The organism is Mycobacterium sp. NGS11 (assembly GCF_059813315.1).
Genome location: NZ_JCALEJ010000002.1, coordinates 115343 through 173013, shown reverse-complemented (window position 1 = coordinate 173013; position 57671 = coordinate 115343). Strand labels below are relative to the sequence as shown.

Below are 57671 nucleotides of genomic sequence, written 5' to 3'. Positions count from 1 at the left end.
CATGGGGGTGGTTCTGGTGATCATGTTGATCAGCTCTTGGCCCTCACCGAACGGATTGGGGTTGGCCCGAACCTGATCGGCGAACCAGCGGCCCTCGGCGGCCTCGTGGCAATCGCTGTAGTCGGCGTTGTGCACCATCTTGTTCTGCGCCAACAGTTTGATGTACTGATCGTCTGCCGGACTCAAATTACAGGCCGCCGCAGCCCGCGGCGCTGACACCGCAGCGCCACCGAACATCGCGGCCCCCAGCGCAAAACCGGCGGCCCCCACCGTCAGCACCTGCACGCGCAATCGTGTCGTTGTCACTTCTGCGGACCCCCTTGTCGTGGAAATTTGCTACTTTTTCTCTCGCGGCAGAGAGCGGATACCACCGCCGATCAGCGCGGCAAACGACGATTCCTACGAACAACGGGTGAACAGCAATCAGCCAAAACTTACTGTGCGAGAAATTCTTCGGGCTCAATGCGGCAACGATATGAAGCCCAAAAGCAGCAGTGCCACACGGCTTGCTGACGCCGTTGATCAACGGTGCATCATGGCAGTCCTGAGTTAGCCAATGCTGACAAACGAAAGCGGCCGGAGAGCAAAGCCCTCACGGCCGCTGACGTTCTGAAACACAAAACCATTGCGCCGCAACGACGCTGGGATGCCTAAGACTCGGCCGGCCAGTTTGCTTTCGCCGCTTGATCTTTGATCTTGGGAATCAGTTCGGGCGCGTAGACGTAAATGGCCGACTCGACCTCCCACTCCGCCTGCTCCTGGGTCATCGGCGTGGTGCGGGTGATCATGTTGATCAGCTCCTGGCCCTCGCCGAATGGATTGGGGTTGGCCCGCACCTGATCGGCGAACCAACGGCCCTCGGCGGCCTCATGGCAATCGCTGTAGTCGGCGTTGTGCACCATCTTGTTCTGCGCCAACAGTTTGATGTACTGATCGTCGGCCGGACTCAAATTGCAGGTAGCCGAGGCTAACGGAGCGGACAGCACAGCCCCGCCGAGCATCGAGGCGCCCAACGCAACACCGGCAGCCCACACCGACGACACTCGAACGCGCGAACGTGTACGGGTGCTGGTCATTTCCGAACCTCCCTCTGCGCGAGAACGCAGTCGCTTCCGGCGCAACCCCAAGCTGAACAAGCCCTACGACCGCCGGCCAATGACGCACGGTCGGTGGCAATCGTGCTCGGGCCACGCTGCCATCTGGTTACCGCCACTTTTCGGTGTCGTTTCAGTGTCGGCGACCGGGCTAAAAGTAGCGAATGGCCCCCGCATACAGCGGAAACGGACACTTGCGAGTCAGTGTATGGATGGTTAACATTTGGTGCCCTCGGCCCGGGATGTCTGACCGCGGGCCTGGCCGCCAAGCCGCGCCGGAAGCGCGACAAACGGCTGCTGCTCGGCGTCAGGGGCGCCGACAGCTAAGAGCCTTAAAGCTCGGCTCCGCCCAGCCCGCATCCGCAAATGTCAGCTGAACACCGTCTGGCCGTCGGCGTCGAGCAAGTACCGTTCTGTGCCGTTCTCGACGCGCGGCGCGTCAGCGCCCAACGACACGGCTATTTTGTTGCTGGCATTGCGCATGATGTCGAAGGTGAGTTCCACGGCTTCGGCCTCGGAGAACCGGGAGCGCACCTCGGCGACATCATCGGCGGCGAGGTGCGCAGGGGTCCAAATTAACGCATCGGCATAGCGCAGCGCTGCTTTAGCGCGGTCGTCGAGCAAACTCGACGACTCGAAGCGCTCGATCTCCTCGTACAGCTTTTCCGAACCGCCGGCATCAAGCGCGCCGCCCTCGCGAAGCGAGTTGCACAAGCGGCAATTGTGCTGCGCCGCCCCGCGCAGCCGAACCAGCTCGGAGGTCACGGGGTCGAGCGCACGCATTCGCGCCACCGCGATTAAAAAGTCGTTGAACACCGGATCCGCCGGTTCGGTGGTGTGATCCCAGCTGATCGGTTCGGCAACCCAGCCCAGATACTGCGCACCGACCCCGAGCGCTTCCAGCCCGGCCCGTACCCGGGGAATGAAGTCGGCGAGGTACATCTGCACGACGACGCCAAAGGTGCGGTCCCCTAGCTGCTTCCACAACCGCGTCCGCTGCTCGGCGGTCACCGACGAGACGTCGGCGCTGAATTGTTCGGCGAACACGGTGACGGCGGCCTCGGCTTCCGATTGCGGCTCGCCCACCTCGACGCTCGCGGGCAACGGCGACAGCGACATCGTCTGTGCGCACACCCGCCGAACCAGCGCCGCGGTGCGACCATCACCGGGGCATAACGACACCAACCGGGTGAGCTGGTCTTCGCGAACAGAAACCGGAGCCGCCATTCGTCACACGCTAGAACGTGCGCTGCCGGGCGGCAAAGAATTACTGGGCCTGGCTCACCGATGACATGTGGAAATCGGGTATCCGCAGCGACGGCATGGCCGCCCGGGTGGCCCAATCGCCCCATTCGCGCGGCAGGGTCTTCTCGCTGACGCCGGCCTCGGTGGCCCGTCGCAGGAGGTCGAGCGGACTCTCGTTGAACCGGAAGTTGTTGACCGCAGCGGTCACCTTGCCGTCCTCGATGAGGTAGACGCCGTCGCGGGTCAGCCCGGTGAACAACAGCGTGGTGGGGTCGACGACGCGGATGTACCACAGCGTGGTCAGCAGCAGGCCGCGCTCGGTGGCCGCGATCATGTCGTCCTGACTGGCCGTTCCCCCGGTCATCACGAGATTGTCGGCAGCGATTGCAACGTCGGCATCGTATTTGGCGGCCGTGGCCCGCGGATAAGCCAGCGCGTTGATCACCCCGTCGCGGATCCAGTCCACCTGGTTGATCTCCGCCCCGTTGTCGAACACCGACACCGTCTCCGAGGAACTGCTGACCGCGACGAACGGCGTGCAGGCGAGGCCGGGAGCCATGGGATCGGAAAAAAGCGTCAGCGGCAGGTCGGTGAGCCGCTCCCCCACCCGGGTTCCGCCGCCGGGCGCCGAGAACGCGGTCCGGCCCTCCTGGGCGCCGCGGCCCGCCATCGACCAGGCCATGTAGATCATCATGTCGGCCACCGTCGACGGCGGCATGATCGTTTCGTAGCGGCCCGCCGGTAACTCGACACTGCGCTGCGCCCAGCCCAGTCGCATCGAGAGCTGCTCGAGCAGCGAATCCGTTGGCACATCGACGAAGTCAGGTGTTCCGACGCCAGCCCAGGCGCTGGCATCGCCGCGTTTGGCGTTGATCTCCACCGCACCGGTGGGCTGGGTGAAACGTCGGCGCAATCCGGTCGACGACGCCAGGAATGTCGTCGAAACACTATGGTGGGCAAAGCCATAAAGTCGGTCATCGCCGCGGAAGCCACGGCTCAGCGAGTCGGCGACGTCGGAGAAAACCAGGGGCCCGGTGCCCGGCACCGGCGCGTCCCAATCGACGGGCACGCCGGTATCGGCGAGCAGCGGCGCGGCATCGCCAGCCTCTGGCGCGGCGCTAGCCGCCTCCTGCGATGCCGCAACCAGCCCGGGCAGCACTCGTGGATCGGCCTCGGCGGACACGACCGTGCCGATGCGCGCAGTGGACCCGCGCCGCACCACCGAAATCACCGTCACGCTGCGGCTGACCGAAACCCCGTTGGTAGTCATCGAATTGCCCGCCCACCGCAGTGTCGCTTCGACCTTATCGGTGACCAGCACCATGGTCTCGTCGGCGCGGCCGAGCTTGGCCGCCTCATCGAGCACGATGTTGACGACATGCTGCGCAGTGATCATCGGCGCCGCTCCTCAGCATCGCTCCACTCTGCATCGTCGCCGGCGCGGATCATCGGCCGCCCTCGGTGCGGGTATTGAGCACGTTGACGCCGCGGAACAGTGCCGACGGGCAGCCGTGGCTGACCGCCGCGATCTGGCCCGGCTGAGCCTTGCCGCAGTTGAACGCGCCACCCAGGCGCCAGGTCGACGGGCCCCCCACCGCCTCCATCGAATTCCAGAACTCGGTCGTGGTGGCCTGATACGCGACGTCACGCAACTGACCGTCCAGCCGGCCGTCACGGATCGCGAAGAAACGCTGGCCGGTGAACTGGAAGTTGTAGCGCTGCATGTCGATTGACCATGACTTGTCACCGACGATGTAGATGCCGTCCTCGACCCGGCCGATCAAGTCGTCGGTGCTGATGTCGTCGGGGGCGGGCTGCAGCGACACGTTGGCCATCCGCTGGATCGGCACATGATGCGGCGAGTCGGCGTACGAGCATCCATTGGAGCGCGGCCGGCCCAGCCGCTGGGCGAACACCCGGTCAAGCTGGTAGCCGGTGAAGATCCCGTCACGCACCAGATCCCAGCTTTGCGCGGCCACGCCTTCATCGTCGTAACCGATGGTGGCCAAGCCGAATTGGACGGTGCGATCCGCCGTCACGTTCATCACCGGCGACCCGTACCGCATGGTGCCCAGCTTGTCCGGCGTGGCGAACGACGTTCCCGCGTAGGCGGCCTCGTAGCCGATCGCACGATCGTATTCGGTTGCGTGCCCGATTGATTCATGAATCGTCAGCCACAGGTTGGTCGGGTCGATCACCAGGTCTTTGCGCCCTGGAATAACGCTGGGCGCCTTGATTTTTTCGGCCAGCAATGACGGCAGCTGCGCCAGCTCGTCGCTCCAGTTCCACACCTCGTCGCCGGCCACGGCCTCCCAGCCCCGCCCCATCGGCGGCACCAGCGTCCGCATCGAATCGAAGCTGCCGGCCGCGGGGTCGACGGTCACCGCCTCCAGCGAGGGCAATACCCGCACCCGCTGCTGGGTGATCGAGGATCCGAAGGTGTCGGCGTAAAACGTCTGCTCCTTGACGGCGGTCAGCACCGCCGACACGTGGTTGACGCCGTCGGCGCTCAGCAGCCGACCGGAGTAGTCCTCCAGCACGGCGATCTTGTCGGTCGTCGAGATGTCGAACGGATCGATTCGGTAGTCCGACACCCAGGCCGCGTCCGCGTAGACCGGTTCGGGCGCCAGCTCGACGCACTCGCTGCTCAGCGTCGCCAGCGTGGTCGCGACGTGCACTGCGCGCCGAGCCGTCTCGGCGGCCACCGACGGCACCAGCTCCGCGTGCGAGGCGAATCCCCAGGTGCCGTCGACGATCAATCGCACCGCCAGGCCCACCTCGCGATTGATCACCGCGGTCTCCAGCTCGCCGTCGCGCAGCTGGATGATCTCGGTGATGATGCGATGAACCCGCAGGTCGGCGTGCGTCGCCCCGGCCGCTGTGGCCGCCGAGAGCGCGGCTTCGGCCAAATCGTGGCGCGGCAGCTCCAGGAAGTCGGCATCGATCCCCCGGTTCGGTGTCACGCTTCCACCGTAACGACCGGTCAGCCCAAACCCCGCCAGCGCCCGCTTTAATTACCCCATGGCCAGCGCGGTACGCGGGATTCACCCTCGATCTACCGCGCTGGGCTACGCGCTGCTGGCGCCCAGCCTGTTCGGCGTGCTCGCCTTTTTGCTGCTGCCCATCCTGGTCGTGCTTTGGCTGAGCCTGTGCCGCTGGGATCTCCTCGGCCCGCTGCACTTCGTCGGCCTGTCCAACTGGCGCTCGGTCCTGACCGACGCCGGATTCGGCAACTCCCTGATCGTCACGGTCATCTTCGTGGCGATCGTGGTGCCGGCGCAGACCGTCTTGGGACTGCTGGCCGCGACCATGCTGGCGCGGCAGCTTCGCGGCACCAATCTGTTTCGCACCCTGTTCGTGCTCCCGTGGATTTGCGCGCCGCTGGCCATCGCGGTGCTATGGCGCTGGATCCTGGCTCCCACGGACGGCGCCGTCAGCACTGTGCTGGGGCACAGCATCGAATGGCTGTCGGATCCCAGCTTTGCGCTGCCGCTGGTATCGGCCGTGGTGGTGTGGACCAACGTCGGCTACGTCTCGTTGTCGTTTCTGGCGGGCCTGCTGGCGATTCCCGAGGACGTCCACGCCGCCGCACGCACCGACGGCGCCACCGCATGGCAGCGGTTCTGGCGCATCACCATGCCCATGCTGCGACCGACGACCTTCTTCGTGTTAGTGACCGGGATCGTCAGCACGGCACAGGTTTTCGACATGGTGTACGCGCTCACCGGCGGCGGACCGGCCGGCAGCACCGACCTGGTGGCCCATCGCATCTACGCCGAGGCTTTCGGTTCGGCGGCCATCGGCCGCGCGTCGGCGATGGCGGTGGTGCTGTTCGTGATCCTGATCGGCGTCACCCTGGTACAGCATCTGTATTTCCGGAGACGGATCAGCTATGACCTCACCTAGCCGGATCACGTCCAATGCGGTGATTTATGCCGGACTGTCGCTGGGCGCGTTGATCACCTTGGCGCCGTTCGCGCTTGGACTGATGACGTCGTTCACCTCTGCACACCAGTTCGTCACGGGCAGCCCGTTGCAGCTGCCGCGGCCACCCACGCTGTCGAATTTCGCCAACCTGGGCGGGGCGGGGTTCGGCCGCGCGGCGGCGGTGACCGCCTTGATGACGGCGGTGATTCTGGTGGGCCAGTTGACCTTTTCGGTGCTGGCCGCATATGCCTTCGCCCGTTTGCAGTTCCCCGGCCGTGACGCGCTGTTCTGGGTGTACATCGCGACGCTGATGGTGCCGGGGACGGTCACGGTGGTGCCGATGTATCTCATGATGGCTCAGCTCGGTCTGCGCAACACGTTTTGGGCCTTGGTGCTGCCGTTCATGTTCGGCTCGCCGTACGCGATCTTCTTGCTGCGTGAGCACTTTCGGATCATCCCGAACGATCTGATCAACGCCGCTCGACTGGACGGCGCGAAAACCTTGGACGTGATTGTGCACGTGGTGATTCCGTCCAGTCGCGCTGTCCTGGCAGCACTGGCGTTGATCACCGTGGTTTCGCAGTGGAACAACTTCATGTGGCCGTTGGTGATCACCAGCGGCCACAAGTGGCGCGTGCTCACCGTCGCGACCGCCGACCTGCAGTCGCGGTTCAATTCCCAATGGACGTTGGTGATGGCGGCAACCACGGTCGCGATGGCCCCGCTGATCGTACTGTTCGTGGTCTTCCAGCGCCATATCGTCGCCTCAATCGTCGTATCGGGACTCAAGTGAGGCGCCGATGCGGCGAGATTGCCGCCGTGGCTGTTCGTTCCGCGAATTCACGACCCCCATGGCAATCTGGGTGCGCACGGTGATGCGGCCGCGCTTTTCCACACTGGTCGCGGGATCGATCGCGCTGGTGGCGGTGCTGCTGGCCGCGATGGCGGTGCTGCTGGATTACTCCGCGCAGCCGCATGGTGGCAAGACTGTCGTCACGGTCCGCGTCTGGGGCGACCAGCTCGGTGCGGCCTATCGACAATCCTTCGAGGCCTTCAACCGCGCCCATCCCGGCATCGAGGTACACCTGAACCTGGTGGCGTACTCGACCTACTTCAACACCCTGCGCACCGATGTGGCCGGTGGCAGCGCCGACGACATTTTCTGGCTGTCCAACGCCTACCTCGCGGCGTATGCCGACAGTGGCCGGCTCCTGAACATCGGCGAAGTGCTTGGGTCCAAGGCCGATTCGGAGTGGGAGCGGCCGGTAGTCGAGCAGTTCACTCGAAACGGCACGCTGTGGGGCGTGCCGCAGCTGACCGACGCTGGAATCGCGTTGTACTACAACGCAGATCTTCTCGCCGCCGCGGGCGTCGATCCGGCCCAGCTGAATACCCTGCGGTGGAGCCCCGGCGACGGTGACACTTTGCGTCCACTGCTGAGCCGGCTCACCGTCGACGCCGATGGAAACCGAGGCGACACACCATATTTCGACGCGAGGCGGGTGCGACGGTGGGCCTACAACGCGGCCAACGATCCCCAGGGCATCTACCTGAACTACATCGGTTCGGCCGGCGGCGTGTTCCAGCGGGGCGACTCTTTCGCCTTCGACAACCCCGCCGCAGTGACGGCCTTCCGGTATCTGGTCGACCTGATCAACCGCGACCACGTCGCGCCACCCGCCGCCGACACCAACGACAACGGCGACTTTTCCCGCAATCAGTTTTTGGCCGGCAGAATGGCTCTCTTTCAATCCGGCACCTACAACCTGGCGCCGGTCGCGCGCGATGCCCGCTTCCATTGGGGTGTGGCGATGATGCCCGCCGGCCCCGCGGGACGGGTCAGCGTCACCAATGGCATTGCGGCGGCGGGCAATGCGGCGACGAAGCACCCCGACGCCGTGCGCCAGGTGTTGGCCTGGATGGGCAGTAAACAGGGCAACGAATACCTGGGGCGCTACGGCGCGGCAATCCCCGCGGTGCCCACCGCCCAGCCTGTCTACTTCCGGTATTGGGCCACCCGGGGTGTCGACGTCACGCCCTTCTTCGCCGTGCTGAACGGTCCGCGCATCCCCGCCCCCGGAGGGGCAGGCTTCGCCGCCGGCAACGACGCGTTGCAACCGTACTTCGACGAAATGTTCTTGGGCCGCGGCGATGTCGCGGCGATATTGCAGCGGGCTCAGGCGGCGGCCAACGCCGCCGCGGCGCGCCAGTGAGTTCTGGTTACCGGACATCGTCCGATGAGGACTCGACCACCTCGTCGTTGAGCGCGCTGTGGTGGCGACCCCACACGAAATAAAAAATCAACGCCAGCACCACCCAGCCGGTGAATGCGACCCAGGTGTACCAGTGCAGGCTGGCGAGGATGTAGCCGCAGGCCGCCACCGAAAGAATCGGTGTGACGGGATAAGCCGGGACCTTGAATCCTCGTGGCAGATCAGGCTCGCGCACCCGCAAGATGATTACTCCGACGGATACGACGACGAACGCGGTGAGCGTGCCGATCGACACCATGTCGGCGAGCTTCTGCAGCGGGATGAAGGCGGCCAGGGTCGAGGCCACGATGGCGACGATCACCGTGTTGGTCACCGGGGTCATGGTGCGTGCGTTCACCGTCGCGAACCTGGCGGGCAGTAGCCCGTCACGGCCCATCGCGAACAGGATGCGGGTGAGGCCGTACATGGTGACCAACGTGACGCTGAAGATCGAAATGACCGCTCCCGCAGCCAGAATCGTGCCGGCCCAACCGCCGTGGGTGACGTTGTCAAGAATCGTGGCCAGCCCGGCTTCCTGCTGGCCGGCGAAGTCCTGCCACGGCTGGGTGCCCAGTGCGGCGACCGCGACGAGGACGTAGGCGCCGGTGACGGTCAGCAGCGCGCCGATCAGCGCGCGCGGCATGGTTTTCTGCGGGTTGTTCACCTCGTCGCCCGCGGTGGACACGGCGTCGAGGCCGATGTAGGAGAAGAAAATGGTGCCGGCGGCCGAACCGATACCGGAAACGCCGAAGGGCGCGAAGTCACGGAGATGGCTCGCGTCGAACGCCGTGAAGGCGACGACGGCGAACACGACCAATACGCCGAGTTTGATCATCACCATGATCGCGTTGACCTTGGCCGATTCGCTGGCGCCGCGGATGAGCAACAACGCGCACATGGCGATCAGCAGGACCGCAGGCACGTTCACGTATCCGGGTTGGGTGTCCCACGGCGCGGCCGACAGGGCTTGCGGCAGCTGGAATCCCAGGACATTGCTCAGCAATTTATTCAGATAGCCGCTCCAGTTGACCGCGACCGCCGCGGTCGCCACCCCGTATTCCAGTAGCAGGCAGGCCGCCACGCCCACGGCCACGACCTCTCCCAGCGTGGTGTACGCATACGAATACGACGACCCGGAAACCGGCACCGCCGAGGCCAATTCGGCGTAACAGAGGGCCGCGAGCCCAGCGGCGATACCAGCGAGAAGGAAGGAGACGATCACGCCCGGCCCCGCTTCGGGGACCGCCTGCGACATGACGAAGAAGATGCCGGTGCCGACCGTCGAGCCAACCCCGAACATGGTCAGCTGAAACGTTCCGATGCCGCGCTTGAGGTGATCCGCGGCCCCGTGCGCGGCGTGCGCACCCACCACCGGGCGCCGCCGCAGCATCTGTTCTTTCAGGCTGATCGACGTGGCTGGCAAGCGCCCCTCCTGTGGCCGGATCAGCTGATTATGAAGCAGCCTGCCGCAACTGCGTCGGACCGTGGGGCGCTTTCACCAAATGACGCAATCAGCGATCAGCCCACTTGCGGAAGCACCGTCTCGATCACTACCGCGGCGACGCAGACGGCAACGGTGATGGCGAGTGTCAACCAGTCGGCCAGTTTCGGCCGTGCCGGGCTGGCGGACAGCTGACCGATGCCGCCGCGGGCGGTGATAGCGTCGCCCATCTCGTCAGCCCGACGCAGGGTCACGACGACCGCTGCGGCCATCAGGTCGATCACGCCCCGGCGCTGCTGCCTTAACCGTGCCCTGCGACCTGAGGGTATTCGGTTGGGCCGCAACAACCGCGCGGCGTAGAGCACATGAAATTCGTCGATCAGCATCGGGAAGGCGCGCAGCGCGAGAGCCAGGGCCACCGCCCATTCGTCAACCGGAATGCGCAGCACTCTCAGCGGACGACCCAACGTCGCTACCGCAGGCGCGATTTCGGCAACGTTCGTGGTCCACGACACCATCGCCCCGAGGCCCAGCAGCACGATCGACAGGGCGGTGATCCTGAGGAATTGCAGCGCTCCACCGAGCCCGATGAGCACGCCGCCCATCGGCACCGTGGGGCTGCCGCCGGCCAGCGCCGCGGTCACAAAGCCCAACGCGAGAAGGGCCCACAGCCACCGCGGAATCGGCGGCAGCGCACCACGCGGGATTCGTGCAATCCAGACCGCCGCCGCCAGCAGGGCCGCCACCAACGCGATCGTCGTCCATCCCGGGTAAAACGTCAGAAGCACCGAAACGCCAAACACAACCAGCAACTTGGTGCCGGCCCACAGGTCGTGAATGGCCGATCGTCCGGGAACGGGGACCAGCAGGACGACCGATGGGGAACGCCGCCGATTCACATTGGTCGCCGCGGTCGAGGTTGTCGTCACGCTAGGCCTCCCGCCGCGGCAGTGGTAGACACCGTTTCCAGCGCACCGTCGCGCAACCGGATAGTGCGCGGACAAACCTCGTCAAGCCCGACGAAGTCGTGCGAAATGACCACTAACGTCACGCCGCGGGTACGGCGCAAATTCGCAAGCACTCGCAAAAGACCGCGCTGGCTGCTGGCATCCAGCCCTGCCAACGGTTCGTCGAGAATCAAGACCCGGGGCGAACACGCCAGCAGTCCGGCCAGCACCACGCGGCGCATTTGTCCACCACTGAGCTGATCGATGCGCCGCTGGGCGAGTGCCGGGTCCAGTCCGACAGCGATCAGCGCGGCGGCCACGCGATCGTGGTCGCGGTGCGAAAAGCCCGCGACTGAAGCCAGTTCCCGGTCGACGTGGCTGCGCATCAACTGCAGCCTGGCGGCCTGGAACGACAAAGCCACCGCGCCGACGTGCCGATGCGTGGGTTCGCCGTCGATGAGGCAGACGCCCTCGGTGGGCACAGTCAGCCCGGCCATGATCCACGCCAGAGTCGACTTGCCAGAGCCGTTGCCGCCGTGGATGAGCAGCCCATCACCTTGCTCCACCGTGAAGTTGATATCGCGCAACGCCGTCTTCGCCCACGGCGTACCGCTGTGGTATTCGTGTCCGACCCCCACCACCTCGAGGACCGGTTTGTTGGAACCGGGGGTGGCGGCGCCGGTCGGCACCGGCGCTGGCGCGATCTCGACCATGCCGCTGTTATCGGATGACTCGCTGAGATTGATCGTGCGGTCGGCCGATGCGGCCTCATTGTCGAAGTGCGTGATGTGCACCAGGGCCGTGCGGTGCCGCTCGGGTAGACCCGACAGGACATCTAACAAGAGTTCGCGGCCCGGCTGGTCGATCATGCTGGTGAACTCGTCGGCGATCAACAGCGAGGGCTCCCGGGCGAGTGCGGCGGCCAGCGCCAGCCGCTGCAACTCGCCGCCGGACAGGCTGCCGGTGTCGCGCTCGGCGAGCCGCTCGAGGCCGACCTCGCTCAGCAACTGGTTCACGTCGACTTTGGTGCCCGGTGGCAGGCCCCACACCACATCGTCTGCCACTCTGGTGCCCAGAATCTGGGTCTGGGGGTGCTGAAGCACGAGCGACGTGCCACCGACTCTCCCCAAACCCACTGCGCCAGGGCGATACACGGCGCCCGACGTCGGTTCCCGGCCCGCCAGAATCAGCGTCAAGGTCGTTTTCCCCGAACCGTTCGCGCCGACGACGGCGACATGCTCGCCGACCCGGAGGTCCAGGCTCATCTCGCGCAAGGCGTCTTGGCTCGCGCCGGGGTAACGGAACCGCACGTCGACCAACCGCACAGGCACAGGACCGATCGCGGCATCCGACAATCCAGCGCTGTCAGGGGTGTCCAGCTTGTGCACGTCGGGAATGTTGTGCATGCGCTCCAACAGCCGCGAAAGTACCCACCACCCGATCAACGACGAGATCATCACCCCGTAGGTGAGATAGCCGAGCATCAACCACGGCCAGTAATGCAGCCCCCAGGTAAAGCCCCGCTGCACACCGGCGGCGACTCCCTGCAGGTGTACTCGCACCAAGAATGCCTTGACGCCATCGACATTCGCGGTCATGACTTGAAAAATGAGGTGCCGCAGTCGAGTTAGCACTGTCAGCATTCCGACGGTTACGCCGCCGACGACGGCTCCGGCGACAAACGACGTGACAACCACTGTCGGTGCGCCCCGGCCCTTGCGTTTGACCAGCCCGGTCAACCCGCCGATATAGACGCAGTTGAGGACGGCCGCCAAGCTACCGAGGCCGGAGATGAGAAAAGTGATCATGCCGGCAGCGACCGTCGCGGCGAGGAGCACTCGAAGCCGGTAGCGGTAGGCCAACAGCGCCATGGGCACCGTGCCCAGCAGCGCCAAGCCCTGAGCGAACGGGATCACCGTGGCGATGATGGCGATCACCGCGCACAGAGCACCCATGACCGAGGCCTGTGCCAACTCGGTCGGTTGTAGGGGTCCACCCCGATCACGCAAACGGACCGGGGGTGGGGTTTTCACTTCAACGATTCTGCCAGGCCGCAGCGCTATGCCCCGCCAATACATCGTGTGATCTGCGCACGACGCGACATGGGTCGCCGTTTTGGCCTCGCTTAGCAAAGCTATGCAACCATGGATGCATGGACAACGTCGTCGATGCCGCAAAGCTCGAGGGAGCGCAGGGGCTGGGAGCCGATCTGCTCGCCGTCGTCGCGCGGCTCAACCGCATGGCCACCCAACGCATCCACATGCCACTGCCTGCGGCGCAGGCCAGGCTGCTGGCCACCATCGAAGCTCACGGCGAAGCCCGAATCGGTGACCTGGCCGGCGTCGACCACTGTTCGCAACCGACGATGACGACGCAGGTGCGTCGCCTCGAGGAGGCGGGCCTGGTCACCCGGATGGTCGACCCGGGCGACGCGCGCGCGGTCCGGATCCGCATCACGGCCGAGGGCAGGCGCACGCTCAACGCGGTTCGGGCCGACCGCGCCGCAGCGATCGAACCGCAATTGGCTCTGCTCGACCCCGCGGACCGCCAGGTGCTGGTGCAAGCGGTCGACGTGCTGCGCGGACTGCTCGACAACGCCTCGCGCGGCACCTCCCTCGCGGGCCGGCGCACCACGGTGGAGCTAGGACGAGGGTAGACAGTTAAGCGAGCGCGGCGACCGGCGCCTGAAGGTGTGGCAGTCCTGAAGCGCGAGACCAATCCAGCTGACCGGTGATGAAAGGTGGCGGCCATGCCGACCGAGGCTTCGGCACATCCGGCCTCGCTGACCGTGTGGGCCGGGCCGACGAGGTATGTCTTCAGCCCGGGTCGTGACGTGATCGTGGGCTACGGCCCGGGTTGCGACATTCCGCTGGAGCGGCTCGACGATCCCCCGCAGTCGCCGCCAGCGCCCCGAGTCGACGTGATCCTGCGGTTCACCGGAACCCAGTGGGTGGCTATCGATCTGAGTCGCCGCGGCATCTTCGCCGGCGGATCCCGCCTGGCCAGCCTCGAGATCCGGGACGGATTGGGGATCGCCATCGGGGATCCCCAGCACGGTCCGCGGCTGGTCTTTCAAACCGCGCCCGCGGCCACACCACCCGGACCTCCCCCGCCCGGCGGCCCGGCGTATCCCCCGCGGCACACACCGCAGGCGCCTCCGTTTCCACCAAGCCCGCCGGGTGCTCCGAACGCGCCCGACCCGCGGATACCCACCCAGAGCGCCACCCAGCGCATGCCCGTCGCCGCGCCGCCGCCGGCCGCCCAGCAGCCTTTCCAGCCCAGCCCGCCGCCACCGCCGCCCGGTGCGGTCCCCCCGCCCGCGGCGCCCGCGGCCCCGCCACCGATTGCGCCCATGGGTCCGCCCGCCGCGGAACAGGACCCGCACAAGGGCCCAAGCCTGATCGAGCGGATGGTGACCAGCAAGCTCCGCGCACAGCGGCCGTCGTTACGCACCGCGGAACCCGACTCCACCTATCGCCTGCCGCTGCAGACCGCGTCACGAACCACCGGGATGACGGCCTATCAGCTGGGGTTGACGATCGACGGGCACGAGACCCTGTCGGGCATCTCATTCAGGGCGCGTCCCGGTTCCATGACCGCGGTCATCGGGCCGTCGGCCGCGCGGAATTCCGCGCTGCTCGCGCTGCTGGCCGGCACCAGAGCACCCAGCTCCGGGCGCGTCACCGTGGACGAACACGACGTCCACACAGAGCCGAAGTCCATGCGGACTCGCATCGGGGTGGTCCCGCGCGATGATCGTCTGCACAGGCAGCTCACGGTCGCGCAGACCGTGGAATATGCGGCCGAACTTCGGCTGCCCCCCGACACCTTGCCCGAGCAACGCGACCGCGTGGTCAGCCAGGTTCTCGACGAACTCGAGCTGGCGTCGCACCGCGACACCAGAATCCGAAAACTCACACCCGAGCTGCGTCGGTGCGCCGCGCTGGCGGTCGAGCTCGTCACCCGGCCTAGCCTGCTCGTGGTCGACGAACCGACCGCCGGACTGGATCCGGCCCAACAACGTCAGCTCATGGCGATCCTGCGGCACCAGGCCGACATCGGATGCGCCATCGTGGTCGCGATCTCGAATCGCGCGTCCCTCGCCGATGTCAACGCGTGCGACCAGGTGTTGGTGCTGACCGCGGCGGGCAAGGCGGCCTATCTGGGAACGCCGTTGCAGATCGAGTCCGCGATGGGCACCACCGACTGGACGAGAGTGGTTTCGCAGGTCGGCGTCAATTCCGACGCAGCCCACCGCGCCTTCCGTGCGAGGCAGCAGACGGCGGCACCGACCACCCCACCGGAAGTCGCGGCACCCGCTCCGCCGCCGCCCGGGCTGTCCAGGAACCGGCAGATCCGGCTGGTGGCCCGGCGCGAGGTCCGCGTGCTTCTCGGCGATCGCAGCTACTTCGCGTTCCTGGCGATCCTGCCGTTCGTGTTGGCGGGGTTGGCGCTGCTGATTCCGGGCCAATCCGGCCTGACGCGACCCGACCCGGGCAGCGCCAACACGCACGAGGCCATCGAAATCCTGGCCGCCCTCAACGTCGCCGCGGTCATCATCGGCACGGCGCTGACCATCAGGGCGCTGGTCTGTGAACACCGCATCTTTCGGCGCGAGCAAGAGGTCGGACTGACCGCACCCGCATACCTGACCGCCAAGATCATCGTGTACGCCCTGGCCGCGGCCCTCTGGACGGCCGTCGTGGTGGCGATCGTCATCGCGGTCAAGGGTGAGCCGGCGCCAAGCGCCGCCTTGTTGCACAACGCCACGGTCGAGCTGTACGTGAGCGTGGCCGTCACCGCGATCGTGTCCGCCGTCGTCGGGCTCGCGCTGTCGTCGCTGGGGAAGTCGCTGCGGGAGGTTCTGCCCCTGGTGGTGCCGGTGATCCTGGCATCTGCGCTGTTCAACGGGAGCCTGGTGCAACTGGTGAGTGTCTGGGGCCTGCAGCAGATCAGCTGGTTCGTCCCGGCCCAATGGGGTTTCGCGGCCACGGCTTCCACCGCGAATCTGCGCAGGGTCGACTCGCTGGCCGCCGACGCCGTGACGTGGACCCACTACAGCGGCTGGTGGGTGTTCGACATGGGGATGCTTGTCCTGTTCGGCGTCATCGCGGCCGGGTTCACGCTCTACCGACTGCGGTCGCCGCTCGGCGAGAACCGCAACCCGTCGCCCGGACCCCGGGAAGCCCCTCAACCGCGGCGCTGAGTTCGGGCGCCGTTGTTCGCCGCGACGCGAACCGCCCATTAGTGTCGGATCATGGCGCCTGAAACGACTACCACTGCCGACTATCTGCGCAATGCCTTGGACGGGCGTTGGCGCGACGTCAGAAACCGGATGCGGGACACGCTCACCGAGGACCTGTTCCGCCCGCACTACACACCGAACACGGTGATCGCCCGCACCAAGGTGGCGGAGCAGATGCGAATCATGGCGGCCTTCGGCGCGGCCGCCGACAGTTTCAAAAAAGAACACGGCGGCACCGGCGACGTCGGTGCGGCGATCACGATGATCGAGATGCTGGCGATGTCCGACCTGTCGCTGATGGTGAAGGCCGGCGTGCAGTGGGGGCTGTTCGGCGGGGCCGTGGAGAACCTGGGCACGGAGCGCCACCACGAGATGTACGTGCCCAAGATCATCAGCCTGGAGTTGCGCGGTTGTTTCGCGATGACGGAGACCGGACACGGCAGTGACGTGCAGTCGCTCGAGACCACCGCGACCTATGACCCTGAGACCCAAGAGTTCGTCATCGACTCCCCCACCCCGTCGGCCCGCAAGGACTACATCGGCGGCGCCGCCGAAACTGCAACCATGGCAGCGGTTTTCGCGCAGCTGATCACAACCGAGGATGGCAAGCCGGTCAATCACGGTGTGCACTGCGTCCTGGTCCCGATCCGGGACGAGGACGGCAACGACCTGCCCGGGGTCACCACGTCGGACTGCGAATACAAGGGCGGGCTGCCCGGGGTCGACAATGGCCGCATCGTGTTCGATCAGGTCCGCGTCCCGCGCGTCAACCTGCTGAACAAATACGGCGACGTCGCCGAAGACGGCACGTACAGATCGCCGATCGACAACCCGAACCGTCGGTTCTTCACCATGCTTGGCACCCTGGTCCGCGGCCGGATCACGGTGGGCGGCAGCGCCGGCGCCGCCGGACGCGTGGCGCTGGATATCGCCACCCGGTATGCGTTGCAGCGCAGGCAGTTCAGCTCACCCGATGACGAGTCCGAAGTGCTGATCATGGACTACTTGGTGCACCAGCGGCGGCTGTTCCCGTTGATCGCGAAGTCCTACGCGTTGCAGTTCGCGCAGAACGAATTGGTCGGCAAGTGTCATGACGTGCAGAGCGCTGACGCGCCCGACGCCGACGAGCAGCGCGAACTCGAAGCGCGTGCCGCCGGTCTGAAGGCGGCCAACACGTGGCATGCCAGTCGCGCGATCCAGGAGTCCCGCGAGGCATGTGGTGGCGCGGGCTACATGGCCGAGAACAGGCTGATCGGGCTTCGGGGTGACACCGACGTGTTCACCACGTTCGAGGGCGACAACCACGTGCTGACCCAACTGGTGGCCAAGGAATTGCTCACGGCCTACGCCGACGACATCAAGAGCATGAGCCCGGTCGAATGGGTTCGCTTCGCAGCCAACACCGTTGGTGAACGCGTCGTGAAACGTACTGCGGCAGAAGCGATCATCCAGACCATCGTGGATTCCCGCCAAGACAGCGAGGAAGAGGGCAGCCTCTTCAACCGCGGCACCCAGATCAAGATGTTCGAGGACCGCGAGGAGTACCTGCTGGCGTCGGTGGCCCGGCGGCTACAGGCCAAATCCAAAGAGATGCCGGCATTCGACGCGTTCAACTCGGTGCAGGATCACGTGTTGCACGCGGCCAGCGCGCACATCGATCGCGTCATCCTGGAAGCGTTCGTCGCCGGGATCGAGGCGTGCCCCGACGAGCAGGCCCGCGAACTGCTCGGCATCTTGTGCGACCTGTACGCACTATCAGTCATCGAGGACGACAAGGCCTGGTACATCGAGCACCGCTACCTGTCCACCGAGCGCGCCAAAGCCGTCACCCGGGGAATCAACGACCGGTGCCGCGCGCTGCGCCCGCACGCCGAGACGCTTGTCGACGGGTTCGGGGTCCCGGAGCGGCTACGTTACGTCGAGATGCTGCACCCGGAGAATTTGGCCGAGGCCATCACCAACTGACGGGCCACTCGGCGATCTCCTCAAGGCCGTGCCCGCCCAGGGCTCGTAGACGTTATTGGTTCGGCACGTTGCCGAGGGTTTGCAACTTGCCATCCGGGCCGATCCGGAACTTGACCGTCCCGATGCCGGTGGGACAGCACAGCTGGTCATTTGCCTTCTGCCACTGGTATTGAACGGTGACGGTGTCGTCCGAGGGCGGCAGGACGGTGGTATACGGCTTTGGATTCGAGGTCGGAGTGCCCAGCGGCGTGTTGTGGTCGAAGAAGATCAGCTGTTGCGGAGTTGATTCGCTGGCGATCGTCGGGATGATCTGCACCCAGTACAGCCGGCAGTTTCGCGTGTGTCCCCTGCCCATCTCGACCCAGATGGTGCCAGGGACGGCAATGGGAACCGCGGTGATGGCCCGGCGCACCGTGTCGGCCGTAGGTCCGTCGGAGTCCTTGCACGTGTCGGGCCGGGCCTGCGGCGGCGCGGCCGGCTTCCAGCCGCAGCCGGAGGCCAGCAAAACCAGGAAGATCACAATCAGCTGACGCACGCGGTGAGCTTAGCGAAGACTGTGAATGTCCCATCGGTTTGGTCAAAAACCCTGTTCTGAGAAGCGTTTCGAGGGACGTGCGCACTAACCTCGAGCGGGACAGGCGGTCGACGATGACCTGCGCTGATACGGCTCTTAGCCGTAAATTCCTCCGGCGATTTCACACCGGCGCGTTGGCCGTTGAGAGGAAGAAGTAAACCGGGGGAAATTTCGGGGCGCGATGCCGAAACATGCCTGCTCCACAATGAACTCACCCGATACGGAGCTAACCCGTACGCACCTGACGGAGGGACGTAAGCGTGGCTAGGGAGTCCATGGCGCCTGACAACGCCGTGAACACCGTGTGCGCTTACTGCGGCGTCGGCTGTGGCATGGTGTTGCAGATCACAACGGAGCCGGAAACCGGCCGCGATCACGTCGCCAAGTCGGTTGGGAACAAAGAACATCCCGCCAACTTCGGCCGCTTGTGCACCAAGGGCGCCACCACCTCGGACATGCTGCGCGCGCCCGGCCGGATGGATTCGGCGCATGCGCGGGCCGACCGCGGCGAACCTTTCGAGCCCGTCGGCATGGACCAGGCAATCACCCAGTGCGCGAAACGGTTACGCGCGATCATCGATGAACACGGCGCGGACGCTTTCGCGATGTACGTGTCCGGCCAGATGTCCATCGAGGCGCAGTACTTGGCGAACAAGCTGACCAAAGGGTTCATCGGTACCAACCAGATCGAGTCGAACTCGCGGCTGTGCATGGCCAGCGCGGGTTCCGGTTACAAGCTCTCATTGGGAGCGGACGGACCGCCCGGGTCGTACCAGGACTTCGAGCGTGCCGATGTCTTTTTCGTCATCGGCGCCAACATGGCCGACTGCCATCCCATCCTGTTCCTGCGCATGATGGACCGGGTCAAGGCCGGCGCAAAGCTGATTGTCGTCGACCCGCGCCGCACCGCGACCGCCGACAAGGCCGATCTGTTCCTGCAGATCGCGCCGGGATCCGATTTGGCGCTGCTCAACGGGTTGCTGCACCTGATCGTCGAGAACGGGCACATAGACGCAGACTTCATCGCCGACTTCACCGAGGGCTGGGAGGCGATGCCCACTTTCCTCGAGCAGTACTCCCCCGAGACGGTGAGCGCGGTGACCGGGATACCCGAGGAGGACATCCGCAAGGCGGCTCAGATGATCGGCGAAGCCGAGAACTTCATGAGCTGCTGGACGATGGGCCTCAACCAGAGCACCCACGGCACCTGGAACACCAACGCCATCTGCAACCTGCACCTGGCCACCGGCGCGATCTGCAAGCCAGGGAGCGGACCCTTCTCGCTCACCGGCCAGCCCAACGCGATGGGCGGTCGCGAGATGGGTTACATGGGGCCGGGGCTGCCCGGGCAGCGTTCGGTGGCATCCGACGACGACCGCGAGTTCGTCGAAAAGCTGTGGGGCATCCCCCGCGGCACGCTGCGCACCGAGGTCGGCAGCGGCACCATCGACATGTTCTCCCGGATGGCCGACGGGCAGATCAAGGCGTGCTGGATAGTCTGCACCAATCCCGTTGCCTCGGTTGCCAATCGAAAGACCGTACTGGCGGGCCTGGAACGCGTCGAATTGGTGATGGCCCAGGACGCGTTCTTCGACACCGAAACGAACGCCTACGCCGACGTGTTGTTACCGGCGGCCCTGTGGACGGAGTCCGAAGGGGTCATGGTCAATTGCGAACGCAACATGACGCTGTTCCAGCCGGCGGTGCAGCCGCCCGGGCAAGCCTTGCCCGACTGGCAGATCATCGCCCGGATCGCCTGCGAGATGGGCTTTTCGGACGCGTTCAGCTACGACTCCGCCGCGGAAATCTTCGACGAGATCAAGCGGTTCTCCAACCCGAAGACCGGTTACGACCTGCGCGGCGTCAGCCACGAGCGGCTGCGTGAGGGCCCGCTGCAGTGGCCGTGCGCCTCCGAAGATGAGGGCGACCGCAATCCGATCCGCTATCTCAACGACGGCGTCAGCCAGACGCGGCTGGTCCGCGAGGATGGCAGCGTGCCACGGCTGGCCTTCCCCACGGCGACGGGCCGTGCGGTGTTCTTCGCCCGCCCGCACCTGCTGCCGGACGAGATGCCCGACGACGACTACCCCTTCGTGCTGAACACCGGTCGCCTGCCGCACCAATGGCACACCATGACCAAGACCGGCAAGGTGGCCAAACTCAACAAGCTCAACCCCGGACCGTTCGTCGAGATCCACCCCGACGACGCCGCCCGCCTACAGATCGCCGACGACGAGCCGGTCGAAATCGCCTCCCGGCGAGGCCGTGCGGTGCTGCCCGCCGTCATCAGCGACCGGGTGCGGCCCGGCAACTGCTTCGCGCCCTTCCACTGGAACGACGCCTTCGGCGAATACCTGTCGATCAACGCCGTCACCAACGATGCGGTCGATCCGATCTCGAGCCAACCGGAATTCAAGGCGTGCGCCGTCACGCTGACGAAGGTCGCAGTGTCACAACCCGTTTCGGACATCGAGACCCCGACCCCCAGCGACACACCAGAACCCGCGCCCCCGGAGGTACGAGAAATCAGCGTGTCACGAGTCGACGCCCTCGGCGAATTACTTGGTGTGGCAACACAACCCAAGCCGAAATTCAACGAGCTCGGCCGCTCATACCTTGCCGGTATGCTGTCCGGGCTTCGCTCGACCGCGGGTCGTAGCGCCGGCGGGGTTCCGACCCTGCCGCTGACCGCGCCCTTCGATTCCAGCACCCGGCTTTGGGTGGACGGCCTGCTGGCGGGGCTGTTCTCGCGCATCGATGGGCCCGAGCCGATGGCGGTCGCAGACGGTGGCCAAGCGACTTCACCGCCGGGCACCCAGCGACCGCCCGACGCGCCGGCCCCTGCCAAACGCGCGGCCGAGCGAGCTCCCGTCGTGGTGCTGTGGGCGTCACAGACCGGGAATGCAGAGGAACTCGCCGCCGAGATCGCCGCGCGGTTGGGCGCCGCCGAACTTCCGGTCGCGTTGCACAGCATGGACGACTTCCCGGCCGGCGAGTTGGCGACGACGCGGGAGTTGTTGCTCGTCACCAGCACCACCGGCGACGGCGAAGCGCCCGACAACGGCGCCGGCCTCTGGCGGACGCTGACGTCGGACAACGCACCGCGACTCACCGGGACCCGCTATGCCGTACTCGCGCTGGGCGACTCCAACTACGACGATTTCTGTGGTCACGGACGCAAACTGGACGCGCGCCTCGCCGAATTGGGCGCGGCCCGCATCGCCGATCGGGTGGACTGCGAACCCGACTACGACGACGCCGCGTGGAAGTGGCTGGGCGACGTCATCGACGCCCTGACCAAGACGCCCACGTCGGTGGGCGGAGAGGGGGCTGCGACGGCGCCGGCCCGCGCTTCGGCGGTGGCGGCGCCATCACGACCGGGTGCTCCCGCAGCCGGCACCTATACCAAAAAGCATCCGCTGATCACCGGCATGATGCGCAACGTCGTGCTGAGTCAGCCGCAATCGACAAAAGACGTGCGGCACTTGGTTTTCGACATGCCGGAAGATTCCGTGACCTACGAGGCCGGTGACGCGCTCGGCGTGTGGCCGCGCAACAGCGACGAGTTGGTCGACGAATGGCTGTCGGTCACCGGGCTGAACGGGCAGACCCCGGTCGAGGTCGGCGAGCATGGTCTGATGTCGTTGCGTTCCGCGCTCACCGAGCGCATCGAGATCGCCCACATCAGCCGGGACCTGGTGCGCTTCGTGCAGGAGCGCACCGGTGACTCCACACTCGCGGAGATGCTCAAGCCGGAAAACAAACGGGCACTGGCGGATTGGACATGGGGTCGCCAGTCCATCGACCTGCTGTCGAAGCTGCCGGTTTCGGCGTCGGCCCACGAATGGCTGCGCGTCCTCAAACGCCTACAGCCGCGGCTGTACTCGATCTCGTCAAGCCCCAAAGCGTGCCCTGGAGAAGTTCACCTGACGGTCTCCCCGGTGCGCTTCAACTTCCAGGGCGTGCCACGCCGCGGGGTGTGCTCGACCTACCTGGCCGATCGCTCACCCGGCGACCGAGTGGCTGTGTATCTGCAGCAGTCGAGCAACTTCCGGCCTCCGAGCGACTCGGACACGCCGATGATCATGATCGGCCCCGGGACCGGCATCGCGCCATTCCGCGGTTTTCTGCAGGAACGACGCGCGCTCGGCCACACCGGACCCAACTGGCTGTTCTTCGGTGAGCAGCACGCCGCCACCGACTTCTACTACCGCGACGAACTCGAGCAGATGCGTGACGACGGGTTCCTCACCGAGCTGGACCTGGCGTTCTCGCGGGACCAGCAGCACAAGGTCTACGTGCAGCACCTGATGCGCAAGCGCGGAGCGCAGCTGTGGAGCTGGTTGCAGGACGGCGCCCAACTGTACGTCTGCGGCACCGCGGATCCCATGGCCAAGGACGTCGACCGGGCGCTCTGCGAGATCGCGGCCGAATTCGGCAAGCTCGACCCGGCCGCGGCGAAGGATTACGTCCAATCGTTGAGCGCCGACAAGCGCTACCACCGCGACGTCTACTAGCACCGACCCGCCCCACCGCAGGCGAAGCCGTAACACAGCGGAAACATCGCACACCCGCCGCCGAAACCTCCGCGTCGCACGATTCAGTCACAAGGTCGCGCGCCTGAAGGAGTGACGTCATCGTGGCTCGGGAGTCTGATGGACCCGATCGGGTCTTCACGAACGGCTGCCCGCTGCAATGCCGACTGCGGTACGCCGGCATCGCCGGGGAACCCGTCGGTGACCACTGCGACTGGGCGGGCCTGCCCGTCAACCTGGATTTCGCGTTCTCCCAGGGTCAGCGCGACAAGGTCTACAAGCAGCACCTGCTGCGCAAGCGCGGTACGCAATTCGGGCCGTGGCGACAGGATGCCCACGTATGCGTCTGCGAGACCGCCGAGGACGAATCGCTCGCCAGCGGATAACGACGCTTCTCACCTCAAGGCGTCGACATTGCCGCGCGACGCGGCCGACGCAAAAAATCACCGAGGTTGAAATCCCTTACTGCTTCGCCGCCATAGCTTTCGGGTGCGCCGAGCTGCGCTGACCCGATCCACCTGTCCTCCTGCCGGGGTCGTCGCCGGCTCGACAGACGGCGAGCAATCCGCGTTCCGGGTACTAGAAAACATGCCGATTGCCACGAGTCGAAGCCGCCGCCACGCCGCCGCGTACCCATCAAAGGTTTCGAAACCATGGTGAACGTGGCGATCATCGAAACGTCGGGCTTGGGCGACCGCAGCTATCTCATCAGCGACGGAGAGGTTGCCGTCGCGGTGGATCCGCAACGAGACATCGATCGGGTGCTCGCGCTGACTAAAGACCTGCGCATCACCCATGTGCTGGAAACCCACATCCACAGCGACTATGTGACCGGCGGCCTGGCACTGGCCAAAGCTACCGGCGCCCAATACGTCGTTCCCGCAGGCGAAGACGTCCACTTTGACCGCCGCGCAGTTGAGGATGGCGACCGGATAGACACCGGCGGAATTCATCTGCAAGCGTTGTTCACCCCGGGACACACCCACCATCACGTCAGCTATGTGCTGCGCGGGGATTCCGGGGACACCGTCGGCGTCTTCACGGGCGGGTCGCTGCTGTTTGGTAGCACCGGCAGAACGGACCTGGTCGGCGACGACCACACCGAGGAATTGGCTCGGCGGCAATACCATTCGGTGCGACGCCTCGCTGCTGAGCTGCCTTCGGAGACCGCAATCTACCCCACCCACGGATTCGGTAGTTTCTGTTCGGCGACGCCGCCCGACGGTGACGCCTCCACCATCGGCGAACAACGCCTGAGTAATCCGGCGCTGACCAAGGACGAACAGGAATACGTCGGCGAGCTGCTGGCCGGTCTTGCTGCGTATCCCGCCTACTACGCGCACATGGGCGTCATCAACAGGGCCGGCCCCGAAGCTGCGGACCTCTCCCCGCCCAAACCGGTGGACGCGCAAGAGCTTCGGCACCGGATCGATGCCGGCGAATGGGTGGTCGACCTTCGCAACCGAACGGCGTTCGCAGCGGGGCACCTGCCCGGCAGCTACGGATTCGAGCTGTCGGGGTCTTTCGTGAACTACCTCGGGTGGCTGTACAGCTGGGGCGCACCGCTGACGTTGATCGGTGAAGACGCCGGGCAAGTCGCCGACGCTCAGCGCGAGCTCGCCCGCATCGGCGTCGATCGCCTCACCGGCAGCGCCACCGGCGACATACGCGCGCTGGCCGGCGGCGCGACGCTGGCCAGTTACCGGGTCGCATCCTTCGAGGACCTCGTCGACGCCCTCGACACACGCGCGGTCACGGTGGTCGATGTTCGCCAGCCACACGAATTCGACGACAGCCACGTGCGCGATGCGGTCAACATCGCGCTGCACGAGCTGCCGGAGCGCCTCGACGAACTCCCCGAAAACCGCGAGCTGTGGATCCACTGTGCCAGCGGATACCGGGCGTCGATCGCGGCGGCTCTGCTCGACCGGCATCGACGCCGCGTCGTGCTCATCGACGACGACTACGACAACGCCGAAAAACTGGACATCACCCAGGTCAGTGATTGAAAGGGCCTGCCATCACGGGTGCAGCGGCGCCCACGACGAGAGGAAACGCCATGAGCGCACCGACCGCTGACGCCATCACGTCGGCCGAGCTGCACGAGCGGCTCGAATCTTCTACCGCTCTGCGCATCGTCGACGTTCGGACACCCGCGGAGTTCGAGACGTCACACATACCCGGGTCCTATAACGTGCCCCTTGACGTACTGGACGCACACTCCCGTGAGGTCGCTCGGCTATTGGGTGGCGATCGGGAAGCCGTCCTGGTATGCCGTTCCGGACAACGCTCCACCAAGGCCCAAAACCTCTTGCGGACCGCGGGATTGAACGGCGGCCGCGTGCTGCAGAACGGAATCCTGGACTGGGAGAGCCAAGGCTTTTCGGTCGATCGTGGCGCCCAGCGATGGGACCTCGAGCGCCAGGTACGCCTCGTCGCGGGATCGGTCGTGCTTTCGTCCGTCCTCGGAAGCATCGTCGTCCCGCGACTCAAATGGCTGGCCGCCGGCATCGGCGGGGGCTTGACCTACGCCGCGCTATCCAACACCTGCGCGATGGCGACGATGCTCTCCAAATTGCCGTACAACCGCGGAGCAACGCTGGATGCCGAGACGGTTCTGTCTCGACTGGGCAGTCACTAGGCGGTCGCCGCTCAACGCTTGGGCGCGTCCGGCTGCCCGTACACCGCCACCACGACGGTGCGGTCAATGCTGTTGTCCGACCACACCCCGATGGTGGTGTTGGCGCAGTCGCGGATGATCGCCATGTCGTCGGGATTGTAGTACCACTGGTTGACCAGTTCCAGGCTGTTGATGGCGATCGCCGGGTTGATGGCCACCGTTTCGGCGGCCCTGCCGCGAAAGCCGGCGGCGTTGGCGCGGTCCTGCGGCGTGGAGCCGTCGGAACCGATGTCGCCGTTGATGTTTCGATTGTTCATCATGTCTTCGGCGTGCCATTCGGCGGCCAGGGTGAGGGCATTGTTCCTGATGACGTCATTCGTGCAGCCCGCCTGGTGCTGCAGGGTGTAGACGGCGGAGACGACCGCGCTGTTGAGCCGCTTGTTGTCGGCCCGCGCGACCGGAACCGCAACAACGGCCGTACCCAGGAGGATAACGCCGGCGGCCGCGCAACGGCGCACCGATAGTTCCATGGCCGACCCCCGGATTACGTGGGCTCGAAACGCGACACCAGCCACCGGCCGTCGACCTTGTCCAGGGTCACCCGCACGACGGGCTGGGTGTCGGTGGGAGCGCCCGCACCGATGGTCACCGTCTGGTCGACATAAACCAGGGCCACGGCGTGGTTCTCGGTCGCCGAAACACTGGCTGCCGCATTGGCTTTGGCCACCGAAGAGATGTGTTTCTCTTTTGCACCGGGCACCACGACCTGGCGGGTAAGCTCGCCGTAGGCGTCCTTGAACTCGCCGGTCAGCCGTTCGCGCGCCGCGGCGAGATCCTTGTCCACCGTGTCGGCGTGATAGGTCAGCAACGCGACCGTGTCGTCGCGGGCTGCCTGCACCGATTCGGTCCGGGCTTGTGCGAGATGGCCGGCTGCCCCCGCCGACCACTTGAGGTACCCCGCGCCAACCGTCAACGCCAATGCGAGCGCCGGCAAGATCCCGTAGGCGAAGACCCGTGACCACGCGATGTGGCGTTTTGCGCTCTTGGGCTCGGGCCGCACCTCGGCGGACGACTCGGCGGCATCCGATTCCTGTTGCGCCACTTCGGTTGCCGAGTCGGGTTCCTCGGCTGCTGTGTCGACGTTCACGTCGTCCTTCAATGTCGTCATGGCACGAACACCACGTTGGAGACTTTGGCGTCATCGCCGACCGATCGGACCTCGATTCGCATGCGCCATTCCCGCGGCGCCTCCTCGCCCCCGGCGGTGCGCGACTTCACCGCGACCGCCACCAGGACCTGGGCGGAGTCGCCGCGTTGGGATTCCAGTCCGGCATCGGTAACCGTCCCTTCTGATTTCGATTGCGCCGCCTTGACGACCTCTTCGAACGGCTTGGCCCGCTGCTCGAAGTCGTCCCGGAACGCACCGGTGGCCAGGTCGAGGATTCGCTGCACGTCGGCGTCGACCTGGGTGTAGTTGATCGTGGTGAGGTTCACCGCGCCCTGACGGGCGGTGGCGACGTACAAGTTCTGCCGCGCCTGGGTCTCGTGCTTCTGAAAGGCGCGGTAGCCGAGCCACCCACTCAGGCCGGCCAGGGTCGCCACAATGAGGCTGCCGGCCACCAGGGCCGATCCGGTGCGCGAAAGCCGCTGCCCTCGGATAGACTCGCGCCACCGCGCGAGCCGGCCCGCGGCTGGCCCCTGGAGACCGTCACCGTCTGCGGTGTAAAGCTTTTCAGCCCCTTCGGTTTCGGCCGCGTCGAGGTCCTCGGCGGCCTCGAGTTCCGTTGATTCGTCGACGTTTTCATCCGCCGGGGGTTTGTCCGCCATGGTGCTCCTTCAAACTCTAGGGTTGCGGGACGAGAAGTGATTGCCAGCTCTTGGCGCGGGGGTGCGCCAGGTCCGACTCGGTGTAGTGACGCCCGTCCGGGCCGATGTATTCACCGGTGGCGGGGTCGTAGGTCGCCACCGCTACGGGCGCGGGCGGTGGCGCGGTGCCCCGCGGCGGTGGTAGCCGCGGATCCTGGCCCGGCGGGTATAGCGGGACGCCCTGACCGCTGGTGGTGGCATTGGGGTCGCCTTTCCAGTTGTAGCCGTCGTTGAGCGGCACGTACTCCTCATCGCTTTCGCACAGTTCGACGGTGGGCGCCCGCTTCCACGGCTTGCTCTCACATGGAATGTTGCGCACGCCACGGACATTGAACTCCGAGTCCTGCGGTACCCGGCAAAACAGGTCCGCGGCCGGCCGGTCCGGCGCATCGACGCTGGCCGGTGAGCGCCGCTGCGCCGGCGGCAGGTATCCCGTCGTGCATGGCGGCGGCAGGTTGAGGTTGAGGTTGAAGTCCAGCTGGGCGCCCCGGTACTCCTGCTTGGTGTTCGAGCTCGGCACGATGATCGCCGCCATGGCCGCGATGCCCTGCGGCAGCAACACCAGGAGCTGTTCGATGTCGTGGCGGTAGACGACGGCGATGTCGCCGAGGCTCACCAGATTGGCGAACAGCACCGGCAGTGCCGGCGCCACGCGATCCAGCATCGCGCGACCTTCCTCGATGCCGGAAGTGCCTTGCGTCAACAGATCTCGTACCGCGGCATCCTGCGCCTTGAACTGCGCCATGACCGCCGCGGTGTGACCGGCCCACGCGGCGATCGCATCCGAGGTCCGCACCTGAGAGTTGAGTACCGGCGGCGACTGGTCGATCAGGGCGGCAAGCGGGTCGATGGTCCGGCCGCCCGCGACGGCCAGCGCGGTCGACCCATCGACGATGCGGGACAGTTCCGGTCCGAGGCCGCCGACCGCGCGGTTGGTCTCGTCGATCACCGTGCGCAGGTTGTCCCGCGGAATTGCTTGCAGCGCACGGTTGGTCATGTCGAGCAGGCGCCCGATGTCGACGGGAACGTCGACATGCCCGGCGGTGATGACGTCGCCGTCACGCAGTGCCCGGGAAGGTTGGCCGTCCTTGCCCGGCTGCGGCGTGAGCTCGATGTACTGCTCGCCGATCGCCGACCGGCTGTGCACCGACGCCTGCACCTCGGAGGGCACTTTGACCCCCGACCTCAAAGCCAGCACGGCGCGCACCCCGGTCGCGGTGACGCCGACCGACTTCACCTGTCCCACGTCGGTGCCGCGGTAGGTGACCACCGACGTCTCGTAGAGGCCACCCGATTGCGGCAGGTCAACCGTGACCTTGTACTCCCCGATTCCGAACAACGTGGCGGGCAGCTTCATGAAGTTGAATGCCATTGCGCCACAGGACACAATGGTTACCAGCGTCAGTATCGACAACTGGATCCACGTCCGCCGATTCAACCGCAGCATTCAGTATCCCCCGAAATGGTACGGATAGGTCAGTGGGTTGCCCCCGGTGACCGGGCTCGGCTGCATGCCGATGGTGCGGCCCCACTGGAGTTCGAGCTGGGTGAGGTTGCCTTCCCATCGCGACCCGGTGAACAGCCCTTGATCGATGCGGCTCAACGTCAAATCGACGACCAGCGTGAGGTTGGCGTAGTCGCCGCGGAACCAGTTCCGCACGGTGGATGCCGGCCACGGGTAGGTCGCCAGCCCGTCCAATCCTTTGGTGAGGGAGGGCCCGGCGTCGGCGAGCGACCGCAGCACGGGTGCGATGTTGCGCAGATTGTTCACCAGCGATTCCCTGCTCTGGTGAATGGTGTCGGCGGCGATCGCGCTGAACTTGCCGACCTGATCGATCGTGTCGGCGATCTTCGCGCGCTCCCTGGCCAACACGTCCAGCGCTTTGGGCACGGACGTCAACGCTTTGTCGACGACGCCGTCGTTGGCGGCGGCCTGGCCTGCCAGAGCGTTGAGGTTCTCGGCGGCGGCGATGATGTCGTCGGTCTGGTCGTTGGTGCGGGCGATGAACTCGTCGATTTGATTCAGCAGGCTGCGCATGTCGTTCTCACGGCCGGCGAACGCCTTGGCCACCGCCTGCGTGATCTCCTGCAGCTGGCCGATCCCCCCTCCGTTGAGCAGGATTGACACCGACGCCAACGTCTGCTCGGTGGTGGGATACAGACTCGCGCGCGACAGCGGGATGACCGACCCCGCTCTGAGTTGGCCGACCGGCCGCTCGTCCTTGGGCGGCGCCAGCTCGATGTGCATCGAACCGAGCAGGCTGGTCTGTCCGAGCTTGGCGGTCGAATTGGCCGGCAGGTGCACATCGCCATTGATCCGCATGGTTACCAACGCATGCCAATCTTGTAGCTCGATCTTGGTGACATTGCCGACGTTGACGTCGTCGACCCGGACCCGGGTGTTCTCCTGGATGGTGACCACATCAGGCATCTGTGCCTGAATCGTGTACGAGCCCGGACCCCCGCCCGCGGTGCCGGGCAGCCTGAACGAATTCAGGCCGCGCCAGCCGCACCCCGACAGGGCCGCAACGCATACCAGGCCGAGGGCAATGGCTAGCGCGCGCCTCATGATGGCCCCGTCGGAAGCATCAGGTTCTGCAGCACCTGGATCGAGTTGGACGTCGTGTTCGCGGGCGGCGCCTCGGCGGGCGGCGTCTGGTCGGCGGGTGACGGCTGGTCGGCGAGCGCCGGCTGCTCCGGGGGCGGCGGCGGGGAACCATCGGGCGGCGCGGGCGCGCCGGCCGGGGGCGTGTATCCAGGCCGCAGCCAGTCCTCGCTGTAGGTGATCTCGCTGGGCCGGGCCTGCGTTCCGACGAACGGGTTGATTCCCGCCGGGATGTAGTTGTAGATGCGGTTTTTGATGATCGGGTTGAGGTACTGCAGGCACAGTTTCGACACCCGGGCCAGGCGGGCCCGCGACGCCGCCTCGATCGAGCTGCAGATGAACTGCGGGATATCGGCGAAGTTGTTCAGCGCCAAGATGCCGGTCATCGCGCTCTGCGCAGGCTGGTAGATGTTCAGGAAATTCTGGAACACCGTCGGCGCGATGTGCAGGATCTGTTTGATATCGCCACGGCTGTCGTTGAGTGCCGTTGTGATGGAACCCAACCGGTCGAACGTGACACCCGCCGCTTCACGGTTCTCGGCCAGGAAGTCACGCACATCCGTGAGCGCGGTGTCCAGCGACTTCAGCGCGTTGCCGACTTCGTTGGGAGTGTTCGACAGCAGCGTCGTCACGCTCGCCAGGTTCTGGTTGAACGAGGCCAGCAGATCGCTGCTGGAATACAGTGCGGACACCAGGAGCTGCAGGTTGCGGACGGTGCTGAAAATGTCGTCGGCGTGGTCACCGAGCGCCGAGATCGCCTCGGACAGCTTGATCACGGTGTCGCGAGCGGTGTCTCCCTGGCCGCGCACATTGTCGGCCGTCGAGTCGATGAACTCGCCGACGGAGTTGACGCCGCCCGGCGTGCTGGGCTGCAGCGCATCGGTCAGCTTCTCCAGCTGCTTGCGGAAGTCATCCCATTCCACCGGAACCGCGGTGCGGCTCAGTGGGATCGAGGAGCCGGCGCTCAACTTGGGGCCGCCGGAGTACGCCGGGACCAGCTGAATTGCCCGCGAGGTCACCAGCGACGGCGACAGGATGGCGGCGCGGGCACCTGCCGGAATCGAATACTGCTTGTCGACCGAGAACGTCACCTTGGAGCTGGCCGGCTGGGGCTCGATCTTGTCGACCACGCCGACGGCGACCCCGAGGATGCGGATCTCGTCGCCGACGAACAAGCCATTGGCCTCCGCGAAATAGGCAGAATACGTATTCTTTTCGACGTCCTTCCACAGCTTGTTGCCGACCAGGAACGACGCCACGGCCAGCGTCAGGATCAGGCTGGCGGCGGTTGCTGTGCGCAGGGCTCCTCGACTGATGTTCATGGCGAATCGAAATCGTGCGGCGAGGGCGGCGGAATGGTGCGGACGGGCGGGGTGGACGGCGGGGGTGACGGCGGCTGGGACCACAGCGGCACCGGAGCGTTCTCCGGCGGCACGGGCGGGGTGCCGGTGGGCGGGTCGACCGCCTCCGACGGCAGCTTCTGGTTGGGGTCCAAGAACCGGTCGTACATGTCCGCATCGAGTATCGGGCCACCGATCTGGCCGGGGACCAGGTTGGCCACGTAGGCCTTGAAAAACGGTCCAGATCCCAGGCATTCGCCGAAGGACATCGCATAGCGCTTGAACTTGGGCAGCGTCTTCTGAATGTCTTCCTTGCGGTTGTCGAGGATCTCCAGCACACCGTTGAGTTTGTCGAGGGCGGGCTTGAGCTGGGTCCGGTTGTCGTTGACCAGACCGGAGATCTGGTGCGAAACCGCCGTGAGGTTGTTCATCAGGGCGTCCAGCGAATCTCGCTCGTCGAGTAGCGCGGCCAACAAAGCGTTGGAGTTCGCGACCAGGCCGGCGATCTGCTGGCTGCGCTTGCCCAGCACCGTCGACACCTTGTTGGCATTGCCCAGGAGGCTGCGCAGCTGCGCGTCGCGACCGTTGAGGGTGTCGGAGAACCGGGCGACACCCTCCAACGCGGGCCGGACGTTGGACGGGGTCTCTCTGAGCGTGTTGGCCAACGTCGTGAGGGCCGAGGACAGTTGGGCGGTATCCAGGCCGCTGATGGTGGTCGTCAAATCGCCCAGCGCGTCGGGCAGTTCATACGGCGAGGTGGTGCGTTCCAGTGGGATGGTGCCCGACAGTTGCCCGTTGCCACGCGGAGTCAGCTCGAGCATCTTGGCACCCAGGATCGTTTCGGTTTTGATCGCCGCCTCGGTGCGGTCGCCCAACTCGACACCCTTGCGCACGGTGAAGCCGATCCGGACCTTGGTGCCCTCCAGGCGAAGGTCGGAGACCCGGCCGACGCCCATGCCCGAAACCCGAACGGTATTACCAGGTTTGATGCCACCGGCCTCGGAGAAGTATGCCGCGTAGTCGTCGGTGTTCTTGATGAACGGCAGTTTGTTGTACTGGAAGGCGACGACGGTCACGCAGGCCAGGATGACGGTTCCCATCACACCCAGCACGAATGGGCTTTGCCGGCCTGCCGATTTCACCTTGGGTCGTCTGTTCATTGCGGCGTGCACCGCCCACTGGGCTGACCCAACAGTTTGACGAAGATCGGGTTGCCGCCCTTACCGTTCAGCTTGAGCAATACCTCGCAGAAATAGAAGCCGAAGTAGTCGCCGTTCAGGCCCTGCCGGGCGAGCACTTGGTAGATGTCCGGGAGATCCTTGAGGAGTTTGTCGACGTACTCTTTGTCGGAGAGAACCTGACCTGACACCCGATCCGTCTCGTGCACAACGTCTTTGATCGGCTGGCGGGACTGGGCGAGCAGATCGGTGATCGAGCCCGCCGCCGCATTGATGTAGGCGAGGCCGGTGGAGATGTCGTTCCTTCGCTGCGCCAGACCGTCTACCAGCTGGGCCAGCTTGTCCACGCCATCGGAGAACTCGTGGTCGCGCGTGGCGAAGGTGTGCAGGACGGTGTTCAGGTTGGTGATCAGCTGGCCGATCAGCTCGCTGCGCCCGGCCAGGGTCGAGGTCAAGATGGAGGTTTGCGACAGCACCGATGCCAGGGTTCCGCCCTGCCCCTGGAAGATCTGCAGCAGTTGGCCGGACAGGGCGTTGACCTGATCGGGGTCCAGCGCGCGGAACAACGGGCGGAAACCACCTATCAGTGCGTCGAGGTCGAGCGCGGGCGATGTCCGTGCCAGCGGAATGGTCGCCCCGGGCGGCAGCCGGCGCGGCGAGCCCGGGGTCTCCTCGAGAGCGAGGTAGCGATCACCGATCAGATTCTCATAGCGCACGACGGCCTTGGTGCCCTCGCTGAGGCGCACGCCCTTGTCCACAGCGAAATCGACGGTGACGGTGCCGTCCCGATGCAGATCGAGATTGCCGACCTTGCCGACTTCCACCCCGGCGATGCGCACGAAGTTGCCGGACTTCAGGCCGGAGATGTTGGTGAAGTTCGCGCGGTAGTCCGTGCGGTCCTCGAAGCGCAACTGACCGAACACCGCGATCAGCGCGAAGGTGAACAGCAGGCAGACCGCGGTGAAGATCCCGACCCGCAGGATGATGCTGGAGAGCTTTCTTCTCATGGCGGCGGCTGTCCCCCGCGCCAGAAGTAGCGCGGCGCTTCCGGCGGGTTCTTGGTGGTCGGGAACCAGTTGGCCCACCACGGATTACCCGCGGCCACGTTGGTGCGGATCTCGTTCGGGGCCGCCCCCCAGCCGGTATCGGTGACCAGCGCGCGCACCGGAAAGTTCGCGCTGGGATCGGGTAGCGAACCGCAGCTGGGCCTGCCGCCCGGGCCACCGGTCGCGTTGACCTTCGGCAAGTGCTTCGGAAAGCGGTATGGGTCGTCGCCGAAAAGCAGGGCAGAATCCAGGATCACGGAATAGCCATTGCCGCCCAGCGCGTCTCGGCCACCGTGGTCGACGTACCATTGCGCACCCTGGAAAAGGCACGTGTAGGTCGGCGAGTATTTCGCCAACAGGGCCATGGTCGGGTCGAGCAGGTTCATGGACCGCACGATGTTCGATTCGTTGCGGCCGATCACGTTGATCCCGGTCTGGCTGAAGCCGATCGCCGACAGCAACAACGAGTCCAGCGAGCGCTGGTCGTCCGTGATGGTCGTGCTGGTCGTCGTCGCGGAATCCAGGATGGACAAGATGTTCTGTGCCGCATCGGAATAGATGGCGGTGGTTTTGCCGAACAACCGCCAGTCCTTGCCGATGGTGTCCATGCGCGGATTGACTGCGAGAAGTACGTTATTCGCATCGGTGATCGCCTGTCCGATTCGATCGCCCTTGCCGCGCACCGATTGCGCGAATGCCGACAAAATCGAGTTCAGCTTGGCCGGGTCGAGGGCCTGGACCACCGACTGCAGATTCTCGAACACCGTGTTGACTTCCACGGTGACATTGCGTGAGCGCAGCAGCGCGCCGGGCTTCAGCGACGTGGCGCTGGGATGGTCGGGAACGATCAGATCGACGTATTTGGAGCCGAACGCGGTGGTCGACTTGATCTCGGCCTCGAGGTTGCTCGGCAGATACCTGAAGGCGTCCGGTTGTATCTTCAGCTGCAGCCGAGCCGTTTTCACGTCGGTGCCGATCGACGCGACCTGGCCGACCTGGACACCGCGCAGCTTAACTTTGGCTCCGTCCTCCATCACCAGCCCGGCACGGTCCGACACCAGCGTGAGCGGAACGAAAGTTTGAAGTTTGCCCGAGAACGAGGCAGCGGTCAGCGCGATCAGGCCGCCGATCAGGATGAACAGCGTGGGAGCCCACCAGATCGGGTCGAGCTTGTTGCTGCGGGTCCGGTTTCGCTGCGCTGACCCGCCGGCCGTGTGATTGCTCATCCGGTCATCCCGACAGATTGAAGTTGCCGGACTGCCCGTAGACGGACAGCGAGATCATCAGGCACACGAACGCCGTGACGATCATCGACGACCGCACCGACCGCCCAACCGCTTCGCCGACGCCCGCCGGGCCACCTGTCGCGGTAAAGCCGTAATAGGTGTGCACCACCATCACGCCGGCCGCCATGGTCAGCGCCGCCAAGAACGACCAGAACAGGTCGGTGGGGCGCAAAAAGGTTGCGAAGTAATGCTCGTACACGCCCCGCGACTGCCCGTAGACGTAGATGGTGAGGAACTTCGCCGCGACGAACGACATCAGAACCGCGACGGCGTAGAGCGGAATGACGACCAGGATGCCGGCGATGATCCGGGTGGACGCCAGGTAGGTGACCGCGCGGATCCCCATGACTTCCAGCGCGTCGATCTCCTCGTTGATGCGCATCGCGCCAAGTTGCGCCGTCGCTCCCGCGCCGATCGTGGCGGCCAGCGCCAAACCGGCGGTGCAGGGCGCGATCATCCGGACGTTCAAAAACGCCGAGAGAAACCCGGTCAGCGCTTCGACGCCGATGTTGGACAGCGTGTCGTAACCCTGCACCGCGACGAGGGCGCCAGTGGTCAGCGTGAGGAAGCCGATGATGCCGACCGTGCCCCCGATGACGGCCAATGCGCCTGTGCCCATGCCCATCTCGGCGATCAGCCGCAGCAGTTCTCCCGGGTAACGCCGTATCGCATCGACGGTGGCGGTCAGCGATTGCCCGTAGAACAGGGTCTGCTCGCCCAGCTTGCGGGTGGAATCCGTCAGCCGGGGGCCAAGGGTGACGAACCACGACGGTTCGCGCGCGGCATCGGTCATTTGGCCGTCACCTTCACCCCGAGCGCGGTGGTCAAGATGTTGATGAAGAACAGCGCCATGAACGAGAACACCACGGTCTCATTCACCGCGTTGCCGACGCCGGTCGGGCCACCGCCCACCGACAAGCCCTTGTAGCAGGCGATCAGTCCGGCCGACAGTCCGAACAGGGTCGCCTTGATCAGCGAGATCACCACCTGCGGCAGCCCGGTGACCAACGTCATTCCGGCGATGAACGCACCGGGCGTGACGTGCTGGACGAAGACCACGAAGATGTAGCTGCCGGTCAACCCGGTCACCGCCACCACCGAGTACAGCAGGACCGCGACGAACGTCGCGGCGATGATGCGCGGAACCACCAGCGCCTGAACCGGATTGACGCCGATCACCTTCATCGCGTCGATTTCCTCACGGATGGTGCGCGCACCCAGATCCGCGCACATGGCCGTCGACCCGGCGCCCGAGACGACCATCGCCGTGACGACCGGTCCGACCTGGGTCACCGAGGCCAGCCCCGCACCGGCACCCGAGAGATCACCCGCGCCGATTTCGACGAGCAGGATGTTGAGGACGAACACGATGAGCACCGTGTACGGAATCGACAACATGATGGTCGGAAAGATGGAAACCCGGGCGACGAACCAAATCTGCTCGAGGACTTCACGCCACGCCCAGGGCCCGCGCACAGCCGCCACCAATGCCTCGGCGCTGAGCAGAAAGAATTGGCCCAGCGCGTTCATGGGCCTCGCGAGGGTCGCCGCGTTCACGCCGCTTACCCAACCCAATGGCGGTCCTTGGCTCAACCCGACCCCCATTTTCGTAACCGCGTTCATACGTTCGTAATTCGCCGGCCCTAAACGCAAAACGCCGCTGTTCACCTGCGCCGCTTGTGTTCGAGCGCCTTGATGAGGGAATGTACGGGCAAACCGGCACCCGGCGTCAGGTTTGCAATCAACACGAGGAAATGTGGGCACCGCCCCCTGAGCCTCGGCCGATATCGCTATCACCCACGGAGATCGGCAGGCCGTCAGCCTGCGTGATTGTTCGCACCCGGTCCGATGCGGCGGCCGGACAGCGGCGGCCGGCGGTCGGGCCTCCGCACGATCGGTGGGGCACGCAGACGGCGGGGCCGGAATTCCGGGTAACCAGCCGAAACAATCAGTGGCGCAGCGCTTTTGCAGGAGGCACGGCATGCAGCGCCTGAGCGGCTTTCCGTCCGCTGCGAAACCAGATGAGCACCCACGGCCACCGTCCCATTCGGCTGTCGTCGCCGAACGCCACAGTTCGCCGCAAGCCCGCTTCGATACAAGGGTTTGCTTCAGCCTGACGGTAATCGCGCTACCCCGGATAAGAATTGACGGTTCTGGATACACTCTGCCGGTGACAAGTAGGCCGTCGTCATATCTGGTGTTGGCGTCGCAGCGCAGCGGCAGCACGCTGCTGGTCGAGTCGCTGCGCGCCACCGGCGTGGCCGGCGAGCCACAGGAGTTTTTCCAATACCTCCCCTCCACCAGCCAGTCCCCGCAGCCGCGGGAGTGGTTCGCGGGCGTCGAGGACGAGTCGATCCTGAGCCTGCTCGATCCGCTGGACGTCGGGACGCCGGACCTGGCACCCCCCGAGATCTGGCGTGCCTACATTCGTACGGTCGGACGCACACCCAACGGGGTGTGGGGTGGCAAGCTGATGTGGAATCAGACGCCGCTGCTGCTGGACCGTGCCAAGAACCTGCCGGATCGAAGCGGCGAGGGCCTGTTGGCGGCGATCACCGATGTGGTGGGCGAGCAGCCGCTGCTGATCCACGTCTACCGGCCCGATGTGATCTCACAGGCGGTGTCGTTCTGGCGAGCCGTGCAGACGCGGGTCTGGCGAGGCAGGCCCGACCCGGTGCGCGACGCGCGCGCCACCTATCACGCCGGGGCGATCGCCCACGTGGTCAGCATGCTGCGCGCGCAAGAAGAGGGCTGGCGAAACTGGTTCGCCGAAGAAGACATCAAGCCCATGGACATTTCGTATCCGGTGTTGTGGCGCAACCTGACCCAGGTGGTGGGATCCATTCTCGAGGCTCTGGGGCTGGACCCACAGCTGGCGCCCGATCCGGTCTTGGAGCGCCAGGCCGACCAACGCTCCGACGAATGGGTGGACCGCTACCGTGCCGACGCCGAGAAGCACGGCCTGCCAACCTGATCGAGCGGCATAGCTAAATTCAGCCCGAGCCAATCACTTGGATTCAGCGGCGGCGGATACCACAGTCAACGGGTGCGGCCGACGGACGCCGCCATCGGCGCTGAGGAGAGATCATCGTGGGTGAAGGCGTGCCAATCGACGACCCCGACGCCCGGCCGGGCCCGGACTGGGCCGCCCGGCTCCATTCGGTGTCGGTGGACTGGTGGGCGACCGCGGTGGCGGGCGTGATCGTCGCGTTGGCCGTAGCCGACGTGCTCCCGAAGATTCCCTGGTGACCGCCGTGAGCACCGTCCAAGTGCGGCCCGACGAGACGCCGGCCGAAGCCACGTTCACCAGCACCCTCCGCTCGACTATGTACCCGGCGTCCTGCTCCTGATCGGCGTCGGGGTGTTGGGCAAGTACACCCAAATCTGGTGGAACGCCCTGGCCAAGCACGAGCACTGGACCGTGCCCGACATCGAATACGTGTTGTGGGCGATCGTGATTGGGCTGCTCATCACCAACACCATTGGCCTGCACCGGATCTTTCGTCCCGGTGTGCTGACCTACGAATTCTGGCTCAAGGCCGGGATCGTGGCGCTCGGCTCGCGATTCGTGCTGGGCGACATCGCCAAACTCGGCGGAATCAGCCTGGTGCAGATCCTGGTGGACATGACCATCGCCGGAACGATCATCATCGTGGTGGCCCGCGCGTTCGGGTTATCGGGCAAGCTGGGCTCGCTGTTGGCCATCGGCACGTCCATCTGCGGGGTGTCGGCAATCGTGGCGGCCAAGGGCGCGATCCGGGCCCGCAACTCCGACGTCAGCTACGCGATCGCCGCGATCCTGGCACTGGGAGCGGTGTCACTGTTCGTGTTGCCGCCCCTAGGACATGCGATCGGTCTGAGCGACCACGAATTCGGTTTGTGGGCAGGGCTTTCCGTGGACAACACCGCCGAAACCACCGCCACCGGATACCTTTACTCCGACCATGCCGGCAAGATCGCGGTGCTGGTGAAGTCGACCCGCAACGCGCTGATCGGGTTCGTGGTGCTGGGCTTCGCGCTGTTTTGGGCGGCTCGGGGGCAAGCCGACGAAATCGCGCGGGGCGCCACGGCCAAGGCCGCGTTCATCTGGAACAAGTTCCCGAAATTCGTGCTCGGTTTCCTGGTGGTGTCGGCGATCGCCACCGCGGGCTGGCTGACCAAGGGCCAAACCGCCAACCTCGCGAACGTGTCGAAATGGGCGTTTCTGCTGACCTTTGCCGGCGTGGGGCTCAACACCGATATCCGTCAGATCGCGCGCACCGGTTGGCGTCCGCTCGTGGTCGCGGTCATCGGGCTCACCGTCGTCGCCACCGTCTCGCTCGGCATCGTGTTGCTGACGTCGCGCGTATTCGGCTGGGGCGCAGCCGCCTAAGGGTCGGCGCGCAACCGCGTCGCGCTCTCCGCCGGCTGGCCGCGCGTTCGGTAAACGGCTGCGCAACGGGGGCGTGCCGCTGTCGACGCGACGGCCCCTGGACGGCGTCGCGACCAGGTGACCTCCCGCCCACCGCCGCCGGGGCCCGCGCCGCATGAAGACGGAATAAGTCCTGGCCAGAGGTCTATAGCCGGGCCGAGCCAAACGACCGACCAGGCCCGATGCTTTATAGTGGTGACATGCAACGCCCCGCACAACCGCGCTTTGTCCCGTCGCGCTACCTTGCCGTGGACTGCTGTTGCTGTTGCTGTTGTTGTTGAATTCCTCGGGTCCCCGGCGGCGCGGAAACAGTTTGCGATCTGCGCGGACGCGTGCTCACGGGCGAGGCGTAGCAGCGCATCAACCCGGTGGCGCTAGCCATCCCCGCCGAGATGAACATAGAGTTCGATATTAGCTGGCAGGCCCAGGCCTGGTCCTACGTCGTTGGAGACAATAGGTAGATGAGCATCGCGGAGAACGTCACGCAACTGATCGGTAACACCCCGCTGGTCCGGCTCAACCGGGTCACCGAAGGTGCGGTCGCCGACGTCGTCGCCAAGCTGGAGTACTTCAACCCGGGCAACAGCGTCAAGGACCGCATCGGCGTCGCGATGATCGACGCGGCCGAACAGGCGGGCCTCATCAAGCCGGACACGATCATTCTCGAGCCGACGAGCGGGAACACCGGCATCGCCCTGGCGCTGGTGGCCGCGGCCCGTGGCTACCGCTGCGTGCTGACCATGCCCGAGACCATGAGCGTCGAGCGACGAATGTTGTTGCGCGCCTTGGGCGCCGAGATCGTCTTGACGCCCGGCTCCGAGGGCATGCCGGGCGCTATCGCCAAGGCCGAGGAACTGGCCAAAAGCGACCAACGGTATTTCGTGCCACAGCAATTCGAGAACAAGGCCAACCCCGCGATCCACCGCGCCACCACCGCGGAGGAAGTGTGGCGCGACACCGACGGCAAGGTCGACATCTTCGTCGCCGGTGTGGGCACCGGCGGCACCATCACCGGCGTGGCGCAGGTGATCAAGGAACGCAAGCCTTCAGCACAATTCGTCGCCGTGGAGCCGGCCGGGTCGCCGGTGCTGTCCGGCGGGCAGAAAGGGCCGCACCCCATCCAGGGCCTGGGCGCCGGGTTCGTCCCGCCCGTGCTCGCGATGGATCTGGTCGATGAGGTGATCGCCGTCGGCAACGAGGAGTCCATGACCCTGGCCCGGCGGCTGGCCGCCGAGGAGGGATTGCTGGTCGGAATCTCTTCGGGGGCGGCGGTGGTCGCCGCGCTGCAGGTGGCCCGCAGGCCCGAGAACGCTGGGAAGCTCGTCGTCGTGGTGCTACCCGACTTCGGCGAGCGGTACCTCAGCACGCCGTTGTTCGCCGACCTGGCAGATTAATCGTGCTCGAAGCCATACGACGGGACATCCGGGCGGCCAAGGAGCGCGATCCGGCCGCTCCGACCACGCTGCAGGTGGTCTTCGCCTACCCGGGCGTGCACGCCATCTGGTGCCACCGCATCAACCACTGGCTGTGGCGGCGCGGTGCAAAGCTGGCCGCGCGTATCACCGCCGAAATCACCCGGATTCTGACCGGCGTCGAAATCCATCCCGGTGCCGTCCTGGGCCCCGGCCTGTTCATCGACCACGCGACCGGTGTGGTGATCGGTGAGACCGCCGAGGTGGGCGAGGACGTGACCCTCTACCACGGCGTCACGCTCGGCGGCAGCGGCAGGGACACCGGAAAACGACACCCCACCATCGGTGACCGGGTGATCATCGGCGCCGGAGCCAAGATTCTGGGCGCGATCAAAGTCGGCGACGACAGCCGCATCGGCGCCAATGCCGTGGTGGTCAAGGAGGTTCCGTCGAGCTCCGTGGTCATCGGGGTGCCCGGACAGGTCATCAGCCGCAGCCGTCCAGGCAGCCCGGACGACTCGATGATGCCGGACCTCGTCGGCGTCAGCCTGCAATCGCTGCTGACCCGCGTGACCCGACTCGAAGCCCAAGCGGACGGCTCCCAAACCAATCACGTCATCAGGCCGCCGGAAGCCGGTGTCTGGCATGGCGAGGATTTCTCCATCTGAAAGATGGCTCAGCTCAACACGGTCTGATGGGCGGTATTGGCCAGCCTGCACCGAACCGTGCTCGCCGCGTTCGGCGTCCTTGAGCTCGGCGAAGTATTACTCACGCTGAACATAACGCGCCCGTGGAATGCATCGCCGCCCGCAGCGTTGCACAGTGAGTTATGACCACGCTGCGTGACGGTGTGACTTTCCAGGAGCACCCATGACCGAGCTGCATCTGGCGGTGGGGCTGGATGGCTACGGTTGGCACCCCCAGGCGTGGCGATACGCGTTCGCGCACAACGCGACCGGTGGCGGCCAACTCAGCGGTCGCTATTGGGCCGCGCTGGCCGCCACCGCCGAACGTGGACTGCTGGACTTCCTCACCATCGACGACAGCCTGGACGCACAACCCGGGCACCGTGCCGAAATCTCCCCGCGGCGCCTGGCGGGACGCGCCGATGCCACGCTGGTGGCCGCCCGGATCGCGCCGGCCACCCGACACATCGGCTTGATTCCCGTCGCGACGGTCACACACACCGAGCCGTTCCACGTCTCGAAAGCGATTGCGACACTGGACCATATCTCGCATGGCCGCGCTGGCTGGCAGATTCGGGTAAGCCCGACGGCGCACGAAGCGGCGCTGTTCGGCAGGCGGCCCGCCCCCGACGGCGACGCACTGTTCGACGAAGCGTCCGACGCCGTCGAGGTGGTGCGCCGTCTCTGGGACAGCTGGGAGGACGACGCCGTCATCCGTGACGTTGCAACCGGCCGCTACATAGACCGCGACAAGCTGCATTACATTGACTTCGCCGGAAAATACTTCTCGGTCAAGGGACCGTCGATCACCCCGCGGCCGCCTCAGGGCCAACCGGTGGTGACGGCGCTGGCACACGCCGACTACCATTTCGCCGCCGCGAACGCTGACCTGGTCTTCATCACCCCGCGCGACGAGCGCTCGCTGCGTGCGATCGTGGCCGAGGTCGGCCTCGCGCAGCGCGCCGCGGGCCGGAGGATCCTGGTCTACGCCGATCTGGTGGTGTCGCTGGCCGACGACCCGTTGGCACCGGCGGCGGCCCTCTCGTCCGACGCGCACGTATTCACCGGCAACACAAGCGATCTGGCGGAGCTCCTGCTCGCCTGGCAGGACGCCGGGGTAGACGGGGTGCGGCTGCGGCCCGCGATCAACGCCGTCGACCTGCCCGCAATCGTCGACGACCTGGTGCCGCGACTGCAGCACGCCGGCCGGTTCCGCAGCGGCTACCGCGACGGCGAAACACTGCGCGAACGCCTGGGTCTGGCGCCGGCGCCGAACCGCTACGCGGCGGTCCCGTCATGACCGTCACTCCCCTGTCGATCCTCGACCTCGCACCCATCAGCGCCGGCAGCGACGCCGCGACGGCACTGCGCAACACCATCGACCTGGCCCAGCACGCCGAGCGCTGGGGCTACCGGCGCTACTGGCTCGCCGAGCACCACTTCGTCGCGGTGGCCAGCTCGTCACCCGTGACGCTGATCGGCCAAATCGCCGCGGCCACAGAACGAATCCACGTCGGGTCGGCGGCGGTACAGGTGGGCCACACGACGGCAGTTGCCGTGGTGGAGAGCTTCGGCATCCTCGACGCGCTTTATCCCGGCCGCATCGACATGGGGCTGGGCCGGTCCGGGCAGCGGCGCCAAGAGGCGGCCACCTCGTCTCCGGCCGTATCCGAACGTGCGCCCACGCCCTGGCGTGAGGTAGCCGGGGTTGTGATCCCCGCGCCCTTCGACCAGACGCCGCTGATGAAAAGCGACCGGATCCGGGCTCAGGGCTCCGTCCTCGCTCAACCGTGCGCGCAACCCCCGGACTTCGCCGACCAGCTGGCAGACATCGAGGCGATGCTGGACGGCACCTATACCGTCAATGGCCATGAACTGCACGTCGTCCCGGGCGAGCACGCCCAGTTGACGCCATGGATCTTCGGCAGCACCAAGGGCCAGAGCGCCGAAGTGGCCGGTGCGCGTGGGCTTCCGTTCGTCGCGAGTTACCACATCACCCCGGGCACCGCGATCGATGCGATCACCGCGTACCGCAACGCATTCCGACCGTCCGCCCGGCTATCCGAGCCGTATGTCGTGGTCTCGGCCGACGTCGTGGTCGCCGAGGACAGCGCGACCGCACGCCACCTCGCGTCCGGTTACGGTCGCTGGGTGCATTCCATCCGCAGTGGGCACGGCGCCATCCCCTACCCGGATCCCGACTTCTGCCAACCCTTGACCGAGGACGAGCAGGCGTTGGTGGCAGACCGCACCGCAACACAATTCGTCGGCAATCCGGACGAGGTCGCCGATCGGCTCGACCTGCTGCGCCGGGTCACCGATGCCGACGAACTGGTGATCACCTCCGTGACGCACCGGCATGTCGACCGGTTGCGCTCGCATGAACTGATCGCGAAACGATGGGGATTGACCGGATGATCGTTCGAGAAGCTGGGCGCCGCAAGCAGATTCATTTGGGTGCGCACTTTCCAGGGGTGAACAACACCACGGTGTGGTCCGATCCGAGCGCGGGTAGCCAAATCGCGTTCGAATCGTTTGTGCACCTGGCGAAGTCAGCCGAACGGGGACTGTTCGACTTCTTCTTCCTAGCCGAGGGCCTGCGGCTGCGTGAGCATCGCGGCAAAATTCACGACCTCGACGTCGTCGGCAGGCCGGACACCTTCACGGTGCTGGCCGCGCTCGCCGCGGTCACCGACCACCTCGGCCTCGCCGGCACCATCAACACCACGTTCAACGAACCCTACGAGGTGGCAAGGCAATTCGCGACGCTGGACCACCTGTCCGACGGGCGGTCGGCCTGGAACATGGTCACCTCCTCGGATGCGTTCACCGGGGAGAACTTCCGGCGCGGCGGGTTTCTCGCCCATGCTGACCGCTATCGCAGAGCCGAGGAGTTCATCGCCGTGGCGCGGCGGTTCTGGGACAGCTGGGCGCCCGAGGCAGTGGCCGCCGACGTCGACGCCGGAGTCTATGCGGATCCGGCCCTCATCGGAAGCATCGAACACGACGGTCCGCAATTCCGCGTCCGCGGCGTCGCCTCGCTGCCCGCCGGACCGCAAGGCCATCCGGTGCTCCTGCAGGCCGGCGACTCCGACGACGGTCGCGACTTCGGCGCCAAGCACGCCGACGCCCTGTTCACGCTGCACGGGTCGCTCGAGGCGGGCCAGCGCTACTACGCCGACGTGAAGGGCCGTGCCGCGGCCTATGGGCGGGACCCCAACCAGCTCAAGGTGCTGCCCGGCGCGACGTTCGCGCTGGGCGACACCCCCGCCGATGCGCAGGACAACGCCCGTCATATCCGCGAGCAGCAGGTCAGCGGTCCGACCGCGATCGCGTTCCTCGAGCAGGTGTGGGGTGTGGACCTTTCGTCTTACGACCCCGACGGGCCGCTGCCGGCCGTCGAGCCCGTGGAGAACCCGAACATCACCCGGGGGCGGGTCCGGCACGGCGACCCCCGGAAGGTCGCCGAAACCTGGCGCGCCCGAGCCGAAGCCGAGCACCTGTCGATCCGCGAGTTGATCATCGAAGTGACCAGCCGCCAGCAGTTCGTCGGGACTCCGGCGCAGGTGGCCGAGGAGATCGATCGCTATGTGCAGTCGGATGCCTGCGACGGCTTCATCCTGGTGCCGCACCTGACGCCGCACGGCCTCGACGAGTTCGTAGACAGGGTGGTCCCGCTGCTGCAGGAGCGGGGCAGCTTCCGTACCGAATACCGCGGCCACACGTTGCGCGAGCATCTGGGCTTGTTGCCCACCCCGGGGCAGACGGCGCATCAGGCCGCCGTCGGCTGAGAAATGCTCCCCCGCCTGGACTCGAACCAGGAACCCTTCGGTTAACAGCCGAATGCTCTGCCAATTGAGCTACAGGGGACTAACCCGATCGCGGGACGACTCTAGCGTACTGGCACGACCGCACCCAACTAGCGTGGACCGCCTCGATCGCCTGCGCGGCGCAGCGCGTCGGCCGCCGGTGAGGCAGGATGGAAGCCATCGATCGTCGGGAGGAACGTTTTGATCCGGTATGTCGTGGTGCTTGGACTGGGTTACGTGCTGGGCTCGAAGGCCGGGCGTCGCCGGTACGAGCAGCTGGTCGGCACTTATCGCGCGCTGACCAGCAGTCCGGTGGCCAAGTCGATGATCGAAGGGGGACGGCGCAGGGTCGCCAATCGGATCTCCCCCGACGCCGGTTTTGTCACGCTGACGGAGATCGACGACCAGACGGCCATCATGGAACGTGACGTCGCCGGCTCGGCCGACGCCGCGCTGGCACCGTCTAATCGCCGCCGCTAGCCTGCTCCAGCAGGCTGCGACGGTAGGACTCCATCGCCACCAGGTCGCCGAATAGGGCGTGGTACTCGTCGCCCTGGTCGATCGGGGACATGCGCTGCAGCTTTGACTTGACTTCGGCGATCTGGCGGCCCATCCACACCTCTTGCAGCCGGGCCAGGACACCGCCGATGTAGCGCGGCAGCTTCTCCTCGTCGACCTGGATGGCCTCGACGCCCAGCTCGCTGGCGAGGCCGGCCGTCAGGGGCGACGAGGCCTGATCACGCACCGCCTCGATCCACTGCGCGCCCGTGACACCGCTCGACGTACCGCCCGCGGTCTCGATGGCCGCGCGGATGGCCGCGTACCCGGGATGGGTGAAACTTTCGACGGTCAGCGTGTCGAACACCGGCCCCGCGAACGCCGGGTACTGCAGGGCCGCCTTGAGCGCCTCCCGTTGTGGCCACAGGGTGGGGTCGCGCGGGTCTGGACGGCTGGCGGCGGCGGCCTGGGTTGCGTCCGGCGCCGGCTCGGCCACGCGGCGGGAAGCCCTGGGCGCAGAACCGCCGCGGGCCTGGGTGTTGGTGGACTTCGCCTGGCTGCGCACCCGGTCGATGACCTGCGCGACGTCGTCCCAGCCGACCCAGCCCGCGAGCTGACGGGCGTACTCGTCGCGCAGGGTGGGGTCCTTGATCTGGCTCACCATCGGCACGCAGCGGCGCAGCGCGGCGACACGGCCCTCGGCGCTGTCCAGATCCATCTCGGCGAGCGCGGAACGAATCGCGAATTCGAACAGCGGCGTTCGCCGCGCCACCAGGTCGCGCAGCGCGCCGTCGCCGGACTTCAGCCGCAGATCGCACGGGTCCATGCCGTCCGGCGCGACGGCCACGAACGACTGCCCCGCCAGGTTTTGCTCGCCGCCGAAGGCCTTCAGCGCGGCGGCCCGCCCGGCCGCGTCACCGTCGAACACGTAGATCAGTTCGCCGCGAAAGAAGCTGTCGTCCATCATCAGTCGGCGCAGCATGGACAGATGCTCGTCGCCGAACGCGGTGCCGCACGAGGCGACGGCGGTGGTGACCCCGCTCAGATGCATCGCCATCACGTCGGTGTAGCCCTCGACGACGACCGCCTGGTGCCCCTTGGCGATGTCGCGTTTGGCCAGGTCGATGCCGAACATCACGTTGGACTTCTTGTACAGCAGCGTCTCGGGCGTGTTGATGTACTTGGCTTCCATCGGATCGTCGTCGAACAACCGCCGGGCACCGAAGCCGATCACCTCGCCGGCGGAACTCCGGATGGGCCACAACAACCGGCGGTGAAAGCGGTCCATCGGTCCTCGGCGTCCCTGCCTCGACAGGCCGGCCGCTTCCAGTTCTTTGAACTCAAAACCCTTGCGCACCAAGTGTTTTGTCAGCGAATCCCAGCCCGACGGTGCAAAGCCGCAACCGAAGTGACGGGCCGCGCCGGCGTCGAAGTTCCGCTCGGCCAGGTACTGCCGGGCCGGAGCGGCCTCGTCGGATTCCAGCGCCGCCGCATAGAATTCCGCTGCCGCGGCGTTGGCCGCGACGAGCCGGCTGCGGCTACCGCGGTCGCGCTGGACGCTGGTTGCTGAGCCGGAGTAATTGATGGTGTGGCCGATCCGGTCGGCCAGCAGCTCGACGGCCTCGACGAAGCTGACGTGTTCGATCTTCTGGATGAACGCGTAGACGTCGCCCCCCTCGCCACAGCCGAAGCAGTGAAAGTGGCCGTGGTTGGGGCGGACGTGAAACGACGGCGACTTCTCGTCGTGAAATGGGCACAGGCCTTTGAGCGAATCGGCGCCGGCGCGCCGCAATTGGACGTAATCGCCGATGACTTCGTCGATGCGCACCCGTTCGCGGATGGCCGCGATATCGCGGTCGGGAATCCGGCCGCGACCCCGGGAACGGCCATCGCCCTCGGCGCGTGAACCTGCCGGGCTTGACATCGGCTCAGTCTAAGGCGCGACGGCGAATGCTAGCCGGTACCGATGACACCGCAGGCGACCCGATCCATCGCGTTCTCGGTGTCCTGGGCGCCGTGCAGCATCAGCGCGGTCTTGTTGCCCGCCAGCAGATCGTCCCGGTTGAACGAATCGGTGGTGGTGACCAGGTATGCCGAGCCATCCTGGCGGACCTCGAGCGACGCGAGGTCGCCGCTTTCGGGCTTACCGGTGTGGCCGGGGGCCTGGTAATGACCGCCGGCGGACAGGAAGTTGCCGGGCGCACCGCCGGTGGGCGCCACCGAGTTCGGCTCGCACTTGCCGATCTCGTGCACGTGCAGGCCGTGGATGCCCGGCGTCAGGATGCCGGGCGCCACCGTCTTGACGGTGACGGTGACATAGCCGCCGGTGAAGTCGAAGGTCGCGGTGGCCGCCGAGCGGCCGTCGGGCGTCTTCAGTTCCGCGTTGAGCGAGCCGCCGGCGGGTGCCGGGGTGGTCGTCTCACCGGACGACGCCGGAGCGCCACTTTTCACCGGAGGCGTGGTGCCCGGTTGGGTGCTCGCGTGCTGCGGTGAACTGCAGGCAGTCATGGCGATGACGGGAAGTCCCATCAAGAACGAGGCCACCAAGGGCGAGCCGCTGAATTTCTTCATGCCGGGCAGCCTAACTCGCGGCGGGTCTGCTGATTCCCGGACCGGACGACTTGATGCCCACCGGCCACTACGGCCGCACCTGGCGGACGTCGATGCGTTCGAGCCGGCCCTCGGTGTACGACGCGATCTGATCGACGATGACCCGCCACCGGCCGGCGTCGTCGGCAGCGGTGTTGAAGGACGCAGCAAAGACCGGGTCGAGCGTTCGTGGCGCCCCGGCATACAGCCAGTGCGCCACCCGGTGGATGCGTTCACGCTGTCCGGCCTGGGTTTCCTGATGCCGCGGATCGGACATGATGAATTGCAGCGCCAGGATTTTCAGTAAGGCGACCTCGGCACGTACCAGGTCGGGAACCTGCAGCTGGGCCCGGTAGCGCACCAGCGGTCCGGCACCGGCCGCCGCGCGGGTGGTGGCGATGGCGGCCGAGGCGAACCTACCGACCAATTCACTGGTCAACCGCTTGAGCGCGACCGACGCCGCCAGCGTGGCGTCGTACTTGCCGACGGCCGCGACCACCGGCAAAGCGGAGAGCCGCCGCGCGGCCGCCATGAGGTCGTCGGCGCGCACTCGCGAAAATTCGGTCTCCCCCAGCGCGGCCAATGCGGCGGCCTCGTCATCGTCGGCAAGCACCCGCAGGTCGATGCGTTGAGACACCACACCGTCCTCGACGTCGTGCACCGAATACGCCACATCGTCGGCCCAGTCCATCACCTGCGCCTCCAGGCACATCCGGCCCTCCGGAGCACCCGCCCGGGCCCAGGCGGCCGGCTCACGGTCGTCGTCGTAGAACCCGAACTTGCGCCGCCCCTCGCCGCGGAACCACGGATACTTGGTGACCGCATCCAGCGATGCGCGCGTCAAATTCAGCCCCGCGCTATTGCCTTGCGCATCAAGGACTTTGGGCTCGAGGCTGGTCAGGATCCGAAAGTTCTGTGCATTGCCCTCGAAGCCGCCATACTCCGTTGCGACCTCATCCAGCGCGTGTTCACCGTTGTGGCCGTACGGCGGGTGGCCGATGTCGTGGGCCAGCCCCGCCAGCTCGACCAGGTCGAGGTCGCAGCCCAGCCCGATCGCCATCCCCCGCCCGATCTGGGCCACCTCGAGCGAGTGCGTCAGCCGGGTGCGCGGTGTGTCACCTTCCCGGGGCCCGACCACCTGGGTCTTGTCGGCCAATCGACGCAATGCGGCGCTGTGCAGAACCCGCGCGCGATCGCGGGCGAAGTCGGTGCGGTGCTGACCCTCGGTACCCGGCAGACCGGCAGTCTTCGGCGCTTCGGCCACCCGTCGCTGACGGTCGAAGTCGTCGTATGGGTCGTGCTGATTCCCGGTCACCGAGGCACAGTCTGCCAGGGATTGCCTGCCGGAGTCCGGCTCGACTCAGGCCTACTGGCCTGCATCGTCGCGGGGCTAGATTGACCCTATGCGCACCGCTCGCCTGATCGCCGTGATCGCGACGATCCTCACCGTCGGCCTCAGCGGCGGGTTGCTGCCGGCGCCGACCGCCGGCGCGCAGCCCCCATTCCGGTTGGCCGACTACATCACCGACCGCGCGGGCGCGCTGTCGGATTCCGGGCGCAGCGCGGTCAACACCGCCCTGAACAAGCTGTACACCGACCGCCACGTCCGGCTGTGGGTGGTCTACGTCGACGACTTCTCCGGGCAGCCCGCCGCAGACTGGGCACGCCGCACCCTGAGCAGTAGCGACCTGGGCGACTACGACGCGCTGCTGGCCGTCGGCACCGTGAGCCGTCAGTACGCCTTCCTGGTGCCGTCCACGATCAAGAGCGTCAACTCGAATCAGGTCGACAAGTTGCGGCGCAACAGCATCGAGCCCGACCTGCACAACGGCGATTGGAGCGGTGCCGCCGTTGCGGCGGCCAACGGGTTGGACACCTCGCCGGGATCGTCGGGCCGAGTGGCCCTGCTGGCCGTGTTGGCGGGCATTCTGCTCGCGCTGACAGTCCTGTTGCTGGTCATGCGTCATCGCGGCAGGCGCCGGCGCGCCGCGGCGTTGGCCGCGGCACGCCGCGTCGATCCCACCGACGCCACCGCGCTGGCCGAGGTGCCGCCGCAGGCACTCGACGATCTCTCCCGCGAACTGGTGGTGGACGTCGACAACGCGATACGCACCAGCGCCAATGAATTGGACCTGGCGGTCGCCGAATTCGGTGAAGACCGCACCCGCCCATTCACGCAGGCGGTGACGAACGCCAAAGCGGCTCTGTCTCAAGCATTCACGATCCGGCAGCAGCTCGACGACGCAATGCCCGAAACCCCCGCGCAGCGCCGCGACCTGCTCACCCGGGTGGTCGTCTCGGCGGCGCGCGCCGACCGCGAACTGGAGTCGCAAACCGAGGCGTTCGAGAAGTTGCGCGATTTGGTGATCAACGCCCCCGCCCGCCTGGACTCGTTGACGCAGCAGTACGTGGAACTCACCACCCGCGTCGCGCCGGCCGAACAACGACTTGCCGCACTGCACAAGGAGTTCAGCGCTGCCGCGCTGACTTCGGTGTCCGGCAATGTCACGACCGCCAAGGAGAGGTTGGCGTTCGCCGACCGCAACATCGGCGCTGCGCGTGAGCTTGCCGCCCACGCCGTCAGCGGACAGCAATCCCCTCTGGTCGACGCCGTGCGCGCCGCCGAGTCGGCGCTCGGCCAAGCGCGCGCGTTGCTCGACGCGGTCGACCACGCGGCGGGCGACATCCAGCACGCCATCGACCGGCTGCCGTCGGCGATGACCGACATCCAGAACGACATCACGCGCGCAGACGAACTGCGGCACAAGACATCGAACCTCAAAACCGCGCACGCCAGCGATCTGGCCGCGGCGCGCGACGCGGCCATCAGGGCCGTCGAAAGCGCACGAGCCGGTGCTTCGGACGATCCGCTGGGTGAATTCGGACAGCTGACCAAGGCCGACGCGAACCTCAATGGGCTACTCGCCACGCTGGCCCAGGAGCAGGCCGCCGCCGAACAGCTGAACCGGTCATTGGAGCAGGCGTTGTTCACCGCGCAGTCGCGAGTGCGTGCGGTGTCGGACTACGTCGACACGCGTCGGGGCAGCATCGGTCCCGAGGCGCGCACCCGGCTGGCCGAAGCCAAGCGGCACCTCCAAGCCGCACAAGACAAACGATCAACACTCCCGACCGAGGCGATCGCGCACGCGAATGCGGCGTCGACGCTGGCTGCCACGGCGCAGTCCCTGGCCAACGACGACGTGCAACTGGCGCAGCGCGCCTACCTGGGCCGCGGCGGCAGCGACATGGGTGCGATGCTCGGCGGCATCATCATCGGCAACGTCCTGGCCGGAGGGATGCGGGGTGGATTCGGCGGCTGGAGCCCGACCTCGTTCGGCGGCAGCCCAAGTGCGTCCGGCGGCGGCTTCATGGGTGGCGGCGGCCGCTTCTGAGCAGCGCCGGACATCGGCGCTCGCAACGGCTTTGGGTTTTCTCCGGTCTCAACCAGCTGCCGGGGAATGCGGTATCACGCCCGGTTTCCGCGGCATCGTGTCGCCCTCCCGCCCGCTGCGCGCTCCTTCTGTAGCCGCAGCCGGGCGGCCATCGTCGGGCGTATCTTCGGGAGGTTCGGGGTCGATTTCCGGCTTCGGCGCCCAATGGTCGTAGTCGTCTGGCGGGACGACGACGCCCCACCTGAGCGGGACCGACAGACCGCCGAGCATGCCGGACTCACCGCGAACTGCCGACACCGTGTCATCCGGCAACGGCGAACGGAGAGGCAAAAGCACCCCTGCCCCCTTCCACAGCCGATCAGAGCGTTCGGGCGCTGTGGCGAATCGAATTCACACCCACCGGCTCACATCGTAAGACAAACAGAAGGAAAAAAGCGGAGTTGCCGATTTTGCTAGGAACGTCAGACGATTTCCGCGTCGCGACGCAATGCACGTTGCGGCGCATGTTGACAAATCCAAGAATGCATATTCTCGCCGCTTTGCACAATATCCACGCCTGCAACAGCAGCACCGTCGCGTTATCCGCCCCGGCCGCGTGGAACCACTTTGGGACGAGACCTCACCACCTGCGCCCTGGTCCCGCGGTCCTCACCCTTGGGGCGCTTCTCGTCCACGGGCATCGCCGCCATCGGCGCGCCGTTGCCCGACCCCGCGGCTGCCGCCCCAACCGGCGCGCCAGAGCCCACACCCGACATCGCAGGAGCGGCGATGTAAGCCGGCATCGACCCTTCCCACTCGGCGGGCACCGACAACGCCCCGACGAATCGCGCGCCGCCCAGCCCCGCCGTCGCAACGCCCAGGGCGCCCAACCCCCCACCGGCCAACGGCTGCAGGTCGGTTAACGCGCTACCCGCGCTATGGGGCGCGCTGAGGGGGACGCTGGTGGCACCGGCAAACGCCGGCGCCGGCGACGGCGTCGGCGTGGGTGCCGCCGCCGGGCCGGCGCTTTGCGCGAGCGTCGCCATGGGCGTCATCAACGCGGTTGCCGGGTAGGCCGCGGCCTGCGCGGCGGTCGTCAATCCGGCCACCGGCGTCGACGAAAGCAGCGACGTCAAGGACGAGATTGCCGGCGAGAGCGCCGAAAACACCGACTGCAGCTGGGAGGTGAACGCGGTGCCCAGCGAGGACAAGCCCTGGAAGAACTGCGACGCAAAATTCAGGGGTGCGGTCACCAATCCGGCCAGGTCCGCCACATCCGCGGACGGTGCGCCCTCCCCGAGGGCCGCGGGTGGCACGCCGAAATTCGGCAATGCCTGGGCCATTGATTGCGCCCCGGCCTGATAGCCCAACATCGCGGCCACATCCTGCGCCCACATCTCGACATACTCGAGCTCGGTCTGCGCGATCGCCGCGGTGTTCACGCCCAAAAAGTTCGTCGCTATCAAGACGAGCAGCCGGGTCCGGTTCGCCAGCACCGCCGGCAGCGGCACCGTCGCCACCAGAGCCCCCTCGTAAGCCAGGGCCGCCATCCGGGCCTGCAGTGCCGCCACCTCTGCCTGTGCCGCAGCAAGGAGCAGCCATTCCACGTACGGGGCCGCGGCCGCGGTCATCGACGTCGACGACGGGCCCAGCCAGGGACCGCTGGCCAGATCCGAAATCACGGTGTTGAACGACGATGCCGAGGAGGACAGCTCGGCGGCCAGCCCATCCCACGCCGAGGCCGCCTCGAACAGGGGTCCGGCCCCCGGACCGCCAACTATCAAGGCCGAGTTGATCTCGGGAGGGAAGAACACAAACGCGGGAATCAATCGCAAACCCCAACCGACCGAGTCAACGGCCGCTGCCCTGGGCGGCTCGATGTCCACCCGCGGCCATTAGCCACCAAACTTTTGCCCAGTAGGGGATCTTAAGGCACCCATGCGGGAAAGGCCGAATCTTATACAACCTTATTTCGCGACACCCGGCGCCAGTGACGACGCATCGCCACGCTGGCGCGACGACCCGTTGCGCCGAACAGAAATCGTCAAAGACGACACGATCAACAGCCCTTGAGGCGCACCGCCAAATACTCGGAGACGGCATTCATCGCGACCCGTTCCTGGGACATGTCGTCGCGCTGGCGCACGGTCACGGCGTTGTCCTCGAGTGAGTCGAAATCCACCGTCACGCAGAACGGTGTGCCGATCTCGTCCTGGCGCCGGTAACGTCGCCCGATCGCGCCGGCATCGTCGAAATCGATATTCCACGATTTGCGTAACTCGGCGGCTAAGTCTCGCGCTTTGGGGCTCAAGTCGGCGTGGCGGGACAGCGGAAGCACCGCAGCCTTGACCGGAGACAGGCGCGGGTCGAGCCGCAGCACCGTGCGTTTCTCCATCTTGCCCTTGGCATTCGGGGCTTCGTCCTCCACGTACGCGTCGATCAAGAACGCCATGAACGACCGCGTCAGGCCGGCGGCCGGCTCGATGACATACGGCGTGTACCGGGTGTCGGTGACCTGGTCGTAGAACGACAGGTCCACGCCGGAATGCTTTGCGTGCGTCGACAAGTCGAAATCGGTGCGGTTGGCGACACCTTCCAGCTCGCCCCAGGGATTACCGGCGAAACCGAACTTGTACTCGATATCGACGGTGCGATCGGAGTAGTGCGACAGCTTGTCGGCCGGATGTTCAAATAACCGCAAGTTCTCCGGGTCGATGCCCAGCTCGACATACCATTGCAGCCGGGCATCGATCCAGTATTGATGCCATTCCTTCGCGGTCGATGGCTCGACGAAGAACTCCATTTCCATTTGTTCGAACTCACGGGTCCGGAAAATGAAGTTGCCCGGGGTGATCTCGTTGCGAAAACTCTTGCCGATCTGGCCGATACCGAACGGCGGCTTCTTGCGCGCGGTCGTCACCACGTTGGCGAAGTTGACGAAGATGCCCTGCGCGGTCTCCGGGCGCAAATAGTGCAGGCCTTCCTCGGTCTCGATCGGACCCAGGTAGGTCTTGAGCATCATGTTGAACTCGCGGGGCTCGGTCCACTGACCCGGCTCGCCGGTCTCTGGGTCGCGGATATCGGCTAGGCCGTTGGGCGGCGGGTGCCCGTGTTTGGCCTCGTAGGCCTCGATGAGATGGTCGGCGCGATAGCGCTTGTGGGTGATCAACGACTCGACCAGCGGGTCGTGGAAGACCTCGACGTGGCCGGAGGCGACCCACACCTGCCGCGGCAAGATGATCGATGAATCCAGGCCCACGACGTCGTCGCGACCGCTGACCACCGAGCGCCACCACTGCCGCTTGATGTTCTCCTTGAACTCCACCCCCAGCGGACCGTAGTCCCACGCCGACCGGGTGCCGCCGTAGATCTCCCCGGAGGGAAACACGAAGCCGCGCCGTTTGGCCAGGTTCACTACGGTGTCGATGACGGACGCCACGGGGCGGTGCACTCCCTTTCCGGGGTTGGATGGGCACACGCGGGGATCAACCCCGGTGCGCAGAGCATCAGTCATGGTAACGATCGACGCGACGGTCTTTGACATGCGTCATCATGCATGTGACAGTGGATGGCAGCCGATAACGACATTCAATGGCGGATACTTTTCCCACTACCTGGCACTTCTCGAGGTGATGCCGCTCCCATGATGACGTCCCCGTCACCTTCTGCCTCGATGCCGGCCGCCGACGACGGCGACGCCGACCTGGGCGTGGTCGGCCACGACCCCGACGCGCTCGGCGCCGGTGGGCACTCCGGTTCGGCCGCCTACCCCGTGCCGCCGCCGCGGGACATCCTCGATGCCGCCGGTGAGCTGTTGCGTGCGTTGGCAGCGCCCGTGCGTATCGCCATCGTGTTGCAATTGCGCGAGTCCCATCGCTGCGTCCACGAGCTGGTCGATGCGCTCGGCGTGCCCCAGCCGCTGGTCAGCCAGCATCTGAAGATTCTCAAGGCCGCCGGCGTGGTCGCCGGGGAGCGATCCGGCCGCGAGGTGCTGTATCGGCTCGCCGATCATCACCTCGCGCACATCGTGGTGGACGCCGTCGCGCACGCCAGTGAGGAACCGCGCCAATGACCCGCGCCAGCGACGATGCAGCGCGAAGCAATGAGAAGGAGTGGCGCCAATGAGCGGGGTCAGCGTCCGCTCCACCCGGCAGCGTGCGGCCATCTCCACGCTGCTGGAGACGCTCGACGAGTTCCGCTCGGCCCAAGAGCTGCATGACGAGCTGCGCCGCCGCGGCGAGAACATCGGCCTGACCACCGTTTACCGGACGCTGCAGTCGATGGCCACGGCCGGAATGATCGACACGCTGCGCACCGACACCGGTGAGTCGGTCTACCGCAGGTGTTCCGAGCACCATCACCACCACCTGGTCTGCCGCAGCTGCGGCGCCACCATCGAGGTGGGCGATCACGAGGTCGAGGAGTGGGCGGCGGAAGTGGCCGCCAAACATGGTTTCTCAAACGTCAGCCACACGATCGAAATCTTCGGTACCTGTTCGGATTGCAACGGCCGATAGCCGACTACGCCATCAGTGTCCGGCGTATCCCGGCGCCGGTGTCCAGCACCAACAGGATCAGCGTCCGCAGGGCATCGTCGGTCAGGCCGCCGCCGGGAAAGTTGTAGCGCAGCATCACGTCGGCGGTTTTCGACGCGCGCTTGCTCGAATTACGTTGCACAGCCTTCTCATTGAGCTTCTCGATCAGGGTCACGCTGCCGAAATTGCTGTCGCGCGCCTGCGCGGCCACCTGCTCGCCGACCTTCTTGGTGAGCGGCAGATCCCACGCCAGGATCTGGGTGAGCGACACCAAATCGAGGCCCTCGGCGATGTTCACCACGCGCAACGAGGCGATGGTGCCGTCGTGGCGCACCGTCACCGCGCCGTCCGGCTCCTCCTCGAGGGGAAGGACGTCGCCGAGTATCGAAGCCAGGCGTTCCTGCAACGACGGCATTATGCGCTCCCGAATCTGCGGTTACGAGAAGCGTATTCCTCACACGCCGCCCATAGGTCGCGGCGGTCGTAGTCGGGCCACAGCTTGTCCTGAAATACGTACTCGGCGTAGGCCGCCTGCCACAGCATGAAGTTGCTGGACCGGTGCTCCCCCGAGGTTCGCAAAAACAAGTCCACGTCGGGAATGTCGGGTCGCTGCAGGTGCTGCGTCACGGTTGACTCGGTGATGCGCTCGGGGTTCAGTCTGCCCGCGGCCGCCAGGCGCGCGATTTCCTTTGTGGCGTCGGCGATTTCGGCGCGCCCGCCGTAGTTGACGCAGTAGTTCACGGTGATGACGTCGTTGTCCTTCGTCATATCCTCCGCGATGGCCAACTCCTTGATCACGCTGCGCCACAGGCGCGGCCGCGAACCCACCCACCGGATCTTGACCCCGATGGTCTTCAGATTCACGCGGCGCATGCGCACCACGTCGCGGTTGAACCCCATCAGGAAGCGGACCTCCTCGGGGGAACGCTTCCAGTTCTCCGTGGAGAAGGCGTAAAGGCTGAGCCATTTGATGCCGAGTTCGATTGCACCGCAGACGATGTCGATGACTACCGCCTCGCCCGCCTTATGGCCGTCGGTGCGGGTCAGGCCCTGCTGGGTGGCCCAGCGGCCGTTGCCGTCCATCACGATGGCCACATGATTGGGCAGTCGGGCGGCCTCGATTCTGGGCGGTGCCGCCTTGGAGATGTGCTGCGGTGGCCGGCACGGCCCCCCGTCGGGGGCCGGCGGCAGGTC

Annotated in this window: 49 protein-coding genes, 1 tRNA gene and 1 pseudogene (2 of these 51 running past the window's edge); 22 read left to right on the top strand and 29 right to left on the bottom strand. The window is 66.2% G+C overall.

Translation table 11 applies throughout. The features are described 5' to 3' along the window. The 5 genes from AC5Y4T_RS03615 to AC5Y4T_RS03595 form a co-directional block, all read right to left on the bottom strand. Nucleotides 1-270: the 5' portion of a hypothetical protein gene (locus AC5Y4T_RS03615; RefSeq protein WP_499916705.1), read on the bottom strand. 111 nt of this gene lie to the left of the window's left edge; only the first 270 of its 381 coding nucleotides appear in the window; it begins with the start codon at nt 268-270; its stop codon lies off the left edge, out of view. A gap of 380 nt (nt 271-650) precedes the next feature. Next, nucleotides 651-1076, bottom strand: coding sequence for a hypothetical protein (locus AC5Y4T_RS03610; protein WP_499915580.1), 426 nt, complete (start codon nt 1074-1076; stop codon nt 651-653). Between the two features lie 387 nt (nt 1077-1463). Then, nucleotides 1464-2321 (bottom strand): carboxymuconolactone decarboxylase family protein, encoded by an 858-nt coding sequence (locus AC5Y4T_RS03605; RefSeq protein ID WP_499915579.1) that lies wholly within the window; start codon nt 2319-2321, stop codon nt 1464-1466. A gap of 40 nt (nt 2322-2361) precedes the next feature. Beyond that, on the bottom strand, nt 2362-3735 hold the full coding sequence (locus AC5Y4T_RS03600; RefSeq protein ID WP_499915577.1) for a metallopeptidase TldD-related protein: 1374 nt from the start codon (nt 3733-3735) through the stop codon (nt 2362-2364). Nucleotides 3736-3784: 49 nt separating this feature from the next. Next, complete coding sequence (locus AC5Y4T_RS03595) at nt 3785-5302, bottom strand: TldD/PmbA family protein (RefSeq protein ID WP_499915576.1); 1518 nt, start codon at nt 5300-5302, stop codon at nt 3785-3787. Between the two features lie 58 nt (nt 5303-5360). Between AC5Y4T_RS03595 and AC5Y4T_RS03590 the strand changes: the two genes are divergently transcribed. The 3 genes from AC5Y4T_RS03590 (at nt 5361) to AC5Y4T_RS03580 (ending at nt 8479) form a co-directional block, all read left to right on the top strand. Then, entirely contained in the window at nt 5361-6245 is an 885-nt protein-coding gene (locus tag AC5Y4T_RS03590) for a carbohydrate ABC transporter permease (RefSeq protein WP_499915575.1), read from the top strand. Further along, nucleotides 6232-7059 (top strand): carbohydrate ABC transporter permease, encoded by an 828-nt coding sequence (locus AC5Y4T_RS03585; protein ID WP_499915573.1) that lies wholly within the window; start codon nt 6232-6234, stop codon nt 7057-7059. The genes AC5Y4T_RS03590 and AC5Y4T_RS03585 overlap by 14 nt, the downstream gene beginning before the upstream one ends. 79 nt (nt 7060-7138) lie before the next feature. Next, nucleotides 7139-8479, top strand: a complete 1341-nt coding sequence (locus AC5Y4T_RS03580) for an ABC transporter substrate-binding protein (protein WP_499916703.1) — start codon at nt 7139-7141, stop codon at nt 8477-8479. 7 nt (nt 8480-8486) lie between these two features. Here AC5Y4T_RS03580 and AC5Y4T_RS03575 read toward each other — a convergent pair whose 3' ends face one another. The 3 genes from AC5Y4T_RS03575 to AC5Y4T_RS03565 form a co-directional block, all read right to left on the bottom strand. Further along, the gene (locus AC5Y4T_RS03575; protein ID WP_499915572.1) at nt 8487-9941 is read right to left on the bottom strand and encodes an amino acid permease; all 1455 of its coding nucleotides are present in this window, start codon (nt 9939-9941) and stop codon (nt 8487-8489) included. Nucleotides 9942-10036: 95 nt separating this feature from the next. Continuing rightward, complete coding sequence (locus AC5Y4T_RS03570) at nt 10037-10888, bottom strand: CbiQ family ECF transporter T component (RefSeq protein ID WP_499915570.1); 852 nt, start codon at nt 10886-10888, stop codon at nt 10037-10039. Next, a complete protein-coding gene (locus AC5Y4T_RS03565; RefSeq protein ID WP_499915569.1) occupies nt 10885-12984 on the bottom strand; it encodes an ABC transporter ATP-binding protein in 2100 nt (699 codons plus the stop codon). The genes AC5Y4T_RS03570 and AC5Y4T_RS03565 overlap by 4 nt, the downstream gene beginning before the upstream one ends. 74 nt (nt 12985-13058) lie before the next feature. Between AC5Y4T_RS03565 and AC5Y4T_RS03560 the strand changes: the two genes are divergently transcribed. The 3 genes from AC5Y4T_RS03560 to AC5Y4T_RS03550 all read left to right on the top strand — a co-directional run bounded on the left by AC5Y4T_RS03560 (nt 13059) and on the right by AC5Y4T_RS03550 (nt 18116). Then, complete coding sequence (locus AC5Y4T_RS03560; protein ID WP_499950373.1) at nt 13059-13562, top strand: MarR family winged helix-turn-helix transcriptional regulator; 504 nt, start codon at nt 13059-13061, stop codon at nt 13560-13562. A gap of 93 nt (nt 13563-13655) precedes the next feature. Further along, nucleotides 13656-16112, top strand: coding sequence for an ATP-binding cassette domain-containing protein (locus AC5Y4T_RS03555; RefSeq protein ID WP_499952080.1), 2457 nt, complete (start codon nt 13656-13658; stop codon nt 16110-16112). 51 nt (nt 16113-16163) lie between these two features. Further along, nucleotides 16164-18116, top strand: a complete 1953-nt coding sequence (locus AC5Y4T_RS03550; RefSeq protein ID WP_499952077.1) for an acyl-CoA dehydrogenase family protein — start codon at nt 16164-16166, stop codon at nt 18114-18116. 52 nt (nt 18117-18168) lie between these two features. On the opposite strand, the gene AC5Y4T_RS03545 is transcribed toward AC5Y4T_RS03550, so the two are convergent. After that, nucleotides 18169-18636 carry an LppP/LprE family lipoprotein gene (locus AC5Y4T_RS03545; RefSeq protein WP_499952328.1) on the bottom strand — a complete coding sequence of 156 codons (468 nt, stop codon included), beginning with the start codon at nt 18634-18636 and terminating at the stop codon, nt 18169-18171. Nucleotides 18637-18965: 329 nt separating this feature from the next. Between AC5Y4T_RS03545 and AC5Y4T_RS03540 the strand changes: the two genes are divergently transcribed. From AC5Y4T_RS03540 to AC5Y4T_RS03525, 4 genes are all read left to right on the top strand, one after another. Further along, nucleotides 18966-23207, top strand: a complete 4242-nt coding sequence (locus tag AC5Y4T_RS03540) for a bifunctional nitrate reductase/sulfite reductase flavoprotein subunit alpha (RefSeq protein WP_499915563.1) — start codon at nt 18966-18968, stop codon at nt 23205-23207. 122 nt (nt 23208-23329) lie between these two features. After that, entirely contained in the window at nt 23330-23611 is a 282-nt protein-coding gene (locus AC5Y4T_RS03535; RefSeq protein ID WP_499915562.1) for a hypothetical protein, read from the top strand. Between the two features lie 270 nt (nt 23612-23881). After that, complete coding sequence (locus AC5Y4T_RS03530; protein ID WP_499952327.1) at nt 23882-25234, top strand: MBL fold metallo-hydrolase; 1353 nt, start codon at nt 23882-23884, stop codon at nt 25232-25234. 50 nt (nt 25235-25284) lie between these two features. Further along, nucleotides 25285-25866, top strand: a complete 582-nt coding sequence (locus tag AC5Y4T_RS03525) for a rhodanese-like domain-containing protein (RefSeq protein ID WP_499915561.1) — start codon at nt 25285-25287, stop codon at nt 25864-25866. 11 nt (nt 25867-25877) lie between these two features. Here AC5Y4T_RS03525 and AC5Y4T_RS03520 read toward each other — a convergent pair whose 3' ends face one another. From AC5Y4T_RS03520 to AC5Y4T_RS03470, 11 genes are read right to left on the bottom strand one after another with little or no spacing between them, the layout of a single operon-like run. Further along, nucleotides 25878-26375 carry a CAP domain-containing protein gene (locus AC5Y4T_RS03520; RefSeq protein WP_499915559.1) on the bottom strand — a complete coding sequence of 166 codons (498 nt, stop codon included), beginning with the start codon at nt 26373-26375 and terminating at the stop codon, nt 25878-25880. A gap of 14 nt (nt 26376-26389) precedes the next feature. Continuing rightward, entirely contained in the window at nt 26390-27013 is a 624-nt protein-coding gene (locus AC5Y4T_RS03515; protein ID WP_499915558.1) for an Rv1363c family protein, read from the bottom strand. After that, nucleotides 27010-27672: an Rv1363c family protein gene (locus tag AC5Y4T_RS03510; protein ID WP_499915556.1), complete on the bottom strand. Its 663-nt coding sequence runs from the start codon at nt 27670-27672 to the stop codon at nt 27010-27012. Before AC5Y4T_RS03510 ends, AC5Y4T_RS03515 begins: the two co-directional genes overlap by 4 nt. Before the next feature lie 16 nt (nt 27673-27688). Then, a complete protein-coding gene (locus tag AC5Y4T_RS03505; protein WP_499915554.1) occupies nt 27689-29158 on the bottom strand; it encodes an MCE family protein in 1470 nt (489 codons plus the stop codon). Beyond that, entirely contained in the window at nt 29159-30280 is a 1122-nt protein-coding gene (locus tag AC5Y4T_RS03500) for an MCE family protein (protein ID WP_499915553.1), read from the bottom strand. It abuts the gene before it with no gap. Beyond that, entirely contained in the window at nt 30277-31638 is a 1362-nt protein-coding gene (locus AC5Y4T_RS03495) for an MCE family protein (RefSeq protein ID WP_499915551.1), read from the bottom strand. The genes AC5Y4T_RS03500 and AC5Y4T_RS03495 overlap by 4 nt, the downstream gene beginning before the upstream one ends. Further along, nucleotides 31635-32816 (bottom strand): MCE family protein, encoded by a 1182-nt coding sequence (locus AC5Y4T_RS03490; protein WP_499915550.1) that lies wholly within the window; start codon nt 32814-32816, stop codon nt 31635-31637. Before AC5Y4T_RS03490 ends, AC5Y4T_RS03495 begins: the two co-directional genes overlap by 4 nt. Continuing rightward, a complete protein-coding gene (locus AC5Y4T_RS03485) occupies nt 32813-33841 on the bottom strand; it encodes an MCE family protein (protein WP_499915549.1) in 1029 nt (342 codons plus the stop codon). The genes AC5Y4T_RS03490 and AC5Y4T_RS03485 overlap by 4 nt, the downstream gene beginning before the upstream one ends. Further along, entirely contained in the window at nt 33838-35106 is a 1269-nt protein-coding gene (locus tag AC5Y4T_RS03480; protein WP_499952074.1) for an MCE family protein, read from the bottom strand. The genes AC5Y4T_RS03485 and AC5Y4T_RS03480 overlap by 4 nt, the downstream gene beginning before the upstream one ends. 4 nt (nt 35107-35110) lie before the next feature. Next, nucleotides 35111-35959 carry an ABC transporter permease gene (locus AC5Y4T_RS03475; RefSeq protein ID WP_499952070.1) on the bottom strand — a complete coding sequence of 283 codons (849 nt, stop codon included), beginning with the start codon at nt 35957-35959 and terminating at the stop codon, nt 35111-35113. Next, the gene (locus AC5Y4T_RS03470; RefSeq protein WP_499952067.1) at nt 35956-36723 is read right to left on the bottom strand and encodes an MlaE family ABC transporter permease; all 768 of its coding nucleotides are present in this window, start codon (nt 36721-36723) and stop codon (nt 35956-35958) included. Before AC5Y4T_RS03470 ends, AC5Y4T_RS03475 begins: the two co-directional genes overlap by 4 nt. A 613-nt stretch (nt 36724-37336) precedes the next feature. Between AC5Y4T_RS03470 and stf0 the strand changes: the two genes are divergently transcribed. From stf0 to AC5Y4T_RS03430, 8 genes and pseudogenes are all read left to right on the top strand, one after another. Continuing rightward, nucleotides 37337-38140, top strand: a complete 804-nt coding sequence (stf0, locus tag AC5Y4T_RS03465; RefSeq protein WP_499952064.1) for a trehalose 2-sulfotransferase — start codon at nt 37337-37339, stop codon at nt 38138-38140. A gap of 116 nt (nt 38141-38256) precedes the next feature. Beyond that, a complete protein-coding gene (locus AC5Y4T_RS03460) occupies nt 38257-38415 on the top strand; it encodes a hypothetical protein (protein ID WP_499950512.1) in 159 nt (52 codons plus the stop codon). Between the two features lie 20 nt (nt 38416-38435). Further along, nucleotides 38436-39538: pseudogene (locus AC5Y4T_RS03455) on the top strand (YeiH family protein). A gap of 500 nt (nt 39539-40038) precedes the next feature. Next, nucleotides 40039-40971: a cysteine synthase A gene (cysK, locus tag AC5Y4T_RS03450; RefSeq protein ID WP_499915542.1), complete on the top strand. Its 933-nt coding sequence runs from the start codon at nt 40039-40041 to the stop codon at nt 40969-40971. A 2-nt stretch (nt 40972-40973) separates the two neighbouring features. Beyond that, the gene (gene cysE, locus AC5Y4T_RS03445; protein ID WP_499915540.1) at nt 40974-41657 is read left to right on the top strand and encodes a serine O-acetyltransferase; all 684 of its coding nucleotides are present in this window, start codon (nt 40974-40976) and stop codon (nt 41655-41657) included. A 202-nt stretch (nt 41658-41859) separates the two neighbouring features. Continuing rightward, nucleotides 41860-42975 (top strand): LLM class flavin-dependent oxidoreductase, encoded by a 1116-nt coding sequence (locus AC5Y4T_RS03440; protein ID WP_499915539.1) that lies wholly within the window; start codon nt 41860-41862, stop codon nt 42973-42975. Beyond that, nucleotides 42972-44093 (top strand): LLM class flavin-dependent oxidoreductase, encoded by a 1122-nt coding sequence (locus AC5Y4T_RS03435; RefSeq protein ID WP_499915538.1) that lies wholly within the window; start codon nt 42972-42974, stop codon nt 44091-44093. Before AC5Y4T_RS03440 ends, AC5Y4T_RS03435 begins: the two co-directional genes overlap by 4 nt. After that, nucleotides 44090-45466: an NtaA/DmoA family FMN-dependent monooxygenase gene (locus AC5Y4T_RS03430; protein WP_499915536.1), complete on the top strand. Its 1377-nt coding sequence runs from the start codon at nt 44090-44092 to the stop codon at nt 45464-45466. The genes AC5Y4T_RS03435 and AC5Y4T_RS03430 overlap by 4 nt, the downstream gene beginning before the upstream one ends. 6 nt (nt 45467-45472) lie before the next feature. Here AC5Y4T_RS03430 and AC5Y4T_RS03425 read toward each other — a convergent pair. Then, nucleotides 45473-45545: transfer RNA gene (locus AC5Y4T_RS03425), tRNA-Asn, on the bottom strand. 140 nt (nt 45546-45685) lie between these two features. On the opposite strand from AC5Y4T_RS03425, the gene AC5Y4T_RS03420 reads away from it, so the two are divergent. Next, nucleotides 45686-45964 (top strand): hypothetical protein, encoded by a 279-nt coding sequence (locus AC5Y4T_RS03420; protein WP_499915535.1) that lies wholly within the window; start codon nt 45686-45688, stop codon nt 45962-45964. Here the strand turns inward: AC5Y4T_RS03420 and dnaG are convergent. From dnaG to AC5Y4T_RS03405, 3 genes are all read right to left on the bottom strand, one after another. Then, nucleotides 45948-47906 carry a DNA primase gene (gene dnaG / locus AC5Y4T_RS03415; RefSeq protein ID WP_499915533.1) on the bottom strand — a complete coding sequence of 653 codons (1959 nt, stop codon included), beginning with the start codon at nt 47904-47906 and terminating at the stop codon, nt 45948-45950. The genes AC5Y4T_RS03420 and dnaG overlap by 17 nt on opposite strands. Nucleotides 47907-47935: 29 nt before the next feature. Then, a complete protein-coding gene (gene sodC, locus AC5Y4T_RS03410) occupies nt 47936-48553 on the bottom strand; it encodes a superoxide dismutase[Cu-Zn] (RefSeq protein ID WP_499915531.1) in 618 nt (205 codons plus the stop codon). Nucleotides 48554-48620: 67 nt separating this feature from the next. Then, nucleotides 48621-49886, bottom strand: coding sequence for a deoxyguanosinetriphosphate triphosphohydrolase (locus AC5Y4T_RS03405; protein WP_499915530.1), 1266 nt, complete (start codon nt 49884-49886; stop codon nt 48621-48623). Nucleotides 49887-49974: 88 nt separating this feature from the next. Between AC5Y4T_RS03405 and AC5Y4T_RS03400 the strand changes: the two genes are divergently transcribed. Further along, nucleotides 49975-51963 (top strand): TPM domain-containing protein, encoded by a 1989-nt coding sequence (locus AC5Y4T_RS03400; RefSeq protein WP_499915529.1) that lies wholly within the window; start codon nt 49975-49977, stop codon nt 51961-51963. Between the two features lie 48 nt (nt 51964-52011). Here AC5Y4T_RS03400 and AC5Y4T_RS03395 read toward each other — a convergent pair whose 3' ends face one another. From AC5Y4T_RS03395 to AC5Y4T_RS03385, 3 genes are all read right to left on the bottom strand, one after another. Next, nucleotides 52012-52299: a hypothetical protein gene (locus AC5Y4T_RS03395; RefSeq protein ID WP_499915527.1), complete on the bottom strand. Its 288-nt coding sequence runs from the start codon at nt 52297-52299 to the stop codon at nt 52012-52014. A 242-nt stretch (nt 52300-52541) separates the two neighbouring features. Beyond that, entirely contained in the window at nt 52542-53771 is a 1230-nt protein-coding gene (locus AC5Y4T_RS03390) for a PPE family protein (RefSeq protein WP_499915526.1), read from the bottom strand. A gap of 230 nt (nt 53772-54001) precedes the next feature. After that, a complete protein-coding gene (locus tag AC5Y4T_RS03385; protein WP_499916697.1) occupies nt 54002-55393 on the bottom strand; it encodes a glycine--tRNA ligase in 1392 nt (463 codons plus the stop codon). Between the two features lie 192 nt (nt 55394-55585). Between AC5Y4T_RS03385 and AC5Y4T_RS03380 the strand changes: the two genes are divergently transcribed. Together AC5Y4T_RS03380 and AC5Y4T_RS03375 are read left to right on the top strand one after the other, a co-directional pair. After that, entirely contained in the window at nt 55586-56014 is a 429-nt protein-coding gene (locus AC5Y4T_RS03380) for an ArsR/SmtB family transcription factor (protein WP_499915525.1), read from the top strand. Nucleotides 56015-56063: 49 nt separating this feature from the next. After that, nucleotides 56064-56459: a Fur family transcriptional regulator gene (locus tag AC5Y4T_RS03375; protein WP_499915524.1), complete on the top strand. Its 396-nt coding sequence runs from the start codon at nt 56064-56066 to the stop codon at nt 56457-56459. Nucleotides 56460-56463: 4 nt separating this feature from the next. Here AC5Y4T_RS03375 and AC5Y4T_RS03370 read toward each other — a convergent pair whose 3' ends face one another. Together AC5Y4T_RS03370 and AC5Y4T_RS03365 are read right to left on the bottom strand one after the other, a co-directional pair. Next, nucleotides 56464-56892 (bottom strand): hypothetical protein, encoded by a 429-nt coding sequence (locus tag AC5Y4T_RS03370; protein WP_499915522.1) that lies wholly within the window; start codon nt 56890-56892, stop codon nt 56464-56466. Then, nucleotides 56892-57671: the 3' portion of a decaprenyl diphosphate synthase gene (locus tag AC5Y4T_RS03365; protein WP_499915521.1), read on the bottom strand. Its footprint extends 138 nt past the window's final position; the window shows 780 of its 918 coding nt (coding positions 139-918); its start codon lies beyond the right edge, outside the window; it ends in the stop codon at nt 56892-56894. Before AC5Y4T_RS03365 ends, AC5Y4T_RS03370 begins: the two co-directional genes overlap by 1 nt.

Bases quoted from the DNA above. Each gene is read 5' to 3' on its own strand.
- AC5Y4T_RS03610 (WP_499915580.1), bottom strand. From the start codon at position 1,076: ATGACCAGCACCCGTACACGTTCGCGCGTTCGAGTGTCGTCGGTGTGG.
- AC5Y4T_RS03605 (WP_499915579.1), bottom strand. From the start codon at position 2,321: ATGGCGGCTCCGGTTTCTGTTCGCGAAGACCAGCTCACCCGGTTGGTG.
- AC5Y4T_RS03600 (WP_499915577.1), bottom strand. From the start codon at position 3,735: ATGATCACTGCGCAGCATGTCGTCAACATCGTGCTCGATGAGGCGGCC.
- AC5Y4T_RS03590 (WP_499915575.1), top strand. From the start codon at position 5,361: ATGGCCAGCGCGGTACGCGGGATTCACCCTCGATCTACCGCGCTGGGC.
- AC5Y4T_RS03585 (WP_499915573.1), top strand. From the start codon at position 6,232: ATGACCTCACCTAGCCGGATCACGTCCAATGCGGTGATTTATGCCGGA.
- AC5Y4T_RS03565 (WP_499915569.1), bottom strand. From the start codon at position 12,984: ATGTATTGGCGGGGCATAGCGCTGCGGCCTGGCAGAATCGTTGAAGTG.
- AC5Y4T_RS03560 (WP_499950373.1), top strand. From the start codon at position 13,059: ATGGACAACGTCGTCGATGCCGCAAAGCTCGAGGGAGCGCAGGGGCTG.
- AC5Y4T_RS03555 (WP_499952080.1), top strand. From the start codon at position 13,656: ATGCCGACCGAGGCTTCGGCACATCCGGCCTCGCTGACCGTGTGGGCC.
- AC5Y4T_RS03550 (WP_499952077.1), top strand. From the start codon at position 16,164: ATGGCGCCTGAAACGACTACCACTGCCGACTATCTGCGCAATGCCTTG.
- AC5Y4T_RS03540 (WP_499915563.1), top strand. From the start codon at position 18,966: ATGGCGCCTGACAACGCCGTGAACACCGTGTGCGCTTACTGCGGCGTC.
- AC5Y4T_RS03525 (WP_499915561.1), top strand. From the start codon at position 25,285: ATGAGCGCACCGACCGCTGACGCCATCACGTCGGCCGAGCTGCACGAG.
- AC5Y4T_RS03520 (WP_499915559.1), bottom strand. From the start codon at position 26,375: ATGGAACTATCGGTGCGCCGTTGCGCGGCCGCCGGCGTTATCCTCCTG.
- AC5Y4T_RS03515 (WP_499915558.1), bottom strand. From the start codon at position 27,013: ATGACGACATTGAAGGACGACGTGAACGTCGACACAGCAGCCGAGGAA.
- AC5Y4T_RS03510 (WP_499915556.1), bottom strand. From the start codon at position 27,672: ATGGCGGACAAACCCCCGGCGGATGAAAACGTCGACGAATCAACGGAA.
- AC5Y4T_RS03505 (WP_499915554.1), bottom strand. From the start codon at position 29,158: ATGCTGCGGTTGAATCGGCGGACGTGGATCCAGTTGTCGATACTGACG.
- AC5Y4T_RS03500 (WP_499915553.1), bottom strand. From the start codon at position 30,280: ATGAGGCGCGCGCTAGCCATTGCCCTCGGCCTGGTATGCGTTGCGGCC.
- AC5Y4T_RS03495 (WP_499915551.1), bottom strand. From the start codon at position 31,638: ATGAACATCAGTCGAGGAGCCCTGCGCACAGCAACCGCCGCCAGCCTG.
- AC5Y4T_RS03490 (WP_499915550.1), bottom strand. From the start codon at position 32,816: ATGAACAGACGACCCAAGGTGAAATCGGCAGGCCGGCAAAGCCCATTC.
- AC5Y4T_RS03485 (WP_499915549.1), bottom strand. From the start codon at position 33,841: ATGAGAAGAAAGCTCTCCAGCATCATCCTGCGGGTCGGGATCTTCACC.
- AC5Y4T_RS03480 (WP_499952074.1), bottom strand. From the start codon at position 35,106: ATGAGCAATCACACGGCCGGCGGGTCAGCGCAGCGAAACCGGACCCGC.
- AC5Y4T_RS03475 (WP_499952070.1), bottom strand. From the start codon at position 35,959: ATGACCGATGCCGCGCGCGAACCGTCGTGGTTCGTCACCCTTGGCCCC.
- cysK (WP_499915542.1), top strand. From the start codon at position 40,039: ATGAGCATCGCGGAGAACGTCACGCAACTGATCGGTAACACCCCGCTG.
- AC5Y4T_RS03440 (WP_499915539.1), top strand. From the start codon at position 41,860: ATGACCGAGCTGCATCTGGCGGTGGGGCTGGATGGCTACGGTTGGCAC.
- AC5Y4T_RS03435 (WP_499915538.1), top strand. From the start codon at position 42,972: ATGACCGTCACTCCCCTGTCGATCCTCGACCTCGCACCCATCAGCGCC.
- AC5Y4T_RS03430 (WP_499915536.1), top strand. From the start codon at position 44,090: ATGATCGTTCGAGAAGCTGGGCGCCGCAAGCAGATTCATTTGGGTGCG.
- dnaG (WP_499915533.1), bottom strand. From the start codon at position 47,906: ATGTCAAGCCCGGCAGGTTCACGCGCCGAGGGCGATGGCCGTTCCCGG.
- sodC (WP_499915531.1), bottom strand. From the start codon at position 48,553: ATGAAGAAATTCAGCGGCTCGCCCTTGGTGGCCTCGTTCTTGATGGGA.
- AC5Y4T_RS03400 (WP_499915529.1), top strand. From the start codon at position 49,975: ATGCGCACCGCTCGCCTGATCGCCGTGATCGCGACGATCCTCACCGTC.
- AC5Y4T_RS03380 (WP_499915525.1), top strand. From the start codon at position 55,586: ATGATGACGTCCCCGTCACCTTCTGCCTCGATGCCGGCCGCCGACGAC.
- AC5Y4T_RS03375 (WP_499915524.1), top strand. From the start codon at position 56,064: ATGAGCGGGGTCAGCGTCCGCTCCACCCGGCAGCGTGCGGCCATCTCC.
- AC5Y4T_RS03370 (WP_499915522.1), bottom strand. From the start codon at position 56,892: ATGCCGTCGTTGCAGGAACGCCTGGCTTCGATACTCGGCGACGTCCTT.